Below are 57,191 nucleotides of genomic sequence, written 5' to 3' on the forward strand. Positions count from 1 at the left end.
GCCATGCGCCATGCGCGCCGCCTGCGTTCCCACCACGCCGCCGCCGAGCACGACGACGCGCGCCGGCTGCACGCCGGGCACACCGCCGAGCAGCACCCCGCGGCCGCCGGCCGATCGCTTGAGCGCAGCGCCGGCGGCTTCGACGGCGAGGCGGCCGGCGACTTCGCTCATCGGCGCAAGCAGGGGGAGGTGACCGGCCGCGTCGGTGACGGTCTCATAGGCGACCGCAGTGCAACCGGAAGCGAGCAGACCCTTGGCCTGTTCGGGATCCGGCGCGAGATGGAGGTAGGTAAAGAGGATCTGGCTTTCGCGGAGCTGGGCCCATTCGCTTTTCTGCGGCTCCTTCACCTTCACGATCATGTCGGAGCTGGCGAAGATGTCGCGGGCGTTCTCCGCGATCACGGCCCCTGCCCGCTGGTACACCTCGTCGGACGCGCCGATGCCGCTGCCGGCGCCGGTCTCGACCGTGACCTGGTGCCCGGCCGCGACATATTCGCGGACCGCGCCCGGGGTGAGCCCGACGCGATATTCCTGCACCTTGATCTCCTTGCGCACACCGACGCGCATTTTGGGCTCCTTCCAACGTCCTGATTCACCCCGTCATCGTAGCGATCGGGCCAGTTTGGTTTCGTGCAAATATCCGCTAGCTTCGACCTCCCCGCGCCGGTTTCCGGCGTGCAAACGCCCTTTCACGCTGGAAACGAAACCTTGGCCCTCGACCGGAAAGATCTCGCCATCCTCGCGGAACTCACCACCAATGCGCGGGCCAGCCACACCGAGCTCGCCGCGAAGGTCGGGCTATCAAGCACGGCGCTGGCGCGGCGGCAGAAGGCGCTGGAGGACGACGGCTACATCCAGGCCTACCAGGCCGCGCTCGATCTCGCGCAATTCGGCCTCACCACGACGGTGCTGGTCCGCATTGCGCTGGAGAGCCAGAGCGACGAGGCACTGAAGGCGTTCGAGGCGGAGGTGGTGAAATGCCCGTCCGTCGTGCGCTGCTTCCTGATGTCAGGCACCGACGACTACATCCTGATCGTGCTCGCCCGCGACATCCAGGATTTCGAGCGCATCCACCGTACCGAGTTGTCGCGCCTGCCGCGCGTGGCGCGGGTCCAATCGAGCTTCGCGCTGCGCGAGATCGTCAACCGCGCGGTGCCGACGGTGGTTTTCGGCGAAGCCAAGCGCTGACACTGTGTCGCGGGCGCCATAATTCCCGGCAGGGAACCAAGCGGCCGGTTGTAAGTTGGAGGCCATTGGCAAGCGGAGGCAACGGTGCCTCCTCGTCAGCTCGGCTGACGTCTCGGCTCAGTCGCCGTCGCAGGGAGCAGGACATGAGCGATGTCACGCACGAGATTCCCGAACGCATTCCAGTTCATATCGTCGTCAATGGCGTCGGCCACACGCTCGATCTCGTGCCCTGGACCACGCTTCTGGATGCCCTGCGTGACCATCTTGCGCTGACCGGCACCAAGAAAGGCTGCGATCATGGCCAATGCGGCGCCTGCACCGTGCTGGTTGACGGTCGGCGCGTCAATTCCTGCCTGACGCTCGCCGTCATGAAGGACGGCGCCGAGATCACGACGATCGAAGGCCTTGCCAGGGACGGAACGCTTCATCCTGTGCAGCAGGCGTTCATCGACCACGACGCCTTTCAGTGCGGCTATTGCACGCCGGGACAGATTTGCTCGGCCGCGGGCCTTCTGGCCGAAGGCCGCGCCCGGGATGCCGACGAGATCAGAGAGCTGATGAGCGGAAATCTCTGCCGTTGCGGCGCCTATCCGAACATCGTCGCCGCGATCCAGCAGGCAATGTGCCGGCCATGAACAACTTCCAGTATTCCCGCGCCACCGACATCGCCGATGCGATCCGCCTGCTGACCGCCGATTCCGGCGCCAAGCTGATTGCCGGCGGCACCAATCTGATCGACCTGATGAAGGAAAATGTCGAGCGGCCCTCCCGGCTGATCGACATCTCCCGCCTGCCGCTCCGCGACATCGAGGAGACGGCCGACGGAGGCCTGCGCATCGGCGCCTTGGTGCCGAATTCGGACCTCGCTTACCATCCGCTTGTCGAGCAGCGCTACCCCCTGCTCGCCGGCGCCATCCTCGCCGGCGCTTCCGCGCAATTGCGCAATATGGCCTCCGTTGGCGGCAACCTGATGCAGCGCACGCGCTGCGCCTACTTTTATGACACGGCGACGCCCTGCAACAAGCGAGAGCCCGGCAGCGGCTGCTCGGCAATCGACGGCCTCAACCGCAACCACGCAATCCTCGGTACGAGCGCGTCCTGCATCGCGACCAACCCGTCCGACATGAGCGTCGCACTTGCCGCGCTCGGTGCGCTCGTGCACATCGCAGGTCCCTCCGGCCGGCGCACAATCGCATTGACCGATTTCCATCGGCTCCCGGAGGACAAGCCCCATGTCGACACAAATCTCGGCACCGGCGAGATCATCGCGGCCGTCGAACTTCCCAAGCATGGCTTTGCCCGTAACTACAGCTATCTGAAAATCCGCGACCGGCTGTCCTATGCTTTTGCTTTGGTCTCGGTCGCGGCCGCGCTCGAACTGGATGGCAACGCGATCAGCGAAGCCCGCCTGGCGCTGGGCGGCGTGGCTCACAAGCCCTGGCGCAGCCTCGAGGCCGAAGCGGCGTTGCGCGGCCGGGCTGCGACGCCGGATCACTTCTCACGCGCAGCCGATCTGCTGCTGCACGGGGCAACGGCCCGCGCACATAACCGCTTCAAGATCGAGCTCGCGCGCCGCGCCATCGTGCGTACGCTGATACAGGCCGCGAGCGCCACGCCACAATCACAGGCTCACAAGAAAATCGCGTGAGGGACCGATGAACGCCTATGTCGGAACGCCAACGTCCCGCGTCGATGGCCGCGCCAAGGTCACCGGAGCCGCCCAATATGCCGGCGAATTTCCGGCAGACGGCCTCCTCCATGGCTTCGTCGTCGAGGCCACGATTCCGCGCGGACGTATCGCTCACCTCGACGCCAGCGACGCGCTGCAAGTGAAGGGCGTGGTCGACGTGCTCACGCATGCGCATCGTCCGCCCCTCGCCGACAATGACGATGCCTGGAAGGACGAGGTGGCGCCGGAGAAGGGCTCGCCTTTCCGCCCGCTCTATGACGACAGGATCTGGTTCAACGGCCAGCCGATCGCGCTCGTCGTGGCGGATGACTGGGAAACCGCCAAATTCGCCGCGACCCGCGTGCGCGTTGAATACGACCGGGAGGCATTTGCGACGGATCTCGAATCCGAACATGGCAAAGCCGGCAAAGTGGATCGGCCGCACAAGCCGCGCGGCGACGCCGCCGCGGCGCTGGCTGGGGCCGCTGTGCGGCACCAGGCGGATTATGTCCTGCCGACCGAGCACCACAACCCGATGGAGCTCTATGCGACCACGGTGGTCCGCGACGGCAGCGGCAGGCTTACCGTCTATGACAAAACGCAAGGTGTCCAGAACGTCCACAAATATCTATGCAGTGTGTTCAACAAGAGGCACGATGACCTCCGCGTGGTCTCGCCCTATGTCGGCGGTGCCTTCGGCTCCGGATTGCGGCCGCAATACCAGGTGGTGCTGGCGACGCTTGCCGCGCTCGAACTCAAGCAATCCGTCCGTGTCGTGCTGACACGGCAGCAGATGTACGGGCTCGGCTACCGGCCGATGACCATTGAGCGTGTCGCGCTCGGCGCAAGGCCCGACGGCACGCTCGATGCCGTCACGCACGAGGCCACTGCCGTGACTTCGCGCTACGAGGATTTTTCGCGCAATGACACCGGCTGGGCGGAACAGCTGTACAAGAGCCCGAACAGCCTCTTCTCCCACAAGCTCGTCGATCTCGACCTCTCCACACCCTGCGACATGCGCGCGCCCGGCGCCGCCTCCGGCGTCTGCGCGCTCGAATGTGCCATGGACGAGCTGGCCGTCGCGCTCAAGCTCGACCCGATCGAGCTGCGGTTGAAGTGCTATTCGGACCGCGACCAGAGTGAAGACCTGCCCTACACCAGCAAGCAGCTGCGCGAATGCTACGCCCGCGGCGCGGAAGCGTTCGGCTGGAGCCGGCGCAATCCTGCGCCGCGCTCCATGCGTGATGGCAAGGACCTGGTCGGTTGGGGCATGGCGACGGGGGTATGGGAGGCGCTTCAGATGCCGGTCGCCGTCCGCATCGTGTTGACGTCGAACGGCCATGCCGAGGTATCCTGCGCCGCGTCCGATATCGGCACCGGCACCTACACCATCGTGGCCCAGGTGGCCGCCGACGCCCTCGGGCTGCCGATCGAGAATATCGACGTGAGGCTTGCCGATTCGACCTTGCCGCAGGCCCCCGTCGAGGGCGGTTCCTGGATGGCGGCGTCGGCCGCGCACGCCGTGCTGGGCGCGGCCGAAGACATTCGCCAGGAGCTCGCACGGCTCGCCAAGGCGATGCCCGCCTCGCCCCTCGGCGGCGTCGATGCGCCCGATGTGATCCTAGTCGACGGCACGATCGCCAAGGCCGGCGACAAGGCCCGTGCCGTCTCGATCGCGGACGCGATGCGTCACGGCAAGCTCGAGCGGATCGAGAAGCAGAAGCTCAATCATTTCGCGGAGGACAAGTCGCACGCGCGCAACACCCATTCGGCGGTCTTCGCCGAGGTCAAGGTCGACGAAGAATTGGGCGTCATCCGCGTCACGCGCATCGTGAGCGCGGTCGCAGCCGGACGGATCCTCAATACCAAGACCGGCCGCAGCCAGATCATGGGCGGCGTGGTCTGGGGCATCGGAATGGCGCTGCACGAGGAGACGGTGATGGATCACCGCTTCGGCAGGATCATGAACGCGAACATCGCCGAGTACCACATTCCCGTGAATGCCGACGTTCACGACATCGACGTCATCTTCGTCGACGAACCCGACGACCGGATCAACAAGCTGGGCGTCAAGGGCATTGGCGAAATCGGCATCGTCGGCGTACCTGCGGCGATCGCGAACGCAGTCTATCACGCCACCGGTAAGCGCATCCGGCGCTTCCCGATCACGCTGGACAAGTTGCTGGATTGATCGCCCGTCACACGATCCCCGCTGGATCGGGCGATTGTCATAGAACTGTCATCGAAAGTGCAGAGACCTGCCAGTCTCTGTAGATTCGGGACACGCCATGGATTATTTCAAGCGCTTCAACTTCCTGTTCGCCGCACCTGTGTTCGACGCCGACGATCTGGAAGGCATCCGCTTCAACCAGATTATCGAGGAGATCCAGCGCTCCGGCTTCGAGGTCGTGAGGGCCCGCAGGTTGGAGGACGCCGAGATCGCGGTGCAGACCGACGCCGCGATCGGCTGCATGGTGGTGGACTGGGGCAAGAAGGGCCTCGAGGGGAAGACCTCGGCGCTGATCAACCTGATGCGGCGCCGCGGCCTCGACTTCCCAATCATCCTCCTGATCCGGCGCAAGCGCTTCGAGGATTTGCCGGTCGAGGTGCTCGACTTCATCGACGGCTATGTCTTCCTGTCCGAGGAGACGCCGACCTTCATCGCCAAGAATTTGATCAGCCGGCTCAAGCAATATGCCGAGACGCTGAAGACGCCGTTCTTCGGCGCGCTGGTCGATTATGCCGAGGAAGGCAACCAGCTCTGGACCTGTCCGGGTCACAATGGCGGCGTGTTCTACAACCGCAGCCCGATCGGCCGGGTCTTTGTCGAGCATCTCGGCGAGTCCGTGTTCCGCGACGACCTCGACAATTCCGTGCTCGACCTCGGCGACCTCCTCACCCATGAGGGTCCCGCGCTGAGGGCGCAGAAGGAAGCCGCCCAGATTTTCGGCGCGGAGAAGACCTATTTCGTGCTCAACGGCACCTCGACCTCGAACAAGGTCGCGCTCGGCGCCCTCGTCACCGACGGGGATCTCGTGCTGTTCGACCGCAACAACCACAAGGCCGCCCATCACGGCGCGCTGATGATCAATGGCGGCGTCCCAGTCTACGTACCGACGATCCGCAACGCCTGGGGCCTGATCGGCCCGATGCGCTGGGACATGCTCGACGAAAAGGCCCTGCGCGAGGCGATCCGGAACCATCCGCTGGTGACGGACAAGGACGCCTGGCGCAAGGAGCGGCCGTTCCGCGTCGCGGTGGTCGAGCAGTGCACCTATGACGGCTCGATCCACAGCGCCGAGATGATCCTGAAGCGCATCGGCCATCTCTGCGAATACATCCTGTTCGACGAGGCCTGGGCCGGCTTCATGAAGTTCCATCCGCTCTATGCCGGCCGCTTCGCCATGGGGCTGGCGAACCTTCCCCCCGAAGCACCCGGCATTATCGCGACGCAGTCCACCCACAAGCAGCTCGCGAGCTTCTCGCAGGCCTCCCAGATCCACATCAAGGACCGCCATATCCGCGGCCAGAAGCGGCGCGTCGAACACCGCCGCTTCAACGAGAGCTTCATGCAGCACGCCTCGACCTCGCCGTTCTACCCGCTGTTCGCCTCCCTCGACGTCGGCGCGCAGATGATGAAGGGCCGCTCGGGCGAGGTCCTCTGGGACGACACGATCCGGCTCGGCATCGAGCTGCGCAAGAAGATCCGCGCCATGCGCCGGGAGTTCGAGGAGAAGGAGCAAAATCCGGATCGCCGCTGGTTCTTCGAGCCCTTCGTTCCCGATCGCGTCGCCATTCCCGACGTCAGCCGCCCCGGCGCCGCGCACAACGTCGCCTGGGAGACCCTCTCCACCGACGAGCTCGCCACCAATCCGGCACTGTGGCAGCTCTCGCCAGATACCAACTGGCACGGCTTTCCCGATCTCGCGGAGGGCTTTGCCATGACCGACCCGAACAAGCTGACGCTGCTGACGCCCGGCTTCGATCGCACCACCGGCGCCTATGCCGAGCACGGCATTCCCGCGCCTGTGGTCGCGCAGTATTTGCGCGAAAACCGCATCGTCCCTGAGAAGAACGACCTCAACTCCCTGCTCTTCCTGCTGACCCCCGGCGTCGAGGCGAGCAAGGCCGGCACGCTGATCTCCGGGCTTGTCGCATTCAAAAGGTTGCATGACGACAACGCGTTGCTGGCCGACGTCATCCCTGAATTCTACCAGCGGCGGCAGGCGCGCTATGCCGGCGTGCGGCTGCGCGATCTCTGCGGCGACATGCACCGCTTCTTCCGCGCCGCCGATGTCAGCGCCCTCCAGGCCCGGCAGTTCATGCCCGAGCACATGCCCGAGATCGCGATGTCGCCCCGCGATGCCGCGCGCTATCTGTTCAAGAACGACGTCGACTATTTGCCGATCGAGGCGATCGCGGGCCGCATCGCCACCACGCCCTTCGTGGTCTACCCGCCCGGCATCGCCACCATCGTGCCCGGCGAACGGCTGACGGAGCGGGCCAAGCCCATGGTGGATTATCTCAAGATGTTCGAGACCTGCTTCAACACGTTCCCGGGGTTCGATGTGGAAATCCAGGGTGTCTACAAGGAGATCGATGCACAGGGCCGCATCGGCCTCTATACTTACGTCGTTGCCGAGTAGGTGCCGATGGACGAAACAGCGATTGCGCGTACAGATGACGAGCCGGTTCAGGTCCGCCCCTCACGGGAGAGCGATGTCGAGGCGATGCTGGCGATCTACCGCCATCACGTCCGCAATGGCGTGCCGCGGGATGTCGAGGGAACCGGCGCGCCCGAACCGGACGATCTGCGCGACCGCCGCAAGAACCTGAAGCAGACCCGCCTGCCGCATCTGGTCGCGACCTATCGTGGCGAGGTGGTCGGCTATGCCTATGCCGTGCTGTTCCGCAAGCGCCCGGCCTATCGCTACACGGCCAAGCATTCGATCTACGTCCACCACGAACATCTCGGCCGCGGCGTCGGCCGGCTGCTGCTCCAGGGAATGATCGATGCGTGTGCGGCGGCCGGCTTCCGCCAGATGATCGGCTATATCGACGCCGACAACGCGCCCTCGCTGGCGCTGCACGAAAAGTTCGGCTTCGCGCGCGCCGGCCTGCTCTGCGGTGTCGCCTATCGCCACGGCCGCTGGTCGGACACGGTCATGGTGCAGCGATCGCTCGGCGCGGGCGTCACCGCTCCGCCGACGCTACCGGCACCGGGCCGTTAAATCTTACGAGGGAAAGTCAGCCGGCTTGACCTGGATCCGGTCGGCATGCAGCGACCAGTGATGCAACGCCTGGTCCTTGCAAAACCTCGCCTTCGCCCGCTCCCTGGCTTCGTCCTCGTCGGTGGCGTCGATTTCAAGCGTGCCCTGGCAAACCTCGATCTGCCGGCCGTATTGGCCGAGCACGTCCTTCATGAACCTGACGACATAAGTTGACATGGGACCTCCTGCCTGCGCCAGCGTGCCCCGGCGGCACTTTAATCCCATTTAGCCTGAACCGGGAAAGGAGATTTTGACGCGGATCAAGATCGGTGACGGTTCCCGCCGCCAACGCAGGCGTCGATACAATCCGTCAGCGATCACGTCTTGATATCGAGGAGGGTCTGTTCTGTCTCGGCGTAGGCTTGAATGACCTTCGCATTGGCGATGAAGCTGTACTTGGCGGCCGCCAATTGAACGAACTCGCTGGCGAGATCGACGTTCGGCGCGGCGACCAGGCCGTCCTCGTTTGCGAAGGGAGCGCTGGGGTCGGATTGTGCGGTATAGCTCGGCGAAACCGTCGACACGGTTGCGACAGTACCACCTGGCGTCGAGCCGCTCGATTGGGAGACCTGATCGACACGCAACGGCACATAGGCCGCTGGAAATGTCGGGCCAATGCTCGAGCTGCCCGCACCGGCCGATGTGCTCGATCCGCTTGAGGCGGGTAGCGGGCCGGTCGTGCGGACATTGGCGATGTTGCTCGCGGCCACGTTCACACGCAAACTCGCCGCGGAAAGTCCGGATGTCGCAATCGAAAATATGCTCATGGACTTCAACTACAGGACAAGTGATACGCGTTCATTCACGCCGTCAGTAAAATCCGCCGCTTTCTGTTTTCATCCGCGTAACCAACGATCGGAGCGCGATCAGGCTTCGCACGCCCCTACCCCGGCGTCACGCCGAACGCCTGCTTGAAGCGCTCGGCGTAGCGCGGCCAGACCTCGGGATTGATGATGCGCGGCGGGCGCTTGCCGTCGAGCGTCTCCAGCACCTGCTCGGCGGCGATGCGGCCCATGTTCTGGCGCGCCTCGATCGTGACGCCCGCGGTGTGCGGGCTCGCCAGCACGTTGTCGAGCTGGAGCAGCGGATGCTCCGGCGGCGGCGGCTCCTTGGACCAGACGTCGAGGCCGGCGCCGGCGATGCGCTTGTCGCGCAGCGCCTGGAGCAGCGCGTCCTCGTCGTGGATGAAGCCGCGCGCGGTGGTGATGAAGTACGCATGCGGCTGCATCAGCGCGAATTCGCGCACGCTGATCATGTTGCGGCTTTTCTTGTCGAGCGGACAGGAGATCGAGACGAAATCGGCGCGGCGCAGCAGCTCGTCGAGCTCGACCTTCTCCCCGCCCCGCTCGGCCATCACCTCGGCCGACAAATACGGGTCATAGGCCAGCACCGTCATGCCCAGCAGGCCCTTGCACAGCGCGGCAATGCGGCGGCCGACATTGCCGAGGCCGATGATGCCCACGGTCTTGTGCTCGACCTCGTTGCCGACGAGCTCGTTGCGGTTGACGTCGCGCTCGCGGCGCAGGCGGCGGTCGGACTGGATGATGCGCTTGGACAGCGTCAGCATCATCGCCAGCKCATGCTCGGCGACGGAATRCGCGTTGCCACCGGACTGGTTGACGACCAGCACGCCCGCATCGGTGCAGGCCTCGACGTCGACAGGGTCGAAGCCCGCGCCATTGCTGGAGACCAGCAACAGGTTCGGCGTGCGCTTCAGGAAGGCGGCATCGACATGGAAATGCGGGGCAAGTTCGTCGCGGGCGGCGCCGATCTGGTAAACATGCGCCACGTTCAGGATCGGGGCATAGAAATCTTCGGGGCTCTCGTTCTCGATGCGATCGAGCCGGACGTCGGATCGCGCCTTCAGGATGTCGATATAGATCGGATTGGCCAGGTATTTGACGTAGAAGACGCGCTTGCTATTGACGGACATCAGGACCCTTCCGGCTCTCTCAAGGAGACCCGCAAGGCCAGCGCACCCCGCGCTCCGTCCATGCGTTCCTCCCGTTTTTGCATTATCGCCGCTTATGACATGGCGGTGCCGGCCACGACAGGCCGTCTGGCGCAGATCACGGTGCTGGCCCGGACATGTTGACAATCCCGCTGCCTGCGTCAAGTTCGGCAGACCGCCGCGACGACCAGAACCAAGAAGCATGCGCGGCTCAAGGGAGAACGCAATGGCGCTTGCGGAACAGCAGACCTCGCCCCAAGCGGCACAAGGCGCCAGCGACAGGAGCTGGCACGGCATCGTCCTGCAGACCCTGAAGCGGAACGAGATCAGCCTGATCCCTTACGTGCCCGACCGCGTGCTGACGCCGCTGATCAAGAACCTGCACGCCGACCCCTTCTTCACCACCTTTGCCACCGCCCGCGAGGAAGAGGCTGTCGGCATCGTCTCCGGCGCCTGGATGGGCGGACGTCGCGGCGCGGTGCTGATGCAGACCTCCGGCTTCGCCACGCTCGCCAACGTGCTGGCCTCGCTCGCGGTGCCCTACCAGATCCCGCTGATCATGTTCGTCTCCGAGCGCGGCACGCTTGGCGAGTTCAATTACGGGCAATCGCTGGTCTGCCGGACCATGCGCCCGGTGCTGGATTCGCTCGCGCTGGAGCACCACACCATCACCCGGCTCGACGAACTCGAATTCATCGCCGACCGCTCGATCAAGCAGGCCGTCACCACGCAAGCGCCGGTGGCGTTGATCCTCAACCCGCTGCTCACCGGCGGCAAGACGTTCGACAAGTGAGGTCGGCGATGAACACGCGCAATACCAAGGTCATGAACCGCTTCGACGTTACCTCGCGCCTGATCGGAAAGCTCAAGCACGAGGAAGCCGTGGTCGGCGGCATCGGCAACACCAATTTCGATCTCTGGGCTGCCGGCCATCGCCCGCAGAACTTCTACATGCTCGGCAGCATGGGGCTGGCTTTCCCGATTGCATTGGGCGTCGCGCTGGCCCAGCCCGATCGCCGCGTCTTCGCGCTCGAAGGCGACGGCTCGCTGCTGATGCAGCTCGGCGCGCTCGCGACGATCGCGGCGTTGAAGCCGAAGAACCTCATCATGATCGTGATGGACAATGGCATCTACCAGATCACCGGTGCGCAGCCGACACCGGCCGCTGGCGTCGCCGACATCGTCGCCATAGCCACAGGCTCGGGACTTGCCAACAGCGTCTGGGCCGCGGACGAGGAGGATTTCGAGCGGCTGGTCGACGAGGCCCTGTCCGCCTCCGAGCCGAGCCTGATCGCGGTCCGCATCGACGACAAGCCGGGCGTGGGTACCACCCGCAGGGATCCCGTTCAGATCCGGGAACGCTTCATGCACGGCCTCGGCGTGCGCGAACCACTTTAACGTTTCGTCATTAACTACACGGCGATCTGATCCCTGCCCCGTAACAGGCCGTTGCAAATCCGTGCTATCGGCACCGGATGCCCATTTTTGTTCGCTTTTTTGCCTGGCTGCTCGCGGCCGCCGTCACTTTCGCAACCCTCGGCCCGCCCGGCCTGCGGCCCCATTCCGACCTCGGCCAGGACGGCGAGCACGCCCTTGCCTTCATCCTGGTGGGACTGGCCTTCGGCCTCGCCTACCGGAATCGCCGCTGGGCTGTCGCAGCCTTCGCGGTGGTCCTGATCGGCGTGCTCGAGCTGATGCAGTTCTGGGCACCGGGACGGCATGCACGGCTGGAAGATTTTCTGGTCGATGCCGGCACCGCCTGTATCGGCTTTGCGCTCGCCGCCGTCGCCGATTGGATCATGGCACGCCTCCGCGCCAGTTCGGCCCTGACGAACTAGGGCCCCGCGGAGTGACGCTCCGCAGGGCCCGGCTCTTCAAAGCCTTCACGCTCTGACCGATCAGTCGATGATCTTGACGACGCGGCGCGTGCGCGGTTCGACGATGACGCGGCGATCGTTCACGACCGCGTAGCGATACTCGGTGTAGTTCGGCACGGGGCGCAGCACCACGGTCGGGGGCAGCGGCTCGCCGACGACGACGCGCTCGTGGATCACGACGGAATCGTCGCGCGGGATTCCGCCGAGCACGGCATTCGGAATTTCGAGGCCGGCGCCGACGGCCGCACCGACGGTGCCGCCGACCATCGCGCCGATCGGTCCACCGATGTCGCCACCCGCGCGCGCGCCGTCCCTGGCGCCCTGTTCGGTCGTCGACTGGGCAAAGGCTGCACTCGACGCCAGCAGCGACACGGCAGCCAGCGAAATCGCAAGACGGGTCTTCATGTCCACACTCTCCAGTGATTGTTCTGCGCCTTCAACCGCGGGGTCGGACCATTGTTCCGGTTCCCGCACGACGAAAGACAGGCCAAATCTGGAGAGTGTTACTGCGTAACACTTACGCCGCGGCGATCTCGTGTCCCGCCATCAGTTCCAGTGCCCGCACCATCGCGGAATGATCCCAGGCCTTGCCACCATGCGCGGCGCAGGACGAGAACAATTGCTGCGCCAATGCCGTGCTCGGTAGCGACAGGCCGAGCGCGCGCGCACCTTCCAGCGCGAGGTTGAGGTCCTTCTGGTGCAGCTCGATGCGGAAACCCGGCTCGAAATTGCGCTTCACCATGCGCTCGCCATGCACTTCGAGAATCCGCGACGATGCAAAACCGCCCATCAGCGCCTTGCGTACGAGAGCGGGATTGGCCCCCGCCTTGGACGCGAACAGCAGCGCTTCGCTCACCGCCTCGATCGTCAGTGCGACGATGATCTGGTTGGCCACCTTCGTCGTCTGACCATCGCCATTGGCGCCGACATGCGTGACGTTCATTCCCATCTTGTCGAAGATCGGCTTCATGGTGCCAAAGGCCCGCTCCGGGCCGCCGACCATGATGGTGAGGGTCGCGGCCTTTGCCCCGACCTCGCCGCCCGACACCGGCGCGTCGAGATAGTCCGCGCCGAGCGCCTCGATCTTCTTCGCGAACTCCTTGGTCGCCAGCGGCGAGATCGAACTCATGTCGACGACGATCTTGCCCTTGGAGATGCCGCTCGCGACGCCGTCCTTGCCGAACAGCACCGCCTCCACATGCGGGGTATCAGGCACCATGATGATGACGGCATCCGCCTCCTCCGCGACCTCCTTGGCTGACTTGCAGGCGATGCCGCCCGCCGCGATCAGCTCGGGCGACACGGGCGTAACGTCGTGGAGCAGCACGCGATGGCCTGCGGCCAGAAGATGGCCGGCCATCGGCCGTCCCATGGTGCCAAGTCCGATGAAGCCGATGTCGATCATGTCTACGTTTCCTCAGGTCTCAAATGTCTGCGCGGCGTGCCAGGACAGGCCTTCCAGCGTCGTGGTGCGCGGCTTGTATTCGCAGCCGATCCAGCCGCGATAGCCGATCGCGTCGAGGTGGCGGAACAGGAAGGGATAGTTGATCTCGCCGGTGCCGGGCTCGTGGCGACCGGGATTGTCGGCGAGCTGGATATGGGCGATTTGGGGGAGATATTCCTGCATGGTCCGGGCGAGATCGCCCTCCATGATCTGCATGTGGTAGATGTCGTACTGGATGAACAGATTGTTCGACCGCACCTCGGAGATCAGCTGAACCGCCTGCTCGGTGCCGTTGAGGTGGAAGCCGGGAATGTCGAGCGTGTTGATCGGCTCGACCAGGAGCTTGATGTTCTCGCGCGCCAGCGTCGAGGCGGCAAAGCGAAGGTTGCCAACCAGCGTTTCGTTGAGCTCGCGCGGGTCGGCATCGGCAGGCGCGATGCCGACGAGGCAATTGAGCTGCTCGCAATCGAGCGCCTTGGCGTAGTCGATGGCACGAAACACGCCGTCGCGAAATTCACTGACGCGATCGGGCAGGATCGCGATGCCGCGCTCGCCCGCTGCCCAGTTTCCCGCTGGAAGGTTGTGCAGCACCTGCGTCAGCCCGTGAGCCTCGAGCTGCTCGCGCAGCAGCGCCTTGTCGAAATCGTACGGGAAGAGATACTCGACCCCGGAGAAGCCCGCCGCTTTCGCCGCGGCGAAGCGATCAGGAAACGGCATCTCGTTGAAGAGCATGGTGAGGTTGGCGGCAAATTTCGGCATGATGCTCTCCCCTATTCCGCCGGCTGCAGCACGCCGGGCCGCTTGGTCCCGACCTCGTCCAGCGGCAAGTCCAGCACCTCCTCGAACTCGACGATGTTGTCGATCTCCGTGCCCATCGCGATGTTGGTGACGCGTTCGAGAATGAACTCGACCACGACGGGCACGCGGTGCTTCGCCATCAATTCGCGGGCGGTCGCAAACGCCGCCTGCGTATCCTTGGGATCGGTGACGCGGATCGCCTTGCAGCCCAGGCCTTCAGCGACCGCGACATGGTCGACGCCGTAGCCACCGAGCTCCGGTGCGTTGACGTTCTCGAAGGAGAGCTGGACGTGGTAATCCATGTCGAAGCCGCGCTGGGCCTGGCGGATCAGGCCGAGATAGGAATTGTTCACGACGACGTGGATGTAGGGCAGATTGAACTGCGCGCCGACCGCGAGCTCCTCGATCAGGAACTGGAAGTCATAATCGCCGGACAGCGCGACGATCTCGCGATCCGGGCATGCCGCACGCACCCCGAGCGCGGCGGGCAGCGTCCAGCCGAGCGGGCCGGCTTGCCCGGCATTGATCCAGTTGCGCGGCTTGTAGACGCCCAAGAACTGCGCGCCGGCGATCTGCGACAAGCCGATCACGGTCACATAGGTGGTGTCGCGGCCGAAGGCCTTGTTCATCTCCTCATAGACGCGCTGCGGCTTGATCGGGACGTTGTCGAAATGGCTCTTGCGCAGCATCGTCTTCTTGCGATCGCGGCAGGCCGCGGGCCACGCCTGGCGCTCGCGCAACCTGCCTGACCGGCGCCACTCCCTGGCGACGGTGACGAAGAGCTCGAGCGCGGCCTTGGCGTCCGAGACGATGCCGAGATCCGGATTGAACACGCGCCCGATCTGGGTCGGCTCGATGTCGACATGCACGAAGGTGCGGCCCTTGGTGTAGGTCTCGACCGAGCCGGTGTGACGGTTGGCCCAGCGGTTGCCGATGCCGAGCACGAAGTCGGATTCCAGCATGGTCGCATTGCCATAGCGGTGGCTGGTCTGCAGGCCGACCATGCCGGCCATCAGCACGTGGTCGTCGGGGATCGCGCCCCACGCCATCAGCGTCGGCACGACCGGCACGTTGGTGATCTCGGCGAATTCCACCAGCAGGTCCGAGGCGTCGGCGTTGATGATGCCGCCACCGGCGACGATCAGCGGCCGCTCGGCGGCATTGAGCATCTCCAGCGCCTTCTCGACCTGCTTGCGCGTCGCGGTGGGCTTGTAGACCGACAGCGGCTCATAGGTCTCGTCGTCGAACTCGATCTCGGCGAGTTGCACGTCGAGCGGCATGTCGATCAGCACCGGACCTGGCCGGCCCGAGCGCATGATGTGAAAGGCCTGGCTGAACACACGCGGCACCAGCGCCGGCTCGCGCACGGTCACAGCCCATTTGGTCACGGGCTTTGCGATCGACTCGATGTCGACGGCCTGAAAGTCTTCCTTGTAGAGCCGTGCGCGCGGCGCCTGCCCGGTGATGCAGAGGATCGGAATGGAATCGGCGATCGCCGAATATAGCCCGGTGATCATGTCGGTGCCGGCCGGCCCCGACGTGCCGATGCAGACGCCGATATTGCCGGCCTTCGCCCGCGTATAGCCCTCGGCCATATGCGAGGCGCCCTCGACATGGCGCGCGAGAATGTGGCGGATCGACCCGCGCTTCTTCAGCGCCGAGTACAGCGGATTGATCGCGGCCCCGGGAACGCCGAAGGCAGTCGAGATGCCTTCCTTCTCCAGAATTCGCACGGCAGCATCGACGGCTCGCATCTTCGCCATATCGGACCTCGCTTGAGTTGCGTCAGCGAGCGCGATCATCAGGCGTGCAAGATGCGATCTCAACGAGATCGATTTTATTTTCCACGATGCGGCAGCCGCGGAAAAAACGCGGCGGTCTCAAGCGGTTAGATTGACATCGGCGTGAAAGCCGCTCACTCGAACAGCGGCGCCAGCTCCATCTGCGGCACCAGCACGAGGCCCTTGTCGGTGATGCGAATTTCCGGAATGACCGATAGCGGAATCAAATTGAAGCCCATGTAGGGGATGGTGCAGCCGGCTTCCGCCCATTCCTTCTTCAGTACCTTGACCGCTTCGGCGACCTCGGTAACCCGTTTGTCGGAGAGAAGGCCGGCGATCGGCAGCGGGACCAGCGCCCTCACCTTGCCGTCGGCGACGACGCAAACGCCGCCCTGTTCCGCCTTGATGGCCGATATCGCCGCCTGCATGTCGCTCTCGTTGGTGCCGGCGACGATGATGTTGTGGCTGTCGTGCCCGACGCTGGAGGCGACCGCCCCGCGCTTCAGGCCGAAATCCTTCAGCAGGCCGTAAGCCACATTGCCGGCCGACTTGCCGTGGCGCTCGACCACCGTGACGAAGCACAGGCCGTAGCGCTCAAACAGCGACGGCCAATCCTTGGCCGGCTCGATCGCGACCTTCTCATGGATCAGCGTAATGCCCGGCAACGCGGTCTTGATGGCATTGACGGTACACGCCTTCGCCGGCAATTCCGGCGTCAGCTTGACCTTCTCCGGAAGCTTTACGGTCGCATAGGCCGCCTTCGGATATTGATAGCGTTGCGACAGCGCCTGATCGAGCTGCTCTGTGATCTTGCCGTGCTCGACCACCAGCTCGCCGCCATACCAGGTGCATTGCGGTCTGAGCTGATCGTCCATCAGCACGAGATCGGCGCGGCGGCCGCCGCCGAGCCCGCCGATATCGCCCTCCATGCCGAAGCGTGTGGCACCATGCAGCGAGCCCATCGACCAGGCCTGTTCGGGCGACATGCCGGCCTTTACGGCCTCGCGCACCACCCAGTCGAGACCGAACAGCAGAAGATCGTCGGCATCACGGTCGTCGGTGCACACGGCCGTACGTTTGTGCGACGCCCCGAGTTCGGTGATGGTGCGGATCGCCTGCGGCAGCGAGTGCCAGGGCGTGGTCGGCGGACCGCCGCGCAGGAACACCCAGACGCCGGCGTCGAGCAGATCGTCGGCGATGTCGCGATCGATCGCCTCATGGGTGTCGGTGACGCCGGACGCCGCATAGGCCGCGACGAATTCACGGCCGTAGACATGGCCTGACACTGGCCGTCCCCGCTTCAAGGCCGCGGCCAGGATGGCATGACTGCGCTCGTCGCCCATCGTGACAGGCACGAAATCCATCTTCTCGCCGAGCGCGACCGCTTCGGGCCAGCGGTCGAACAGGCCGGCGATCTTGTCCGGCGTGAGGTCGCCGCCCGCGGTCTCCAGTTCCGCCGACGTGGCCGGCACCGTGCTCGGCACCGTCAAAAAGATCGAGAGCGGCGCCTCGCGCGCGTCCTCCAGCATCGCCTCGACACCGGCGACATCCATGACGTTGCCGATCTCGTGGCTGTCGCAGAAGATCGTGGTGGTGCCGTTGAGGAGCGCGGCCTCGGCATAGGCGCAGGCCGTCACCATGGAGGATTCGATGTGGATGTGCGGATCGACCAGCCCCGGCGCGATGATGCCGCCGGCGGCGTCGTAAAGCGGAACATTGCTCCAGGCCTTTTTCGCCGCGCCCGCCGGCTTCACCGCTGCGACGCGGCCACCGGTGATCCAGATCTCCCGACCGGGATGGATGCGCTCCGAATAGGTCGAAAGCACCCGGGCCCCCGTGACCACGAGATCCGGTGCGACGCGCGCGGAGGCGACATCGGCCAGACGCCGGGTCATCGAATGCAGCGGTGCGACGGCGAAGCGGGTAAGTCTGGTCATCGGGACCCTCGCGTGGCGTTACGGCCCAGCGATGGTTACGCCCTGCGCCATAGCGGGCAAGCGTAAATATAACGGCAGGCCCTGCTTACGCCTTAGGCGCCGAACTGCCCGTCGTCCCCGCCCTTGCGGGCCTGCGCGGGTTCCGCCTTCTCGGCGGTGCGGCGGCAGCGGGCTTGACGCGAATTCGCATCGACCGGCCCTTTGGCTCATCGATCTCAAACGAATTCGTCTTGCGCACGAGATCGCTCAGCTTGCGGAACCCGAACGTTCTCGGATCGAAATCGGACGCCAGATTGGCGAGCTGCCGGCCGACTTCGCCGAGCGCGACCCAGCCGTCCTCGCTCTCCATCTGGGTGATGACCTTCTTGATGATGGGCGTGGCGGCATCGGGCGGCTGAAGCGACGTCGATCTTGAGGCGGCATCCTGGGTGGTCGCCGGGACGGAGAGCAGGTTCTCGGTGTAGACGAACCTTCGGCAGGCCTGCCTGAAACTTTCCGGCGTCTTCTGCTCGCCGAACCCGAAGACGTCGACGCCCTGCTCACGGATGCGGGCGGCCAGACGGGTAAAGTCGCTGTCGGACGAGACCAGGCAGAAGCCGTCGAACCGGCCGCTGTGAAGCAGGTCCATGGCGTCGATGACCAGGGTTATGTCGGAGGCATTCTTTCCAGTCGTATAGGCGAACTGCTGCTGCGGGATGATGGCGTGTTTGGACAGGATGTCGGCCCAGCCCCTCGATCGCGCATTGGAGAAGTCGCCGTAGATGCGGCGGACGCTGGCCTCGCCGATCTTGGCAATCTCCTCGAACAGCCCATCCGCGATCTTCGCGGAGGCATTGTCGGCATCGATCAGGACGGCGAGACGGGGCGAGCGAAGTTCCGACGGCATGGCGTTTCCTCAACGAGCTGGACGCAGCATTAGAGGACGCGCGCGCCGGGACGGCTAGTCCTCGTTCGCCTTGAAGCGCCCCATCCCCTTCAGCACGAACGGGGCCAGCAGCGCAACCAGCGCGATGCCGAGCAGCGTCGCCGAGATCGGGCTCTGGAGCAGCGTCATTGGGTCGCCGAGGCTGATCGCGAGCGCGCGGCGCAGCTGGCTCTCGGCGATCGGTCCGAGGATCAGGCCGACGACGACCGGCGCGATCGGAAAGTCGAACCGGCGCATCAGGAAACCGAGCACGCCGAAGCCGGCCAGCATCGACAATTCGACCACCGACGGCTTTGCGGCGATGGTGCCCATGGTCGCGAACACGAGAATGCCGGCATAGAGCCAGGGCTGCGGGATCGCGAGCAACCGCACCCACAGGCCGACCAGCGGCAGATTGAGCACCAGCAACATGCAATTGGCGATGAAGAGACTGGCGATCAGGCCCCACACGAGGTCAGGCCGCTCGGCAAACAGCAGCGGCCCCGGGTTGAGGCCGTACTGCTGGAAGCCCGCCAGCATCATCGCGGCCGTCGCCGAGGTCGGCAATCCCAGCGTCAGCAGCGGCACCAGCGTGCCGGCGGCGGAGGCGTTGTTGGCGGCCTCCGGTCCCGCAACGCCTTCGATCGCGCCCTTGCCGAATTCTTCCGGATGTTTTGTGAGCCGCTTCTCGGTGGAATAGGACAGAAAGGTCGGAATCTCCGCGCCGCCCGCGGGCAGCGCGCCGATCGGGAAGCCGAACATCGTGCCGCGCAGCCACGGCTTCCACGAGCGCTTCCAGTCTTCCTTGGTCATCCACAGCGAGCCGCGCACCGGCTCGAGCTTTTCCTCGGTGTGGTGGCGCCGCGATGCGACGTAGAGCGCCTCGCCGACCGCGAACAGACCGACCGCAAGCGTCGTCACCTCGACGCCGTCGAGCAATTCAGGGACGCCGAAGGTAAGCCGCGCCTGCCCCGTCAGCTTGTCGATGCCGACGAGGCCCAGCGTCAGGCCGATGAACAGACTGGTCAGGCCGCGGATCGGGGAATCGCCAAAGGTCGCCGACACCGTGACGAAGGCGACGCACATCAGCGCGAAGTAATCCTCGGGACCGAAGCGCACGGCGAAATCGACCAGCCATGGCGCGAGGAACGCAAGCCCGATTGTGGCGATGGTGCCGGCGACGAAGGAACCGATCGCGGATGTCGCAAGCGCCGGCCCGCCGCGGCCGGCCTTGGCCATCTTGTTGCCCTCGAGCGCGGTCGCCATCGAGGCGCTCTCGCCGGGCGTGTTGATCAGGATCGCGGTGGTCGATCCGCCATACATGCCGCCGTAATAGATGCCGGCGAACATGATCAGCGAGCCGCCGGGGTCGAGCTTGTAGGTCACCGGCAGCAGCAGCGCGACCGTCAGGGCCGGGCCGATGCCGGGCAGCACGCCGACGGCCGTACCGAGGAACACGCCGATCAGCGCATAGAGCAGGTTCATCGGCTGGACGGCGACCGCCATGCCGTGGGCCAGCGCGGCAAAGGTGTCCATCACAGCAGTCGCTCCAGCGGGCCGGTCGGAAGGCTCAGCGTCAACAGCCGGTCGAATGCGAGATAGATGAGGGTAGACATCACGAGGGCGATGATGCTGTCGACGAGGATGGCACGGCGCCCGAAAGCTGCCGACGTCGTCACGAACAGCGCCGACGTCGCCAGGATGAAGCCGCCGCCGAAGCCGATGATGGCAATGAGGAGCGCAAGGCCAACCAGGATCAGAACCACAGGCACGGGATCGGCGCTCTCGCGCACCGGCAGATTGCCGCGCAGCGCGTCGATGAAATTGCCAATCGCGAGCAGCGCAAGGCCGCTGGCGACCACGACCGGCATTGCCTCCGGTCCCATCCCGTACATCGCAGTGGATTGCAGCCCGCGCGCATCCCAGACCAGCACCGCAGCGAGGCCTGCGAGCAATACAGCGATGACGATGCCGGCGCGATCGACGCGCCGCGGCTGGGCGGGATCGCCTGAGGTCATGACTTGACCAGGCCGACCGATTTCAGCACGTCGGTGACGCGCACGGTTTCCTTCTTCAGGAAGTCGGCGAAGGCGTCGCCGCCGAGATAGGCATCCTCCCAGCCCTTCTGCTTGAGGATCTCCTTCCAGGCGTCCGACTTCACCATCTTCTCGACCGCATCGCTCAGCGTCTTGCGCTGCTCGGGCGTGATGCCGGGAGGCGCGACCACCGAACGCCAATTGGCGATCACGAGGTCGATGCCTTGCTCTTTAAAGGTCGGGATGTCGCTGCCGGCGATGCGCTTCTCCGAGGTCACGCCGATCGCACGCAGCTTGCCGGACTTGATCTGCCCTTCATATTCGCTCAGCCCCGAAATGCCCGCGGTAACCTTGCCGCCGAGGATTGCCGCCAGCGATTCGCCACCGCCGGAGAACGGGATGTAGTTGATCTTCTTCGCATCGGCGCCGACGGCGCCCGCGAACAGCGCGGCCATGACATGGTCGACGCCGCCGGCCGAGCCGCCGGCGAAGGTCACCTTGGCGATATCGGCTTTCACCGCGGCGGCGAGATCCTGCGCGGTCTTGATCGGCGAATTCGCCGGCACCACGATCACCTGGATTTCCTCGGTGAGGCGCGCGATCGGCGTCACCTGCTCGAGCGTGACAGGCGATTTGTTCATGGCGAGCGCACCCACCATGACGAAGCCGTTGACCATCAGCTGGTTGCCGTCGCCCTTGGCGCCGTTGACGAACTGCGCGATGCCGACGCTGCCGCCGGCGCCGGGAACGTTGACGACCTGCACGCTGCGCGCGACGCCCGAAGCGACCAGCGCCTGCTGCATCGAGCGCGCGGTCTGGTCCCAGCCACCGCCCGGGGCCGCCGGCGCCATCAGCTTGAGCTCGAACTGCTGGGCAAAGGTCGGCGTGGCTGCCGCAAGGGTAAGCGCGACAGCTGCGCCGACAAGGCGCGCGGGAAATTGAAACATGAGGGTATTCTCCGGGCTCGTGCGGACGTCGTTGATCGGTTGCCGCATTGTGTCGTTTGGTCGCATATCAGCCAAAACGGCCGATGCTGTCCAGCGACAGGCCCGGTTCCTTGTTAGCCAGACTTCGGCATCACTCCACCGAGCGCGACGGTCAATTCGCCGGCGACTTCGCGCACGATTTGGCCGATTTCCGGCAATCTGTCGTCGGTCAGGCGGCTGGTCATGCCCGAGACGGAAATCGCCGCGAGCGGCTCGGCGCAGTCGTTGTAGACCACTGCGGCAATACAGCGCAGGCCCATACAGGCTTCTTCATCGTCGAGCGCAAAACCCTGCTTGCGGATCTTCTCGAGCTCCTTGAACAGGTCGCCCGGCCGCACGATCGACTTCTCGGTCAGGCGGGGCATGCCGTGATGGCGGATGACCGCGCCGACGTCCTCGTCCGAATAAGTCGCGAGCACTGCCTTGCCGACGCCTGACGTCACCATGGCGACGCGGCCGCCGACCTGGGTCAGCGAGCGCATGATCTCGCGGCTCTCCATGCGGGTCAGCACGATGATGAACTCGTCGTCGACGACAGCGAGATTGGCGGTCTCGCGGGTGAGATCGCGCAGCTTGCGCAAGTAAGGAATCGCCTGCGTGGAGAAATTACGCCGCCGGGCAAAGCTCGCGCCGACCGTGAAGCTGCGCACGCCGACATGCCATTTGGACTGGGCGCGGTCGAACTGCACGAAGCGGCGGCTCTCCAGCGTCGCCAGCAGGCGGTGCACGGTCGAGGCCGACAGGCCGGTGCGCACGGCGAGGTCGCTGAGGCGATAGCCTTCGTCGTCTTCGGCCAGCGTTTCGAGGATCGACAGCGCGCGGTCGACGGACTGCACGCCGCCATCGCGCGCGTCGTGGTCGGCCTCCGATGGCGATCGAGGCTCGAGCGATTTGCGCCGGATCACGTTCTTGCTCATCGCGACCTGACCGTTCTCCCTCGCCCTATTCTTATTTCCCTCTCCCCGCTTGCGGGGAGAGGGTCAGGGTGAGGGGGAGTCTCCGCAAGGACGGTGACAGTTAGACTCGTGGAGAGTCCCCCTCACCCGAATTGCTTCGCAATTCGACCTCTCCCCGCGCGCGAGGAGAGGTGAATAACCACCCGCTCCGGATCATACCGAAGCGTCGTCGTCGTCTCAGAGCAGCCCTGCCCCGCGCGCCCACTTGTACTTGGCGCCGAGCACCTCGACCGGAAGCTCGGTGGAGTAGGCGTAGGCCGGGATGCCGTTCTGATAGAGATATTCGGCGGCTTCCTCGACCTCGACGTCGCCGGCGAGCGAGGCGACGATCGGCTTCACGAAGCCCTTGGCCTCCATCTCCTTCTTCACCTCGACCATGTTGCGGGCGAACACCATCGGGGGCGTGACGATGGTGTGCCAGTAGCCGAGGATCAGCGAATGGATCCGCTCGTCCGACAGGCCGAGCTTCACCGTGTTGACGTAGGTGATCGGCGGCTCGCCGCCGGTGATATCCACAGGATTTCCGGCCGCACCGAACGGCGGGATGAACTTGCGGAAGGCCGCATCCAGATCCGGCGGCATCGACATCAGCGACAGGCCGTTGTCGACGCAGGAGTCCGACAGCAGCACGCCCGAGCCGCCCGCACCGGTGATGATCAGCACGTTCTCGCCCTTCGGCGTCGGCAGCACCGGCACGCCACGGGCGAATTCGAGCAGCTGCCGCAGCGAGCGGGCCCGGATCACGCCGGACTGCGCCAGGACGTCCTCGTAGATCTTGTCGTTACCGGCGAGCGCGCCGGTATGCGACGAGGCCGCCTTTGCGCCGGCCGAGGTGCGGCCGGCCTTGAGCACGATGACCGGCTTCTTCTTGGAGACGCGCTTGGCGGCTTCCGCGAAGGCGCGGCCGTCCTTGAGGTCTTCGCAGTGCTGCGCGATCAGGTTCGTGTTCGGATCCTGCTCGAAAAAGGCGAGCAGATCGTCCTCGTCGATATCGGACTTGTTGCCGAGGCCGACGATCGCCGAGACGCCCATCTTGGCCGAGCGCGAGAAGCCGATGATGGCCATGCCGATGCCGCCCGACTGCGACGACAGCGCGGCGTGACCCTTGACGTCATAGGCCGTACAGAAGGTCGCGCAGAGATTGGCCGGCGTGTAGTAGAAGCCRTAGATGTTCGGCCCCATCAGGCGGATGTCGTACTTCTTGCCGACCTCGACGATCTCGGCCTGAAGCTCCGGCGCGCCGGCTTCAGCGAAGCCCGACGGAATCAGCACCGCACCCGGGATTTTCTTCTCGCCGCATTCGGTGAGCGCCGCCGCCACGAACTTCGCGGGGATCGCGAACACGGCCGTGTCGATCACGCCCGGAACGTCCTTGACGCTCTTGTAGGCCTTGTAGCCGAGGATCTCGGCGGCCTTGGGGTGGATCGGATAGATGTCGCCCTTGTAGCCGCCGTTGATGAGGTTCTTCATCACGGAGTTGCCGATCTTGCCGTCCTCGGCGGAGGCGCCGACCACGGCGACCGCCTTCGGCTGCATGATGCGGCTCATGGCCGCGACGATCTCTTCGGTCGGGCGCGGCTTCGGCTTGGGCACATAGGCGAAGTCGACGACGATACGCACGTCGGCGGCGATCGCGTCCTTGGCCGTCGCGAACACCGGGTTGAGATCGAGCTCGACGATTTCAGGGAAATCGGTGACGAGCTGCGAAACCTTGACGATGACGTCGGCGAGCGCCGTACGGTTCACCGGCTCGCCGCCGCGAACGCCCTTCAAAATCTCATGCGCCTGGATACCGTCGAGCATCGAGAGCGCGTCTTCCTTGGTCGCGGGCGCGAGGCGGAAGGTAATGTCCTTCAAGACTTCGACCAGCACGCCGCCGAGGCCGAAGGCGACCAGCTTGCCGAACGAGCCGTCGGTGATCGAGCCGACGATGACTTCGGTTCCGCCGGCCAGCATCTGCTGCACCTGGACGCCCTCGATCTTGGCATCGGACTTGTACTTCTTGGCGTTGGAGAGAATGGTCTCGTAGGCCTTCTCGGCATCCTCGGCCGTCTTGAGGCCGACGATGACGCCGCCAGCTTCGGTCTTGTGGAGAATGTCCGGCGAGACGATCTTCATCACCACCGGGAAGCCCATCGAGGAGGCCATTTTGCCGGCCTCACCCGCCGACCTCGCCACGCCCTCCTTCGGCACCGGAATGCCGTAGGCGTCGCAGACCAGCTTGCCTTCCGGCGCGGTCAGGCTGGTGCGGTTGTCCGCCTTGACCTGGTCGAGCACTTTGCGGACGGCATCTTTGGAATTGGACATATGGCTTCTCCCTTGACCTCAGTTCGTTCTTTCAAAGCGCGCGCGTGTAGCGGCTGCCCGTGATGCTTGCCATTCGCCGCGCTCTGTTCCATGTCGCGGAACGGAGTGGCATAAAGCCCACATTACTCCGCCGCTTTGGATCAAAAATGGCTGGCGATGGCATTTGGTATGCCAGAAGCCAACTTGTCAAGCTGCTGCATGACTTAGAACGCCGCAAAAAATAGCCAGCTTGACATTCTGGCATGTGGTATGCCAAAAACTTTCCCGTTAATAATCCTGTAAAAGACGACTCCCACTGGAGGAGATTCGTCGTGTCACTGCGGAAACCAACCAAGGCGTTGCCGAACATGACCGAGGCAGATATCGCAATCGTTCGTATTGCCCCGGAGAGCAGCTTCAAGAACAAGGCGTATGACGCCTTGAAGGAAGCCATCCTCAAGATGGACATCTACTCGACGCCCGAGCCGGTGATGCTCGACGAGCGCGCGCTGTCCGAACGCCTGGGTGTGAGCCGCACCCCGATCCGCGAAGCCATCGCGATGCTCGAGCAGGACGGCTTCGTGAAGACGGTTCCGCGCCGCGGCATCATGGTGGTGCGCAGGACCAAGAGCGAGATCGTCGACATGATCCGCGCCTGGGCGGCGCTGGAGAGCATGGCGGCCCGCCTGATCACCACCACCGCACGCAAGAAAGACATCACGGCGCTGCGCGACTACTTCAAGGACTTCGGCAAGGACCGCCTGCCCGAGGATCACGTCGAGGAATATTCGCGCGCCAACATCGCCTTTCATCAGGCGCTGATCTCGCTGTCGGAATCGCCGGTGCTGGTCGATCTCACCAACGACCTGCTGCTGCACGTGCGCGGCTACCGCCAGCTCACCATCGGACGCAAGGATCGCACCGCCACTTCGCTGCCCGAGCATCTCAGCATGATCGAAGCACTGGAAGCGCGCGACACCGAGCTCGCCGAGAAGCGCGCCCGCGACCACACCCTTGGCCTTGCCGCTTACGTCGAAGCGCACGGTCAAGAACTGTTCACCTAGCAACGTTCACCAGAAGGGCGAGCCATTCGCCCACAAAGCCTAAAACGGCATATGAGACCAGGGAGACAAGGCCCATGCTGAATACCGCGACCAAGTCCGAAGCACCGGGCACCGAGCAGGAATTGACGGATGGCTTTCATCTCGTCATCGACGCGCTCAAGCTGAACGGCATCAACACCATCTATAATGTGCCGGGCATCCCGATCACGGATTTGGGCCGCATGGCGCAGGCCGAAGGCATTCGTATGATCTCGTTCCGCCACGAGCAGAACGCCGGTTACGCCGCAGGCATCGCCGGTTACCTCACCAAGAAGCCGGGCATCTGCCTCACGGTGTCCGCGCCCGGCTTCCTCAACGGTCTCACCGCGCTCGCGCACGCCACTACCAACTGCTACCCGATGATCCTGATCTCGGGCTCCTCCGAGCGCGAGATCGTCGACCTCCAGCAGGGCGACTACGAAGAGATGGACCAACTCGCGATCGCCAAGCCGCTGTGCAAGGCGGCCTATCGCGTGCTGCACGCCCAGGACATCGGCATCGGTCTCGCCCGCGCGATCCGCGCCGCGGTCTCGGGCCGTCCGGGCGGCGTCTATCTCGACCTGCCGGCAAAACTGTTCGGCCAGGTGATGAACGCCGATGCCGGCCAGAAGTCACTGGTCAAGGTGATCGACGCCGCGCCCGCGCAAATCCCCTCGCCCGCTTCGATCAAGCGCGCGCTCGACGTGCTCAAGGCGGCGAAGCGTCCGCTCATCATCCTCGGCAAGGGCGCGGCCTACGCGCAGGCCGATGAAGACATCAAGTCGTTCGTCGAGAAGAGCGGCGTGCCGTTCCTGCCGATGAGCATGGCCAAGGGCCTCCTCCCCGACACGCATCCGCAATGCGCTGGAGCCGCGCGCTCCACGGTGCTGAAAGAATCCGACGTCGTGCTGCTGATCGGCGCCCGGCTGAACTGGCTGCTCTCGCACGGCAAGGGCAAGAGCTGGGGCGAAGCGCCCAAGAAGTTCATCCAGGTCGACATCGAGCCCAGGGAAATGGACTCCAATGTCGAGATCGTCGCGCCCGTCGTCGGCGACATCGGTTCGGTCGTATCGGCCTTCAATCAGGCGATCAGCACGGGTTGGACCGCGCCGCCGGCCGAATGGACCAAGGCCATCGTGTCCAAGCGTGACGAGAACGTCGCCAAGATGGCGCCGAAGCTCATGAACAACAAGTCGCCGATGGACTATCACGGCGCGCTCGGCGTGCTGAAGAACGTGATCAAGGATCATCCCGAGGCGATCCTCGTCAACGAGGGCGCCAACACGCTCGACCTCGCCCGCGGCGTCATCGACATGTACAGGCCGCGCAAGCGTCTCGACGTCGGCACCTGGGGCGTGATGGGCATCGGCATGGGCCAGGCGATCGCGGCTGCGCTCGAGACCGGCCATCCCGTGCTGGCGGTGGAAGGCGACTCGGCCTTCGGCTTCTCCGGCATGGAGGTCGAGACCATCTGCCGCTACAACCTTCCGATCTGCATCGTCATCTTCAACAATGACGGCATCTATCGCGGCACAGACGTCAACAGCGTCAACGCCGATCCGGCGACGACCGTGTTCGTCAAGGGCGCGCGCTACGACAAGATGATGGAAGCCTTCGGCGGCGTCGGCGTGAATGCCACCTCGCCCGACGAGCTCAAGCGCGCCGTCAACGAGGCGATGGCCTCGGGCAAGCCGACGCTCATCAACGCGGTGATCGATCCGGCCGCGGGCTCGGAGAGCGGCCGCATCGGCAACCTCAATCCGCAGAGCGTTCTGCAGAAGAAAAAGTAAGTCCTCCCCTTCAACCCTTAATTCCCTGCGGTTTGCGGGGGCAGACAGAGTATACGGAGCAACACGATGACCAAAGCGCTCAAGGGCGTTCGCATTCTCGACTTCACCCACGTCCAGTCCGGACCGACCTGCACGCAGCTGCTGGCATGGTTCGGCGCCGACGTGATCAAGGTGGAACGTCCGGGCGTGGGCGACATTACCCGCGGCCAGCTGCAGGACATCCCGAACGTGGACAGCCTGTATTTCACCATGCTCAACCACAACAAGCGCTCGATCACGCTCGACACCAAGAACCCCAAAGGCAAGGAAGTCCTCACCGAGCTGATCAAGAAGTGCGACGTGCTGGTCGAAAACTTCGGCCCCGGCGTGCTCGACCGCATGGGCTTCCCCTGGGAGAAGATCCAGGCGATCAACCCGAAGATGATCGTCGCCTCGATCAAGGGCTTTGGCCCCGGACCGTACGAAGACTGCAAGGTCTATGAGAACGTCGCGCAGTGCACCGGCGGCGCCGCCTCGACCACCGGCTTCCGCGACGGCCTGCCGCTCGTCACCGGCGCGCAGATCGGCGACAGCGGCACCGGCCTGCACCTGGCGCTCGGCATCGTCACCGCGCTCTATCAGCGCACGCATTCGGGCAAGGGCCAGAAGGTCACCGCCGCGATGCAGGACGGCGTGCTCAACCTCGCGCGCGTCAAGCTGCGCGACCAGCAGCGCCTCGCGCATGGTCCGCTCAAGGAATACAGCCAGTTCGGCGAAGGCATTCCGTTCGGCGACGCCGTGCCGCGCGCCGGCAACGATTCCGGCGGTGGCCAGCCCGGCCGCATCCTGAAGTGCAAGGGCTGGGAGACCGATCCTAACGCCTACATCTACTTCATCACCCAGGCCCCGGTCTGGGAGAAGATCTGCGACGTGATCGGCGAGCCCACCTGGAAGACCGATCCGAACTACTCCAAGCCGGCCGTCCGCCTGCCGCGCCTCAACGAGATCTTCGCCCGCATCGAACAGTGGACGATGACCAAGACCAAGTTCGAGGCGATGGAGATCCTCAACAAGGACGACATCCCCTGCGGCCCGATCCTGTCGATGAAGGAGATCGCCGAAGACCAGTCGCTGCGCGCCACCGGCACCGTGGTCGAGGTCGATCACCCGACCCGCGGCAAGTACATCTCGGTCGGCAACCCGATCAAGCTGTCGGATAGCCCGAGCGAGGTGGAGCGCTCCCCGCTGCTCGGCGAGCACACCGACGAGATCCTGCGCAGCGTGCTCGGCTTCAGCGATCACCAGGTCGCCGACATCCACAAGTCCGGCGCGCTCGAGCCGCCACAGAAGCAGGCCGCTGAGTAAGCCGCACCACGTTGAACGAGACGAAAGGGCCGCCCGAAGGGGCGGCCCTTTTTGCTTCAGGAGGCCGTGCGGTCGCGGCTCTGACTAAAAAATTGAAAAACAACCCCATGCACAGTAGCTAACCTGTTGGCCATAAACGATTTCGCATTTCACGAAATGCCTTTTGACACGTCGGGCAAAACAGGGGCATTATGCCATGATCCGACAAAGCCAATATCCTGCCCGGCGACGAGCGGCCGAGGGGTTGTCCGTCGGACAAACGACCTAACGGCCAGGGCATGATCGGGAAAGAGGCTCAGCGGCTTGCAAGAAGGTCAGAGCGCCTCCAGTCCGAGCCGGCGGAACAACTTTCGATCGGCTTCGTCCTGCGGATTGCCCGCCGTCAGCAGCGTGTCGCCGACAAAGATCGAGTTTGCACCGGCAAAGAAGCACAGCGCCTGCATCTCGTCGGTCATCGCCGACCGCCCCGCCGAGAGTCGCACGAAAGAGGCCGGCATCATGATACGCGCCAGCGCGACAATGCGCACGAACTCGATCGGACCTATCGGCGTCGCCTTCGACATCGGCGTTCCCGGAATCGGGATCAGCATGTTGATCGGCACGCTCTCCGGCGCTTCCGGGAGGTTGGCGAGCGTAACCAGCATGTCGACGCGGTCCTGTTCGCTCTCACCCATGCCGAGAATTCCGCCGCAGCACACTTTCATGCCGGCCTCGCGGACATGCTCCAGCGTATCGAGACGATCGGCGAATGTGCGGGTGGAGGTAACGCTCGGATAGAAGCGCTCCGAGGTATCGATATTATGATTGTAGTAATCAAGCCCGGCAGCACTCAGCCGGTCGGCCTGATCCCGGTCGAGCATGCCGAGCGTCATGCAGGTCTCGAGCCCGAGCTCCTTCACGGCTCCGACGACCTCGACAATGGCATCCATGTCGCGCGGCTTCGGATTGCGCCAGGCCGCCCCCATGCAATAACGCGTCGCGCCGCTGTCTTTTGCCTTGCGTGCCTCGGCAACGATCTTCCCGACCTCCATCAACTTGGAGGCTGCAAGAGCTGTCGCATGATGCGACGACTGGCTGCAGTAACCGCAGTCTTCCGGACAACCACCCGTCTTGATGTTCAGTAGCCGGCTCAACTGCACGCGATTTGGGTCAAAATGCTCCCGATGTACGGATTGTGAACGGAAGAGCAGATCGTTGAAGGGAAGCTGGTAAGCCGCCCATGCATCTTCACCAGTCCATCTTTGAGACCTTTGCGGTCTTTCCTTCGCGGGGATTGTCTCCCCGTCGTTCACACCGAGCATTACAGATCTCCTGACATTGCGGCGGGACAATCGCACTATCGCAAACCTGGCGCCAGTCCGCAGGGGTCCTTGGAACAAAAGCGACGGCGTGCCATTGTTGTCTAAGCCGGCGTGCTATCCCGACGTACGAGCAACGCAGCCGCCAAGGCGAGGGACTGAAACACATCGCAAAAGCATCTGCGCAACGCTGCAGAATTGGCCTTCTTCTCGCCCCGAAAGGTAGCAAGCCCACGCACAGCGTTTGCGGGTGGGAAGCGTCGGCCAGCACCTGTCCTGTCACAGCTTGTTGATCAAAACGAGGTCGAAATGTTGAGAGATCAATCCTCGGATCGGGCCAAGCGTGAAGCCAACAAGGCGTTCAAGCCTGTCAAAACGCAGAAGCCGATCAATGACTATGCGAAGGACCAGCACTCCTTCAACGAGAATCGCGAGCGGCTGAAAGCGGAGCGACTGGCCCGCGAGGCCGAGCCGAAGGACCGCTCTAAATAGGACGCGTTCCCTGCCGGGTCACGATGTTGCATCCGCGCGATGAAGGCTGGCGCTAAGCGCGTCGCGTCGAAATCGACGCCTGACCGAAAGCGCGATGAGATCGGAATGAATCGTCAACGCGCTTTAGGTTATTGTTTGAGCATGATCTTTTCGGAAAACCGCTTCGCACTTTGCGCTAACGCGGCCCTTCGGGTCCGGATCATGCTTTAGAGCATCGAGAGCACGACGATCCCGTCTTCAAGCTCCCCGGAGGCCAGTCGGCTCCGCGCGATGCGCTCGAACTCCGTCCGGTATTTCTGAAGATAGCTGAAGGCCTGCTTCTGCGTCTGGAACGTGGTCGCAAGGCGGCACATCTGCCGGCCTGCGCCAAGCGCGAGAAAGAAGGTGATTGTGCCGCCGCTGTCCGACTTGATCCTAGGCACGATCCGCACTCTGTGGCATGTGACCGGCCCTCTCCAGATTTTCGTCGACGCAGTTGAATTCGACTATCGCGTCAGCTTTCTCTTGCGCTTCGTCAGGGTTGGTGCCGGCAGCGATGCTTGAAGAGTTGCGTCGGCCGCTTCCTTGGCTTCGCGCAGTTCGCGAAGCCGCGCCATGTTCTTGCGAACATCGACGGCCTGTCTCTCGACGTCCGCCATTGCCCGCGTTCCCTCCTCGGCAGCCAAACGCTGACGGTTGGTACGCGCAATGCTTTGGGGTGACGGTTCAGCCGACTTCTTGCCGCTCATGCTTCACCCACTCCCGCAACGGACAAAACCCGCTCAATCCCTGGGATCGAGCGGGCAGCGTGGCCGTTTCAGTACATCCGTGAAACGGCGCAGGATCTTAGGCCAGCGAGAGATTCTCTGCGCTGACCTTGCCTCGCATCTTGTCGGTCTTGGCCTCGAAGTTGACCTTCTGGCCCTCGGCGAGACCTGAGAGACCAGCCCGCTCGACTGCGCTGATGTGAACGAACACATCGTTGCCGCCGTCGTCGGGCTGAATGAATCCAAAGCCCTTTTGGCCGTTGAACCACTTCACGGTACCTGTCGTCATTATTCTTCTCCAAAGCGCATACGCGCACATTCCGCGTGACACTCACGCAGAACCAGATTCAATTCGTCGATGTCTCTGGAAAAGGAGCCCGCGGGCGCATTCAACAAGGCACAGCGGCTGAACGAACAGCACCAACGTATACCTCATCGGCGCCAGTTGCAAGGCTTGGCGGGATTTAATGCCTCATGGGCTTCGGCGGAACAATTCGGACTTTGCGAATTCAGGCCCGAAAGGCGCCTGAGGCAAGGTGAGTTGCGCGTTCGCAGCCGCGATTTGGTGTCGGCTAACTGTGCTGGCCCGAGAGCGTCGATGCGATGCCGCGCTATCAAGCGCACACCGTACGCCACCGGCAAGTTGCTCGCGGAAGACCCGCACCACTCTCCCTCCAGCCAATCGACTGTGTGCACCGAAAGACTGCCAAGCTCCACACGTGCCGGCTCCGCCGCGAAGGGATAGCAGATCACACCTGACAGTACGCGGTCGGATTGGAAGCGTGAACGACTTGCTTCCTCCGTTGGCGTCAAGGCAAAGTGCTGGAAAACAGGGAGGTCAGCATGTCACTGCTCGGCAAGGCCGCCGTCGCGATGTGGTGGAGCGTCCGCCCCGAGCAGCGCGCGGAGTTCGGCGACTGGCATTCCCACGAGCATTTTCCAGAGAGGATGAGCATTCCCGGCTTCCGGCGCGGATCGCGCTGGACCAGCACGACGGACACCGACGGCTTCTTCGTGCTGTACGAGCTGGAGCGGTACGAGGTGCTCACGTCGAAGGGATATCTCGACCGGCTCAACGCGCCGACGCCGTGGTCGACCAAGATGATGCCGCACCATCTCGGCATGGTCCGCAGCCAGTGCCGCGTCGCCGCCAGCTTTGGCGGTGGCGTCGCGACCTCGCTCGCCACCATCCGGCTTTCGCCGGAGGCCGGGCGCGAGGCGGAGTTGCAGACACATCTCTCGGAGACGCTCGGCGCATTGGCGCAGATGCCGGGACTGACCGGCGCCCACCTCCTCCTGACCGACACGCCCCGCACCAGCTCGCCCACCACCGAGCAGCAGATCCGCGGCAAGGACGGCGCCGCCGACTGGATCATGCTGCTGTCAGGTTACGATGCCGAGGCGATCGAGCAAGTGGCCGCCGACCGACTTTCGCCGGCGGCGCTTGGCACTCTGGGCGCGCAGGACAATCCGACGATCGGCCGCTACCGGCTCGCCTTCACGATGACGCCGCAGGATGTGGCAACGATCTGACGGATCGGTCGTCCGGCCGGCCGCGAGGTAGATCTCGCACCAGGCGAGCTTGATTCAATTGAGCGCGCAAACGGCCAACCGTTGCACATGGGGGATGTGTTTCAGGTTCTCGCGTGCAGCACGAAGGCGGACAAGGCTCGCCAGGTGTGAGCTCAGCTCCCCTCGCCTRCATCCTCATCGCTGCCCTCCTCGCCTGCGACATATTCGAGGATGTCTCCGGGCTGACAATCGAGCTCGCGGCAGATCGCGGCCAGGGTCGAGAAGCGCATCGCCCTCGCCTTGCCCGTTTTCAGGACCGACAGGTTCTGGATGGAAATGCCGATTGCGTCGGCGAGGTCCCCGAGGCGGCGCTTCCGCTTCGCAAGCATGACATCGAGGTTCACGACGATCGGCACAAGCATTCACCTCAGATCGTCAGCTCGTTTTCGGACTGCAGCAGGATGGCGTGCTCGATGACGAATTTCAGCGCCATCAGGAACATCCCGCCCGCGATCGTGCCGATGTCGACGTTGTAGGACGGCAGGAAGAACTTGACGTCGCCGATCTCGTGCAAGGCATAAGCCACCGCGTTGCTGGTGATCAGGTCGATGAACGGCCAGATCACCAGAATGATCCCCATCCACCACACGCCCTGAAGCGTCTCGGACGCGAAGATCCGGCCGCGTGCGAATCGGTGCACCATACGGTGCAGGATGCCGATCAACACGGCGAAGAACGAGAGCTGAAGCGCAAATAGCGTCCAGAACAACAGCTGCCCCGGGCGCGACATCTCGAGCGGATTGGCGACAAGGCCTGCGCATTTCACCTGGTCGGGACCAAGGCTCGCCGCGATCGAGGCGGAGGCGGTCGTGCTCCGGAGATAGGCGAGCCACACCACCACCGGCAGTGCCGCCCAGATCGCCCAGAACGCAAGATCGAGACGCCGGAACCAGCTCTGCCGGGCCTCGCGTACCGATATCTCCACCACACCCATCTCCAAGCACTCCGCAATTTCCAGGCAACCATCCTCCCCCAATATGCATGTTCCGCGCGATTGACTCAACCTTAAGCGCGATATATTGATCGTTTATCATGAAATATTTCATGAAAATTGATCCAATATGGAGCCCCCATGCGTTCCACCCTCGTCCGGCACCTGCTCGCAGCGCTGTTGTCCATCTCCCCGCTTGGAAACGCCGAAGCCGCAACGGCCAGCGGTCCCGCCGGCGTCTGGCTGACACAGTCGGGCGACGCGAGGATCAAGGTGAGCCGTTGCGGCAATGCGCTATGCGGCCGGGTCGTCTGGCTGAAGGAGCCGATCGATAAGAAGACGGGCAAGGCGCAGCTCGACGACCATAACGCCGATCCTGCATTGCGCGCCCGGAAGATCGTCGGCATCTCCCTGTTCATCGACATGCAGGCGGCCGGCGCCAATCAATGGTCGGGCAGAATCTACAACGCCGACGACGGAAAGACCTATGCGAGCACCGTCACCTTGCTGCCATCCGGCAGTCTCAACGTCCGGGGCTGCATGGGAACGTTGTGCGCAGGTGAAGACTGGACGCGGTGAGCGGCAACCCGATCCAAAACAACTTCCAACAACTTCAAAGGCAACATCAAAGGCCGCCGGTTTCGGCGGCCCCCGTTTATCTGCGATGCCATGTCGGATCGGCGGCATCCCGGTCGTCCTTGAGACATGAATGGGCCGTAGACGCCAAGGTCGGGCCCATCAATGCAAGAGGATGAAGGAACATGCCCAGCACTGTACGTCTGCACCGCGTTCTCTCGACCAGTCCGGAGAAAGTCTATCGCGCCTTCCTCGAGGCGGATGCGCTGGCGAAATGGCTTCCGCCGAACGGCTTTACCTGCACCGTCCATCACCTCGAGCCCAAGGTCGGGGGCACGTTCAAGATGTCGTTCCGGAATTTCACGACGGGCAACAGCCACGCCTTCGGCGGCGAATATCTCGAGCTCGTCCCCGGCGAACGTCTCCGCTACACCGACAAGTTCGACGACCCCAATCTACCCGGCGAAATCCAGGTGACCGTGACGCTGAAGAAGGTCTCGGTCGGCACCGAGGTCGACATCACCCAGGCCGGCATCCCTGACGTCATCCCGCCCGAGGCCTGCTATCTCGGCTGGCAGGAATCGCTGCGAAGCCTCGCAAGGCTCGTGGAACCGGAGATCAATCAGTAGCGGCGAAATCAGTATCGTAGGGTGGGCAAAGCGCAGCGTGCCCACCGATGCTCTCTCAACCTCGGAAAGATGGTGGGCACGGCGCTCCGCGCCATTGCCCACCCTACGGCACTGATGACAGCTCTCCGTCGTCATTGCGAGCAGCCAAGCAATGGCGGCTGTTGCTGGGCTACGCGCCCGCCTTCGGCGTAATCCCACCGCTTGCGGTCCATCGATCGGGGTCGGGGCTGTGTCCGATCAGCGCAAGGCCGTAGGCGATCGACTCGAACTGGTCGCCCGACATCAGCCGTTCGTTACCGAACCGCTCGGCAAACAGCTTTCTGACGGCCGGAACGAAGGAAGTCCCGCCGGTCAAGAACACCTTCTCCACCTCGCGCGCGGTGATGCCCGCTTCGCTTAGCACCTTGTCGACGGTGGCACCCAGCCGGGCGATGTCGTCGGCAATCCAGGATTCAAAATTCTTCCGTGTGATGGTCGCACCGATGTCGACGCCGCCCCCCTTGAAGCGGAAGTCCACCTCGTCCCGCGCCGACAGCGCGACCTTGGCGTCGGATACCGCGCGGTAGAGCGAAAAGCCGAGGTCGAGATCGACGATGGTGATGAAATCTTCAAGGAGCTTCGGCTTCAGCGCGCTGCGCGCGAGCTCCCGAAGCTCGCGCAGATCGCCATTGCTCTTCATCATCGCGAGCTGATGCCAGCGCGCGAGGTTGGTGTAGTGGCCGGTGGGGACCGGCAGCACCTTGTCGAACGAGCGGAAGCTGGAGCCTTTTCCCAGCCGCGGCGAGACGACGTGGTCGACGATGCGGTAATCGAAGGTGTCGCCGGCAATGCCGATGCCGGCGTGTCCAAGCGGCTCGGCGCGCAAGGCTCCTCCCGCGCGCGAAAAGCGCATCACCGAGAAATCGCTGGTGCCGCCGCCGAAATCCGCAACCAGCACGGTGGCATCACGCTCCAGCCGTCGGGCGAAGGAGAACGCCGCGCCCACGGGCTCGTAGACATAGCGCGCGTGGCCGGCGCCGAGGCGTTCGAACGCGGCCCGATAGCGCTGCATCGCCAGCGCTTCGTCGGGATTGCCGCCGGCGAACCGCACCGGGCGGCCGACCGTGATGTTGGACGTCTCGAAGCCGAACTTTTCGCCGCCATGGCGCGCCAGCGTGCGCAGGAACGCCGCCAGAATGTCCTCGAACTTGAAGCGCTGCCGAAACACTTGCGTGGTGTTGAAGCTGGAGCTCGCCGCAAACGTCTTGAACGACTGCAGGAAGCGGTAGACGTGGCGGCCTTCGAGGAACGTCTCGATCGCCCATGGACCGCCTTCGGCCTGGGCGCCGGCGCCCGGCCGATCCTCCCAGAAGCACAGCGCCGAGACGTAGACGCTGTGGCGCTGGCCGCCGTGATCGAAGCGGATGGCCTCGACCCGGCGATCGTCCGCCGCGATCGCGACGACCGTGTTGCTGGTCCCAAAATCGATGCCGATCGAGACGGCGGCCGAGGCGCTCGACATGAACCACTCTGACAGTTGATTGGAAAAGGGGGCAGACCACTAACGGCTTTGGCTGGGCCTGCCAAGACCTTGAATGTTGCGGTGCGGTTGGATTTGGAACCCGCGCGCCGCTCTGTCCGCGCTCTTTTGCCTCCGTAATGGGGGCCTTTTGGGGCCGATCTCGCAATTCCAGCAGCCCGGCTGGCAATTTTGAGCTCGGTTCGGTCCCTTTAACGGATCATTATGCTGCAATGCGGGAGCATGCATGCTGCTATGCAATGGCATGCATGGACACTGGCATCTGGTATACGTAGATTGCCCTTCGAAATGAGACAGCATCACTGACCGTCTCGAGAAAGGGAATTCAGATGTCCAAGACCGCTTCCGTCGCGCTCGCCCCCTCCGCCTCGCTGTTCACCCGCTTCCTGGCTGCGGTCGACCGCTTCCTGATGGCGAGCGCCGAGATTTCGAATCACAACGGCGACCTGCCCCGCTTCGGCCTGTAAGCAGCGCCTCCCGCGCGGCAAGCGCGACGCGCCGGTTTCAGAACCGTCCACATACTACTTTTGATGAATGGCCCCGCAGGACGGGGCCATTTCTATTTGCGTTGTCCCGAGTCACAGCCGCAACCGATGAAGGTCCTGCGGCATTTGCGCACGGTGACCGGACCAGCGCTTGAACCTTGGCATAATGAATACAAGAATGCCCCTCCAGCGCTCGCAGAAAAATTAGAGGCGCCACGGGAGGCTTTATGACGGACATGGTGCAGGCAACGGTTCCAACCGCCGCGCGGGTTAGCGACACGTATCGCTGGACGCAATTGGCGGTCGGTGTAGCGGCGATGGTGATGATCGCCAATTATCAATACGGCTGGACGTTCTTCGTCCCCGACATCCAGAAAAAGTTCGGCTGGGATCGCGCCTCGATCCAATGGGCCTTTACGCTCTTCGTACTGTTCGAGACATGGCTGGTGCCGGTCGAAGGATGGTTCGTCGACAAATACGGCCCGCGCATCGTCGTGCTCGTCGGCGGCGTGCTCTGCGCCATCGGTTGGGCGATCAACGCGCAAGCCACCACGCTCAACGGCTTCTATCTCGGCATGATCATCGCGGGCATCGGCGCCGGCGGCGTCTACGGCACCTGCGTCGGCAATGCGCTGAAATGGTTTCCCGACAAGCGCGGTCTTGCTGCCGGCATCACGGCGGCCGGTTTCGGCGCGGGCTCCGCGCTCACGGTTGCGCCGATTCAGGCCATGATCAAGGACAGCGGATTCCAGACCACCTTCCTGTATTTCGGGCTCGGCCAGGGCATCATCATCTGCATCCTCGCCTTCTTCCTCTACGCGCCGAAGGCCGGACAGGTGCCTCCCGTTGTGCAGAACGCTGCGTTGCAACAGACCCGCCGCAACTATCAGCCAACCGAAGTGCTGCGCCAGCCGATCTTCTGGCTGATGTACTTCATGTTCGTGATCGTCGGCGCCGGCGGCCTGATGGTGACGGCGAACCTGAAGCCGATCGCAGTCGACTGGAAGGTCGACAGCGTTCCGGTGACGCTGATGGCGGTGACGATGACCGCGGTGACGTTCGCAGCCACGATCGACCGCGTGCTCAACGGTCTGACGCGTCCGTTCTTCGGCTGGATCTCCGACATGATCGGCCGCGAGAACACGATGTTCATCGCCTTCGGCATGGAAGGCTTCGGCATCTGGATGCTCTACCTCTGGGGACACGACCCGCTCTGGTTCGTGTTGCTGTCGGGCTTCGTGTTCTTCGCCTGGGGTGAGATCTACTCGCTGTTCCCCTCGACCTGCACCGACACGTTTGGCGCCAAGTTCGCGACCACCAATGCGGGCCTGCTCTACACCGCAAAGGGCACCGCCGCGCTGCTTGTCCCGATCGCCAACTACATGCAGCAATCGTCGGGCACGTGGGACAGCGTGTTCATCATCGCGGCCGGCGCCAACATCCTGGCTTCGCTGCTGGCGATCATGGTGCTCAAGCCCTGGCGCAAGGTCGTGGTCGCGAAATCGACCGCCGCCGCCTGACGCACTCCACCACTCCTTCAAGCACGACGCCCGGCCTCACGGCCGGGCGTTTTCGTTTTTGCAGAACCCGCCTTGGCTACCGCTGACGTGAAGGGAACCGCGCGCTTTTCTTGCGCTGCGTCACAAGATTGGGCTTGCCTTCTGGAATATGGTATACCAATGTCCCCGCCGCGCTTGCGACGATAAGCCACAATATTTGCGACACTGGGTCATCTTGCAATCCCAGGTCGCATTCAATCAGGCGCGTTGGGAGGTTATTGATGATTTCCAGCACGGACGGCGCCGTCACAGCTGCGCCTCTTCGCACCGGTTTCCGTTGGTTCCAGCTCGCCATGGGCATCGTCTGCATGGCGATGATCGCCAATCTGCAATACGGCTGGACGTTGTTCGTCGATCCGATTGACGCCAAGTATCATTGGGGCCGCGCGGCGATCCAGCTCGCTTTCACCATCTTCGTCGTCACCGAGACCTGGCTGGTGCCGATCGAGGCCTGGTTCGTCGACAAATACGGTCCGCGCATCGTCATCATGTTCGGCGGCGTCATGATCGCTCTGTCCTGGGTGCTCAACTCCTACGCTGACTCGCTCGCCCTGCTTTACGCCGCCGCGGTCGTCGGCGGCATGGGCGCCGGCGCGGTGTACGGCACCTGCGTCGGCAACGCGCTGAAATGGTTCCCCGATCGCCGCGGTCTCGCCGCCGGTGCGACCGCTGCCGGCTTCGGCGCGGGCGCCGCGCTCACCATTGTGCCGATCGCGACCATGATCGTAACGAGCGGCTACCAGCACGCGTTCCTCACCTTCGGCATCGGCCAGGGCCTGATCGTGTTCGTGCTCGCCTTCTTCATCCAGCCGCCGCGGATCTCGATCCCGCCGAAGAAGAAGCAGCTCAATCTGCCGCAGACGAAGATCGACTTCACCCCGCCGCAGGTGCTGCGCACCCCCATTTTCTGGGTGATGTATCTCGTTTTCGTCATGGTCGCCTCCGGCGGCCTGATGACCGCGGCACAGATCGGCCCGATCGCGCACGACTTCAAGATCGCCGACACGCCGGTGACGCTCGCGGGCTTCCAGATGGCCGCACTGACCTTCGCGATCTCGCTCGACCGCATCTTCGACGGTTTCGGACGCCCCTTCTTCGGCTGGGTCTCCGACACGATCGGCCGCGAGCACACCATGTTCATCGCGTTCGGCACCGCGGCGGTGATGCTGCTGACGCTGTCGGCCTATGGAAACATCCCGATCGTCTTCGTGCTCGCGACCGCGGTGTACTTCGGCGTGTTCGGCGAAATCTACTCGCTGTTCCCTGCGACCTGCGGCGACACCTTCGGTTCGAAATACGCAACCACCAACAACGGCATGCTCTACACCGCGAAAGGCACGGCATCCCTGCTCGTCCCGCTCGCGAGCGTGATCTCGGCAACGTACGGCTGGAAGGCCGTGTTCGTGGTCGCAGTGGCGCTGAACGCGACGGCGGCACTGACGGCGCTGTTCGTGATCAAGCCGCTGCGCCGCTCCTTCATCCTCGGCAAGGAAGCCGAGAGCGCCAACGCCGCGATCGACACCGCCAAGACCGGCAACGCCAAGACCGAGACAGCGTAGCGACCACACGCCTTTCAATCGGTCGAAAGGGGCGCAGCGATGCGCCCCTTTTCTTTTTGGCACGATGACAAACGTCAGTATTGCTGCCGCAAGAATTTTCGGATCAGCCAAATCGAATGCTTGACGATTGGCATTATGTATACCACACTTCCCCTGTCATTCACCTAGGGAGGTTGCAATGCTGGTCGGAGACATTCTGCGCAAAAAGACACCGCGCGTTGTCACGGTGCGAATGAACGAAACGGTGGGTATCGCCGCCAAGCTGATGCGCGCCAACAATATCAGCGCGCTGGTGGTCAAGGACGTGGTCCGCTCCGAAGGCAACACCGCGGTCGGCATGTTCACCGAGCGCGACGTGGTGCGCGCCGTCGCCGAGCATGGTGCCAACGCCATCAACGTCAAGGTCTCGCAGCTCGTGTCGGTGCAGCAGCTGGTGTCCTGCAGCTCCTCAGACACGATCGAGCACGTCCGGCATCTGATGAACCGCAATCACATCCGTCACCTGCCGGTCATCGACGATTACAGCCTCGTCTCCGTCATCAGCATGCGCGACATTGCTGCTGCCGTTGACGAAGCGATCAACGGCTCGCCGCAAGCAGCAGCTTAAAGCGTCACACTTCCCCTGCGACTACCGGCCCCGGCTCGGACCTCTCCGAGCCGGACCGGATCTTTCGTCCCAAAATTCCGGACACCCGCGAGGATTTCATGAAGATCTGCATCTACGGCGCCGGCGCGATCGGCGGATATCTCGGGGTTCAGCTCGCACGCGCTGGCGCCGACGTCAGCCTGGTCGCGCGCGGCGCCCACCTTGCCGCGATGCGCGAGCGCGGGCTGACCCTGCTCGCGGGCGAGGAGAAGCACACCGTGCATCCGCGCTGCACCGACGATCCCGCCGAGCTGGGCGTGCAGGACTACATCATCATCACGCTGAAGGCGCATTCGATCACCGGCGTGATCGAGAAGATGCAGCCGCTGCTCGGGCCGCACACCCGCATCGTCACCGCCGTCAACGGCATCCCCTATTGGTATTTCTACAAGCACGGCGGCCAATACGAGAATTCGACGCTGGAGAGCATCGACCCCGGCGGACGGCAGTGGCGTGAGATCGGCGCCGAGCGCGCCATCGGCTGCATCGTCTATCCCGCCACCGAGATCGAAGCGCCCGGCGTGATCCGCCACGTCTACGGCAACAATTTCCCGCTCGGCGAGCCCTCCGGCGAAATCACCTCGGACGTGCAGCGCCTCGCCGATCTCTTCGTCGCCGCCGGGCTGAAGGCGCCGGTGCTCGACCGCATCCGCGACGAGATCTGGCTGAAACTCTGGGGCAATGTCTGCTTCAACCCGATCAGCGCACTGACCCATGCAACGCTCGACGTGATCTGCACCGATCCCTCCACGCGTGCGCTGTCGCGCGCGATCATGGTGGAGACGCAAGGCATCGCCGAGACGTTTGGCGTCAAATTCCGCGTCGACGTCGAGCGCCGCATCGAGGGCGCCCGCAAGGTTGGCGCGCACAAGACCTCGATGCTCCAGGATCTCGAGCGCGGCCGTCCGATGGAGATCGACCCGCTCGTCACCGTGGTGCAGGAGATGGGCCGCCTCACCGGCATCGCCACGCCCGCGCTCGACTCGGTGCTGGCGATGGTGACCCAGCGTGCTCGCATCGCCGGCCTCTATGACGGCGTCTCCGCGCCCGCCGATCCCCGTGCACTGGCGGTGGCGTGATGGCGGGCGAGATGAAACAGTGGCTGCGCTTCCGCCATGCCGGTGCGACCGGCTTCGGCACCCTGACGCAATCAGGCATCAGCGTGCATGAGGGCGAGATGTTCGGCCGCCATGCAGCCACCGGGAAGACGCTGGCGCTGTCGGAGGTCGAGCTGCTCGCGCCCTGCGCGCCCAGCAAGATCGTCGCGCTCTGGAATAATTTCCACGCGCTCGCCGCCAAGCTGAACCAGCCCGAGCCGCCGGAGCCGCTCTATCTGCTGAAGGCCACCACCAGCATCACGACGCCGGGCGCCGTGATCCGCCGCCCCTCTTATTACGACGGCAAGACCACCTATGAGGGCGAGCTTGGCATCGTCATCGGCAAGACCTGCGCCCGCGTTTCGCCGGCGGAAGCCGACAGCTTCATCTTCGGCTACACCTGCGTCAACGACATCACCGCCAACGACATCCTGACCAGCGATCCCACTTTCCCGCAATGGGCCCGCGCCAAGGGCATCGATGATTACGGCCCGTTCGGCCCCGTCATCGCAACCGGCCTTGATCCGGCCAAGCTTGTTGTGCGCACCATCCTCAACGGCGCGGAGCGGCAGAACTATCCGATCTCGGACATGATCTTCACCGCGCAGGAGCTGGTCAGCAAAATCTCCCACGACATGACCCTGCTTCCCGGCGACCTCATCGCCGTCGGCACCTCGGTCGGCGTCGGGGTGATGAAGGAGCCGGTGAATTCCGTGACCGTCGCGATCGACGGCATTGGCGAGCTCACCAACGAGTTTCGGCTGTAACTCGCTGCGTCATTCCTAGGCCGCAAATCCATCGTGGGCCCGGAATGAAGGCTCGCCGGCCATTTGCGCCGCAGCCCGGCAAAAATTGATCCTGCGCAAATCGGCGGTCGCGGCTGCCGCTATCCTTCCCGGCAACAGATCGATTTCTGATGCAAGGGAGGATGTCATGTCGAACGCCAGTAATGCACTTCTCTGGGCGGCTCTGTACTTCGCTCTTTCGTTCGCTGCGATCTTCGTGGTCTGGTTCGCCGACAAGATGCGCACGAACTTCCTCGGGAAATGATAACCCGAGGCTCGCCGGCTCGCGCCGACGCCTGCTGCTAGCCTCCCCGAAAGGGGCCCACGCAGTGCCGTAGCCCGGATGGAGCGAAGCCTAATCCGGGACGGGCGTTTCTGCGCGCGCAGACCGCGGATTGCGCTTTGCTCCATCCGGGCTTACAGGCCTTGCCCCGCTCCCCGGGAAAACCTGGCACCCTGCTCTCCGCCAATCGACTGACGCAACCAGCAGTGGATCGCGCGACCGGAAACATCTGGCAACCCCGCCCGCCCCTTGATCTCGGTTCCGCTCTCCAATAGCAACTATGGCGAGAATGTGTCCCGGGTGGGGAAGTCACGATGTGGCTGTTTTTCGTGGTTGCCTGGTTTGTCCTGCTAGCCGCCATCGCGATCCTCGCCCAGCAGGCGTTTGGTTATGACGTCGCGCACTTGCCCGCCCTGTTTGCGGGCCTGCCGATGCCGCAGCGCATCGCAACCGGCGCGATCGTGACGCTCGGGCTGGCGCTGATCGGCGCCCCCGCCTGGCGGCTCTCGCGTCAGGACCGGCGCCTCAATACCTTGCGCGACCGCCTCAAGAAGACCCGCGAGGACGTCGTCGTCGCCCACGCCCTGCAAAACCACCTCGACGCGACCGTCCAGCACCTGATCGAAAGCGATCCCCGCGAGGCCGTCTCCGCCCTCCATGACAAGCTGGGCGAGACTGAGCAGCGCGCCCTGCTCCAGCAGGGCCGCAACGAATCCACCGACATGCACGACCAGCTCGCCGAGATCCGCCGGCGCCAGCAGGGGGTGCGAGAGATGGTGGGAAAGGTCGCCGATCAGCGGCGCGCGGTCGAGCCTGTTTTCACCGAGATCCGCGACCGCCAGAACCAGCTCGAACGTTCCCTGCTCGACCTCGAGACCGACGACCGCAAGAATAACCTCGCCGACCGCCTGAAGGACGTGGCGCGCGACGTATCGGCGCTGCTGTCACGGGTGAACGCGGTCCAGGACACTTTCGTGACCCTCAACCAGTACAAGGAAGATCTGGCGAAATCCCATGCCGAGCTGGTCCCGCTGCGCTCGTCGGACGCCGGCATCAATGCCCTGATCGGCGAGCTCGGCCTCAGCCATGACCGGCTGGCCAAAAGCATCGACGAGCTCGAGACCGGCGGCGAGGCGCCGCTCGACACTCGCGTCGAGACGCTCTCGAAGAACAAGATCGAGATCGCGCAGCGCCTCGCCCGCATCGACGACAGCTTCAATATCCTGAAAGCGATCCGGCTCGATTTCGAGGAACTCGGCCAGCGCCAAGCCCAGCTCGAACGCTCGCTCGCCGACGTCGAAACCGACCCCGACGGCAAGACCCTCGTCGACCGCCAGAACGCGCTGAACGATTTCGTCCTCCAGTCGCGCCAGCGCCTCGGCGTGTTGCAGGAGACGCTGGCGACGCTGAACGCGTTCAAGACGGAGCTGTCGAAGTCGCAGGCCGACCTCGTTCCGCTGAAGGCGCCGGTGTTCGGCATCGAGGCCATGATCGCCGAGGTCGGCGCCACCCGCGATCTTCTTGCGAACACCGTCGGCGAGATCGAGGCGAACGGCGACGTCACCCTCGCCTCACGCGTCGATGCCCTCGCCAGAAGCAAGCGCGAGGTCGAAGACCGCCTCGCCCGCATCTTCGACAATTTCAACGCGCTTGATGCCCTGCGCAAGGACATCGGCGGCATCTTCTCGACGATCCGGAACAGCTTGAACAGGATCGGGTGAGAGACGCGTAGCAGCAGCGTGGGATGGGTAGAGCGCAGCGAAACCCATCATCGCTCCCCGCGCAGATGGCCGATGGGTTTCGCTTCGCTCTACCCATCCTACCGACCAGGCCGCGCACCCCGAAACATCCAGACACATCACATCCCTGTACACCCGATCAATGCCGCCAACATGTCCCGCGGGTGCCGCAACTTGGACGCATTCGGCCGCCTTCTATGAGGCGTGTCTGGGGGCACGGCCGTGCCGTGTTTGGACCAAACCTTCTAGGGGTATGACTGTGAAGAAAATTGTAATTGCTCTGGGTGCGACGCTTGCTCTGGTGACGGCTGCGAACGCTGCGGATCTGCCGCGTCGCCAGCCCGTTCCCGTCTATCCTGCGGAGCAGGCGCCGATCGGCAAGATGCCGATTGGCAAGAGCCCGATTGGAAAGGCCCCGATCGGCAAGGCGCCCGGCCCGGTCGCTGCGCGCTACTGACGCGCAACGGAAATACGCGCAAGAAATCTGCGTAAGCGGCCGGTAGTCGAGGGGCACAACGTGACGAACACATCTGATCGATCGGGATCCTGCATCCTCGCGGGATTCGCTCTCGCGGCGATGCTCGCCTGCACCACCCCCTCGGCCTCGGCCCACGAAGCGAACAAGCGCGTTGCCGACGCCAATGCGCTTGCTACGACCGACGCCGCATCACGACCGGCGCCGCAATCGACGCGGCGCTCCGTCGCGCGCGCGGAGAAGGGTCCCTACTACGTCGACTTCCGCGCGCGGACGGCGGCGAGCTGGGGCCATGCGTTCGTCTGGTACGGCAAGACCAGCGAGCGCGCCGTCGAAGTCGCGGGGCTCACGCCCGCCGGCGACACTTGGGCCTATGTGCTCGGTCACCTCACCTGGGTGCCAGCCGAAACCGGCGCGAGCTACGGCGACCTCGATCCGGACTATCTGACCGCGAACTATCGCGTCTATCTAAGCGAAGCCGACGCCAAGCGCGTCTTCGCCTATATCAAGAAATTGCAGGCGAGCTCGCCGGTCTGGAACGCTGAGACCACCAACTGCACCGGCTTCATCGGCGACATCGCCGAGTTCATGGGCCTGCAGGTCCCCTACCGCTGGCAGCGCCCGGAAAAATTCGTCAACAGCCTCAAGGAAATGAACGGCGGCCGCCAGATGGTGCGGCTGTCGGCGGAGTAGTTCTACCGTCATTGCGAGCGCAGCGAAGCAATCCAGAGTCCCTCCGCGGAGACAGTCTGGATTGCTTCGCTGCGCTCGCAATGACGGTGTTGCAGCAGCGGGGCTAAGAACCGACTCAGCGGTGCCGGCCTGACGGAAACCGGCGTCCAATTATCCGCCCTGCGGAATCACCCTCATCGCTCGCATGACGCCCCGCACGCCCGGCTGATAGACTTTTCCTACCCCCGGCGGCATCCTGCCGCCATCAACCGATAACAGAGCGCCACGCGAGGCGGGGGAAACAGATCATGCTGCAGACACGGTTCACAAAGCTCGTCGGCGTCGAGCACCCGATCGTCCAGGGCGGCATGCAATGGGTCGGACGCGCCGAGCTGGTCGCCGCGGTCGCGAACGCCGGCGCGCTCGGCTTCATCACGGCGCTGACCCAGCCGACCCCGGAAGACCTGACCAAGGAGATCGCGCGCTGCCGCGACCTCACCGACAAGCCCTTTGGCGTCAACCTCACCATCCTGCCCGCGATCAAGCCGCCGCCCTACGCCGAATACCGCGCCGCCATCATCGAGGCCGGCATCACCGTGGTCGAGACCGCCGGCAACAAGCCGCAGGAGCATGTCGACGAGTTCAGGAGGCATGGCGTCAAGATCGTGCACAAATGCACCAGCGTCCGCCACGCGCTCTCGGCCGAGCGCATGGGCGTCGACGCCATCTCGATCGACGGGTTCGAATGCGCCGGCCACCCCGGCGAGGACGACACCCCCGGCCTGATCCTGATCCCGGCCGCCGCCAACAAGATCAAGATCCCGATGATCGCCTCGGGCGGCTTTGCCGATGCCCGCGGCCTCGTCGCCGCCCTGGCGCTCGGCGCCGAGGGCATCAACATGGGCACCCGCTTCATGGCCACCAAGGAAAGCCCGATCCACCAGCTCATCAAGGAGAAGATCGTCGCCAATGACGAGCGCGAGACCGAGCTGATCTTCCGCACCATGCGCAACACCTCGCGCGTTGCCAAAAACGACATCTCGACCAAGGTCGTCGCCATGGAGAAGGAAGGCGCGAAGTTCGAGGACATCCGCGAGCTGGTTGCGGGCGCCCGTGGTAAGATGGTCTATGCGACCGGCAATTCGGATGAAGGCATCTGGTCGGCGGGCCAGGTGCAGGGCCTGATCCAGGACATCCCGAGCTGCGCCGAGCTGATCTCCCGCATCGTGCGCGAGGCCGAAGCCATCATTCGCAGCCGGCTCGAAGGCATGATCGCTCATCCGAGCGCACAAGCCGCTGAATAATCACTGCAAGAAGCGAGAGTAATTCATGAAGGCTTATGTCTACGGCCCTGACGGCGCTCAGATTTCCGACGTCGCTCAACCAAAGCCTAAGGGCACGCAGGTGCTGGTCCGCGTCCGCGCCTGCGGGCTAAACCGCGCCGACACCGGCATGCGCAAGGGCCACGCCCACGGCGCCGCCGGCGGTGCCGGCACCGTGCTCGGCATGGAATGGGCCGGCGAGGTCGCCGAGCTCGGACCGGATGCCAAGGGCGTGAAGGTCGGCGACCGCATCATGGGCTCGGGCGGCGCGGCGTTCGCCGAATACACTCTGGCCGATCACGGCCGGCTGTTCCGCGCGCCCTCGAACATGAACTTCGAGGAAGCCGCCACCCTGCCCGTCGCGCTCGCGACCATGCACAATGCGGTCGTCACCGTTGGCGGCGTTCAGCCCGGGCAAGCCGTGCTGATCCAGGGGGCGAGCTCCGGCGTCGGCCTGATGGCGATGCAGATCGCGCGGCTCAAGGGTGCCAAGCTCGTGATCGGCTCGTCGACCGATCCCTATCGCCGCGGCCGGCTTAGGGAGTATGGCGCCGACCTCGCCGTCGACTCTTCCGACCCCAAATGGGTGGACGAGGTGCTGAAGGCGACGAACGGCGAAGGCGTCGACCTCATCGTCGACCAGGTCTCGGGCAAGGTCGCGAGCCAGAACCTCGCCGCCACCAAGGTCAAGGGCCGCATCGTCAATGTCGGCCGGCTCGGCGGCACCCATGCCGACTTCAACTTCGACCTGCATGCGGCACGCCGGATCGACTATGTCGGCGTCACCTTCCGCACCCGCACCATCGAGGAGGTCCGCGAGATCTTCGACGAGGTCCGCAAGGACATCTGGGGCGCGGTCGAGTCACGCAAGCTGCAGCTGCCGATCGACAAGGTCTATGCCTTCGCCGACATCGACAAGGCGTTCGAGCACATGGAGGCGAACAAGCATCTGGGGAAGATCGTCGTGACGCTGTGATCCCTGGCCGGGCGACGAGCGCGCGGTCTCGTAGGGTGGGCAAAGCGAAGCGTGCCCACCACAGCGGTTGATCAGGAGACACTTGTTGGTGGGCACGGCGCCACGCGCCTTTGCCCACCCTACGAGACTGAGCCGGTGGCATAAGTGAGCATTCAATTCGGAAGCATTCGCAATAGTTTCGCTCCTGCAACTCACTCGCGACTACAGCTGTGGATCGTCGCTTGATGTTCAGCCCTAGGCTGCTAAATCCCCGGCCATGAGCGCACAGCACAACAAGACCTCGGTCGCCGCGATTTCGATCTTCGCCAGCGGCGGCATGGCGGCGGCCAAGTTCGCGGTCGGAATCGCGATCGGCTCACTGGCGCTGATTTCCGAGGCCCTGCATTCCTCGATCGACCTGGTCGCGACCATCATCACCTGGGCGGTGGTGCGGGTGTCCGACAAGCCGGCCGACGAAGAGCACCATTACGGCCACGGCAAGCTGGAGAGCATCTCCGCGCTCGGCGTCACCGCCCTGCTCTACGTGCTGGCCGGGGGCATCCTGGTCGAATCCTACAGCCGCCTGCGCGAGGGAACCCCGCCGCCGACCATCTCGGCCGTACCGTTCGTGGTGCTGGTGATCGACATCGTCGTGAACCTGTGGCGTGCCCGCGCCCTGCATCGTGCCGCGCGGGAGACGCGCAGCCAGGCGCTCGCGGCGGACGCGCTGCATTTCGCCTCCGACGTACTCGGCTCGTTCGCCGTGATCATCGGCCTGATCCTGGCCGCCCTCGGCTTCTGGTGGGGCGACGCGGCGGCCGCCGCCGCCGTCGCCGTGATGATCGCCCTGCTCGGCCTGCGCATGGCCGGCTCGACCGTGCAGACGCTGGTCGATCGCGCCCCCGAGGGCGCGCAGGAGAAGGCCACGGCCGCGATCCTTGGCGTGCCCGGCGTGATCGACGTCGAGCGGCTGCGGCTGCGCATGGTGGGCGCGACCATGTTCATCGACACCATCGCGAAGGTGCCGCGAACCTATCCGATCGACCGCGTCGAGGAGATCAAGCGCAAGGCGCAGGCGGCGGTCGACAAGGCATTCGGCGACGCCGACCTTACCTTCACCGCCGTCCCCGTCGCGCGCGACAACGAGACCGTGCGCGACCGGATCATGGTCATCGCACACAATTCCGGCCTCGCCATCCACCACGTCACGGTGCACGACCTAGGCGCCAAGCTCATCGTCGGCATCGACCTCGAGGTCGACGCCGGGATGCAGCTCGACGCCGCCCATGACATCGCCAACACGCTGGAGCGCAGCATCCAGGAGGAGTTCGGCGCCGACGTCGAGGTGGACGTCCATATCGAACCATTGGAACCGGAACTGCCGTTCGGGGTCGATGCCGTGCCGGAACGGGTGCGGGCCATMGCCTCCGCCCTGACGGAATATGCCGCCGGCGGCGAGATCTACGACATCCACAATGTGCGTGTCCGCAACACCGACGCCGGCGAGATCGTCAATTTCCACTGCCGCGCCACGCCCTCGATGAGCGTGATCAAGGTGCACGAGCATGTCGACGCGATCGAGCGCGCGCTCCGCCGCGCGTTCCCGAGCGTGAAGCGCGTGATCAGCCACGCCGAGCCGCCGCGGGCGTGACGCGAAATGTGCGGGGAGTCACACGTTCTCGTTTCGGACTCACCACGCACGTAAGTTTGCGGACGCAAAATGCGCAAACTGCGCGTTGGATAAGAATAAATTCGCGTTAACGATTCGTTGACTCTCGACAGCCTGCGAAAACTGGATTCAAATCAGGCTTGATTCGGAAGCGATGTGGGGCTGCTTCCGAACTCAAGTTGCAAGCAGGTTTTCCAGGGGGCAGAAGGCATGTCGCGTGCAGACGCCGCGAACGTGCGCGTCCAATCCGATTCGATCAAGGGATTGGCGCAATCGATCGCGAAACCTGCCTATCATCGGCTCCTGATCGCGGAGCCGGCGCTGCGCCGCGCCGTGCCGACGCTGATCATCGCGTTCCTGGTCACGATCTGTCTCGGCGCGTTCGTGCAGGTCGTCGATCAGACGCGTCAGAAGCGGCAGGTGCTCCGCCACGACATCTCGGCGCTGGCCGACCTGCTCGCCGAGCGGATCGATCGCCTGACCTCCGCGCGGCAGGAGCGGCTCAAGAACATCGAGAACCTGCCGACACTGCTGCCCGATCTCATCCCGTCCTGGGGCACGGCCTCCGGCCGCCACGTCGTCGTCACCTCGGCCGGCGTCGACCGCCGCATCCTCGCCCGCATTCCGATCGACCGTGACCCCTCAGGCAACGACCGCCTGCTCGATGCGATTACCACGGCGCAACTGCTCGCGGCGCCGCCGCGCGACAGCAACGTCTCCGACATGACGCTGCCGAACGGCAACGCCGCGATGGTGACCTCGCGGCAGATCAAGTCGCTGCCGGGCCTCGTCACCGTGATCCAGGAGCGCAACGAGCCGATCTGGGGCTCGGACGCCGCGCTCTCGGTGACGCTGTCGGCGACCACCGGCTTCGTCGTCCTGATCCTCGGCTTCGCCTTCCACTGGCAGTCGACCCGCGCCCGCGAGGGCGACCTCATCAACGACGCCGTGCGCGGCCGCATCGACACCGCGCTCAACCGCGGCCGCTGCGGCCTGTGGGACTGGGATCTGTCGCGCGGCCGGATCTTCTGGTCGCAGTCGATGTTTTCGATGCTCGGCCTCGACGGTCGTAACGAGCTCCTCACCTTCGGCGAGGTCAACGCGCTGGTGAAGTCCGACGACATCGACCTGTTCGAGATCGCCGACCAGCTCATCTCCGGGAAGATCGACCATATCGACCAGACCTTCCGCATGCAGCACGTCGACGGTCACTGGATCTGGCTCCGCGTCCGCTGCGAGAAGACGCACGGGGCGACCGATTCCAGCGTGCACCTGATCGGGATCGCCGTCGACATCACCGAGCAGAAGAGCCTCGCTGAACGCACCGTCGAAGCCGACCTCCGCCTGCGCGACGCCATCGAGACCATTCCGGAGGCCTTCGTGCTGTGGGACGCGAGCGACCGCCTCGTGCTCTGCAACTCGCACTTCCAGCGCCTGCACAAGCTGCCCGACAGCGCCGTCATCCCCGGCACCTCCTACGAGACCGTGCTCGAGGTCGGCCGCATGCCGGAGGTGCGCACCCGCCACAACGAGACGGCCAGCCAGGGTCCGGGCGCGCGCACCTTCGAGGCGCAGCTCGACGACGGCAGCTGGCTGCATATCAGCGAGCGCCGCACCAAGGACGGCGGCTACGTCTCGGTCGGCACCGACATCACCCGCATCAAGGAGCACGAGCAGAAGCTGGTCGACAACGATCTGCGCCTTCGCGCCACCGTCATCGACCTGAAGCGCTCCCAGGCCGCCCTCGAGCGCCAGACCAACGAGCTCGCCGACCTCGCCGAGAAGTATCAGCGCGAGAAGACCCGCGCCGAGGAAGCCAACCAGACCAAGTCGAAGTTCCTCGCCAATATGAGCCACGAGCTGCGCACGCCGCTGAACGCCATCATCGGCTTCTCCGAGATCATGGGCTCGGGCATGTTCGGCGAGCTCGGCTCGGAAAAGTACCAGGAATACTGCCAGGACATCCTGACCAGCGGCCATTACCTGCTCGAAGTCATCAACGACATCCTCGACATGTCCAAGATCGAAGCCGGCCGCATGAAGCTCGACATGGAAGAGCTCGACCTCGGACAGACGCTCGCGGAGTCCCTCCGTGTCGTCTCCGGCCGCGCGCAGGACAAGCATCTGACGCTCGACGCCGGGATCGAGAAATCGATCTCGGTCGTTGCCGACCGCCGCGCGACCAAGCAGATCATCGTCAACCTGCTCTCCAATGCGGTGAAGTTCACACCCGACGGCGGACGCATCGTGGTGCGCAGCCGGCAGCTCGACGACAAGATCGTGCTGTTGATCGCCGACACCGGCATCGGGATCGCGCCGCATTCGCTGGCACGGCTCGGCCGCCCGTTCGAGCAGGTCGAAAGCCAGCTCACCAAGACCTATCACGGCTCCGGACTTGGACTTGCGATCGCGCGCTCGCTGGCGCAGCTCCACGGCGGCTCGATGCGGCTGCGCTCGAAGATCGAGGTGGGCACCGTCGTCCGCGTGACCCTGCCGCGCGATGCGATCAAGGCGGCGTCCGGGATGTCGGCTGCGGCCTAGAGCATGGCGGGAAGCTCGCCTGCGGCCATCCTTCGAGACGCCCGCCTCCGGCGGGCCCTCAGGATGAGGGCGGAGTACGCGGCAGCAGTTTCAGCGAACACCAATACAACGGAGCCTCATCCTGAGGAGACCGCGAAGCGGTCGTCTCGAAGGACGAGGCGCTTGCTCGGGCCCTGCCGAACCGGTATCCACTTCGCTCGAAAACGCTGTAGACCCTACAATTGCAGCGACGGCGCGACTTCGCGCGCGACGTTGACCAGGGCCGCGATCAGCGGCGTCATCGGATCGCGCTGCGGGATCACCATGCCGATGCTGTAATTGACATCAGGGTCGGTGATCGGGATCGAGCGCACCGTATCGGACAGGCCGAGCGTCTCGGCAAGCTTGGCCGGCATCACGCTCGCCCAGCGTCCCGTCTTCACATGCGTGAACAGCACGAGCAGCGAGTTCGAGGTCAGCGTCGGCGTCGCCTCCGCGCCGACCGAGCGGAGCGCGCGGTCGATGATGCGGCGGTTCTGCATGTCGGGCGTCAGCAGGCACAGCGGCACCTGCCCGACCTCCTTCCACGTCACCGTCTCGCGATCGCCAAACATTCCATCCGGCGCGGTCAGCAGGCGATAGCTCTCGTTGTAGAGCGGAATGGTGCGCACCTTGCCGATCGGCTCGTTCTCGATATAGGTCAGCCCTGCATCGACCTCGAGATTTTCGAGCAGCCCCAGCACCTCGGATGAGGTCGTGGACTGGATGCGGAAGCGCACCTCGGGATGCTTGGCGCGGAACGGCGTCGTCAGCTGGGCGACCATGCCGAGCACGGTCGGGATCGCCGCGATGCGGATTTCGCCGGAGAGCTGATGCTTCAGCCCGTTGATCTCGTCACGCATGGCGCGGGCATCGCCCACGATCCGCCGCGCCCAATCCAGCGCCCGCTCGCCCTCGGGGGTAAAACCCTGGAAGCGGGAGCCGCGCTGGACCAGCATCACGCCGAGGATCTCCTCGAGCTGCTTGAGCCCGGTCGACATCGTCGGTTGCGTCACGCCGCAGACTTCTGCCGCGCGTCCAAAATGCCGCTCCTTCGCCAGCGCCAGCAGCAGTTCAAGCTTGTCGATCAACCGGTCGTCCCCTCGGATGCCATCGTGGCATGCAAGCTAGCACGGCAGGTCATTACCAACACGGAAAAACCGGCAAGCGGAACGCGATTAATCGCATTTCCGTATCGTCCGATTGCACCTTCAAATCGATCGGAATTCGCAATCGCAGCATGAGACAGCTTTATTGATCTTCGAACGATTCCAAATAGTTTGCGATCAAGGGACGCTCAATCTGAGAACAAAGAATGACAGCGGTTTACGAGCCTTGGGACGAGACGCGCGGCGCCGAGATCATCGCCGAACATGCGAAGCAAGAGGGCGCGACGCTGGTCATCCTGCACGCCCTTCAGGAGGCGTTCGGCTACGTGCCGGAGGCGGCAATTCCCATGGTGGCGCAGGCGCTGAATCTGTCGCGTGCCGAGGTGCATGGCGTGTTCACCTTCTACCATGATTTCCGCCACAAGCCGGCCGGGCGTCATGTCCTGAAGCTTTGTCGCGCGGAAGCGTGTCAGGCTGCGGGGGGCGATGCTCTCGCTGCGCGCGCCGAGGCGAAGCTTGGCGTGCCCCTCGGCAACACGACCGCCGATGATCGCGTCACGCTCGAGCCGATCTACTGCCTCGGGCTGTGCGCGACCGCACCGTCCGCGATGCTCGACGGCCGCCTCATTGGCCGGCTCGATGAGAAGCGCCTCGATGCACTCGTTGCGGAGGCCCAGCGATGAGCATGCGTCTATTCGTCTCACGCGATGCGGGTGCGATTGCGGTTGGCGCCGACGAGGTTGCGCTGGCGCTGGAGCAGGATGCGGCCAAGCGCGGCGTTGCAGTCGAGATCGTCAGGACCGGCTCGCGCGGCATGTACTGGCTGGAGCCGCTGGTCGAGGTCGCGACGCCGCAGGGCCGGATCGCCTTCGGCCCGGTCACCGAGGCCGATGTGCCCTCCCTGCTCGACGCCCTCGCCAGCAACACGCCGCATCTGCTGCGGCTGGGCGCAACCGACGAGATCCCCTGGCTGAAGCGCCAGACCCGCCTCACCTTCGCCCGCTGCGGCGTGATCGATCCGCGCTCGCTTGACGACTACCGCGCCCATGGCGGCTACAAGGGCCTCGAGCGCGCGCTGTCGCTCGGCTCGGATGCAATCCTCGCCGAGGTCACCGCATCCGGCCTGCGTGGCCGCGGCGGTGCGGGCTTCCCGACCGGCATCAAGTGGAAGACCGTCGCGCAAGCGAAGGCCGACCGCAAATTCATCGTCTGCAACGCCGACGAAGGCGACAGCGGCACCTTCGCCGACCGCATGATCATGGAAGGCGACCCCTTCCTGGTGATCGAGGGCATGACGACCGCCGGCATCACCGTCGGCGCGACCAAGGGCTACATCTACATCCGCAGCGAATACCCGCACGCAGTCGAAGCGATGAACGCGGCCATCAAGGCAGCAAAGCGCGGCGGCTACCTCGGCGACAAGATCGGCGGCTCCACCTACAGCTTTGATCTCGAAGTGCGGGTCGGCGCCGGCGCTTACGTTTGCGGCGAAGAGACCTCGCTGCTGGAAAGCCTCGAAGGTCGCCGCGGGCTCGTGCGCGCAAAGCCGCCGCTGCCCGCGCATCACGGCTTGTTCGGCAAGCCGACCGTCATCAATAACGTGCTGTCGTTCGCCGCGATCCCCTTCATCCTCGCCGAGGGCGCCAAGGCCTATGCTGATTTCGGCATGGGCCGTTCGCGCGGCACGATGCCGATCCAGCTCGCCGGCAACATCCGCCATGGCGGGCTGTTCGAGACCGCGTTCGGCGTGACGCTCGGCGAGCTCGTCGACGATATCGGCGGCGGCACCGCCACCGGCCGTCCGGTTCGCGCGGTGCAGGTCGGCGGCCCGCTCGGCGCCTACTTCCCCCGTGCGCTGTTCGACACGCCGTTCGATTACGAAGCCTTTGCCGCACGCGACGGCCTGATCGGCCATGGCGGCATCGTCGTGTTCGACGACAGCGTCGACATGCGCAGGCAGGCGCGTTTCGCCATGGAGTTCTGCGCCATCGAATCCTGCGGCAAGTGCACGCCCTGCCGGATCGGCTCGACCCGCGGCGTCGAGACCATCGAAAAGATCATCCGCGGCGAGCGCGTGAGCGAAAATCTCGCGCTCGTCGAAGACCTCTGCAACACCATGAAATTCGGCTCGCTCTGCGCACTCGGGGGCTTCACGCCCTACCCCGTGCTCAGCGCATTGAAGCATTTCCGGGAAKATTTCATCCCGGCCCCGACCACGCTTCAGGCCGCGGAATAGGAGAACGACGATGTCTCTGATCGAAGAAATCGACTACGGCACGCCACGCTCCAAATCGACGACGATGGTGACGCTGACCATCGACGGCAACCAGGTCACGGTGCCCGAGGGCACCTCGATCATGCGGGCCGCGATGGATGCAGGCCACCAGATCCCAAAACTCTGCGCGACCGACATGGTCGACGCGTTCGGCTCCTGCCGGCTCTGCGTCGTCGAGATCGAGGGCCGCGCCGGCACGCCGGCCTCCTGCACCACGCCTGTCATGAACGGCCTGGTCGTGCACACCCAGAGCGAGCGGCTGAAGAAGCTGCGCAAGGGCGTGATGGAGCTCTACATCTCCGACCATCCGCTTGACTGCCTCACCTGCGGCGCCAATGGCGATTGCGAACTGCAGGACATGGCCGGCGCCGTGGGCCTGCGCGACGTCCGCTACGGCTATGAGGGCGAGAACCACGTCTTCGCCAAGTCCAATGGCGAGGTGAATGCAGCCTGGATGCCGAAGGACGAGTCCAACCCCTATTTCACCTACGATCCGTCGAAGTGCATCGTCTGCTCGCGCTGCGTCCGCGCCTGCGAGGAAGTGCAAGGCACCTTCGCACTGACCATCTCTGGCCGCGGCTTCGACAGCCGCGTTTCGCCCGGCATGAGCGAGAGCTTCCTCGGCTCCGAATGCGTCTCCTGCGGCGCCTGCGTGCAGGCTTGCCCGACCGCGACGCTGACGGAAAAGTCGGTGATCGAGATCGGCCAGCCCGAGCACTCCGTCGTCACCACCTGCGCCTATTGCGGCGTCGGCTGCGCCTTCAAGGCCGAGATGCGCGGCGAGGAAGTCGTGCGCATGGTGCCGTACAAGGACGGCAAGGCCAATCGCGGCCATTCCTGCGTCAAGGGCCGCTTCGCCTGGGGCTACACCAACCACAAGGAGCGCATCCTCAACCCGATGATCCGCGAGCGGATCGAGGATCCCTGGCGCGAAGTGTCC

The 57,191-nt window shown here is 64.4% G+C and carries 55 protein-coding genes and 1 pseudogene (1 of these 56 running past the window's edge); 32 read left to right on the forward strand and 24 right to left on the reverse strand.

From position 1 onward, the window contains the following. A pseudogene (locus AC1DW2_RS07540) lies at positions 1-567 on the reverse strand (alanine dehydrogenase); the annotation flags it as partial. A 141-nt stretch (positions 568-708) separates the two neighbouring features. Between AC1DW2_RS07540 and AC1DW2_RS07545 the strand changes: the two are divergent. The 6 genes from AC1DW2_RS07545 (at position 709) to AC1DW2_RS07570 (ending at position 8,088) form a co-directional block, all read left to right on the forward strand. Continuing rightward, positions 709-1,188, forward strand: a complete 480-nt coding sequence (locus AC1DW2_RS07545) for an Lrp/AsnC family transcriptional regulator (protein WP_014496633.1) — start codon at positions 709-711, stop codon at positions 1,186-1,188. 143 nt (positions 1,189-1,331) lie between these two features. Then, on the forward strand, positions 1,332-1,823 hold the full coding sequence (locus AC1DW2_RS07550; protein WP_477005619.1) for a (2Fe-2S)-binding protein: 492 nt from the start codon (positions 1,332-1,334) through the stop codon (positions 1,821-1,823). Continuing rightward, entirely contained in the window at positions 1,820-2,836 is a 1,017-nt protein-coding gene (locus AC1DW2_RS07555) for an FAD binding domain-containing protein (protein WP_477005620.1), read from the forward strand. The genes AC1DW2_RS07550 and AC1DW2_RS07555 overlap by 4 nt, the downstream gene beginning before the upstream one ends. A 7-nt stretch (positions 2,837-2,843) precedes the next feature. Next, positions 2,844-5,048, forward strand: coding sequence for a xanthine dehydrogenase family protein molybdopterin-binding subunit (locus AC1DW2_RS07560; RefSeq protein ID WP_477005621.1), 2,205 nt, complete (start codon positions 2,844-2,846; stop codon positions 5,046-5,048). Positions 5,049-5,145: 97 nt separating this feature from the next. Further along, positions 5,146-7,503 carry an Orn/Lys/Arg family decarboxylase gene (locus AC1DW2_RS07565; protein ID WP_071915534.1) on the forward strand — a complete coding sequence of 786 codons (2,358 nt, stop codon included), beginning with the start codon at positions 5,146-5,148 and terminating at the stop codon, positions 7,501-7,503. A gap of 6 nt (positions 7,504-7,509) precedes the next feature. Beyond that, on the forward strand, positions 7,510-8,088 hold the full coding sequence (locus AC1DW2_RS07570; protein WP_477005622.1) for an N-acetyltransferase family protein: 579 nt from the start codon (positions 7,510-7,512) through the stop codon (positions 8,086-8,088). A 3-nt stretch (positions 8,089-8,091) separates the two neighbouring features. Here the strand turns inward: AC1DW2_RS07570 and AC1DW2_RS07575 are convergent, their stop codons facing one another. The 3 genes from AC1DW2_RS07575 to AC1DW2_RS07585 form a co-directional block, all read right to left on the reverse strand. Then, entirely contained in the window at positions 8,092-8,304 is a 213-nt protein-coding gene (locus AC1DW2_RS07575) for a hypothetical protein (protein ID WP_028150282.1), read from the reverse strand. A gap of 140 nt (positions 8,305-8,444) precedes the next feature. Further along, a complete protein-coding gene (locus tag AC1DW2_RS07580; RefSeq protein WP_477005749.1) occupies positions 8,445-8,894 on the reverse strand; it encodes a flagellar basal body rod protein FlgC in 450 nt (149 codons plus the stop codon). A gap of 116 nt (positions 8,895-9,010) precedes the next feature. Further along, positions 9,011-10,060, reverse strand: a complete 1,050-nt coding sequence (locus AC1DW2_RS07585; RefSeq protein ID WP_477005623.1) for a hydroxyacid dehydrogenase — start codon at positions 10,058-10,060, stop codon at positions 9,011-9,013. Between the two features lie 244 nt (positions 10,061-10,304). Here AC1DW2_RS07585 and AC1DW2_RS07590 point away from each other — a divergent pair, with 244 nt between their 5' ends. The 3 genes from AC1DW2_RS07590 to AC1DW2_RS07600 all read left to right on the forward strand — a co-directional run bounded on the left by AC1DW2_RS07590 (position 10,305) and on the right by AC1DW2_RS07600 (position 11,916). Next, the gene (locus AC1DW2_RS07590; RefSeq protein WP_354117008.1) at positions 10,305-10,871 is read left to right on the forward strand and encodes a decarboxylase; all 567 of its coding nucleotides are present in this window, start codon (positions 10,305-10,307) and stop codon (positions 10,869-10,871) included. 8 nt (positions 10,872-10,879) lie between these two features. After that, positions 10,880-11,476 (forward strand): thiamine pyrophosphate-dependent enzyme, encoded by a 597-nt coding sequence (locus tag AC1DW2_RS07595; protein ID WP_477005624.1) that lies wholly within the window; start codon positions 10,880-10,882, stop codon positions 11,474-11,476. A 77-nt stretch (positions 11,477-11,553) separates the two neighbouring features. Continuing rightward, the gene (locus AC1DW2_RS07600) at positions 11,554-11,916 is read left to right on the forward strand and encodes a VanZ family protein (RefSeq protein ID WP_477005625.1); all 363 of its coding nucleotides are present in this window, start codon (positions 11,554-11,556) and stop codon (positions 11,914-11,916) included. 60 nt (positions 11,917-11,976) lie between these two features. On the opposite strand, the gene AC1DW2_RS07605 is transcribed toward AC1DW2_RS07600, so the two are convergent. From AC1DW2_RS07605 to AC1DW2_RS07655, 11 genes are all read right to left on the reverse strand, one after another. Beyond that, positions 11,977-12,360, reverse strand: a complete 384-nt coding sequence (locus tag AC1DW2_RS07605; protein ID WP_014496647.1) for a DUF1236 domain-containing protein — start codon at positions 12,358-12,360, stop codon at positions 11,977-11,979. Between the two features lie 112 nt (positions 12,361-12,472). Then, positions 12,473-13,360, reverse strand: coding sequence for a 2-hydroxy-3-oxopropionate reductase (locus AC1DW2_RS07610; RefSeq protein WP_477005626.1), 888 nt, complete (start codon positions 13,358-13,360; stop codon positions 12,473-12,475). A 12-nt stretch (positions 13,361-13,372) separates the two neighbouring features. Continuing rightward, entirely contained in the window at positions 13,373-14,158 is a 786-nt protein-coding gene (gene hyi, locus AC1DW2_RS07615) for a hydroxypyruvate isomerase (protein ID WP_354237820.1), read from the reverse strand. Between the two features lie 11 nt (positions 14,159-14,169). Next, positions 14,170-15,960, reverse strand: a complete 1,791-nt coding sequence (gene gcl / locus AC1DW2_RS07620) for a glyoxylate carboligase (RefSeq protein ID WP_247308579.1) — start codon at positions 15,958-15,960, stop codon at positions 14,170-14,172. 152 nt (positions 15,961-16,112) lie between these two features. Beyond that, positions 16,113-17,915, reverse strand: coding sequence for an adenine deaminase C-terminal domain-containing protein (locus AC1DW2_RS07625; RefSeq protein WP_477005627.1), 1,803 nt, complete (start codon positions 17,913-17,915; stop codon positions 16,113-16,115). Between the two features lie 85 nt (positions 17,916-18,000). Next, entirely contained in the window at positions 18,001-18,801 is an 801-nt protein-coding gene (locus tag AC1DW2_RS07630) for an NYN domain-containing protein (RefSeq protein WP_477005628.1), read from the reverse strand. Between the two features lie 54 nt (positions 18,802-18,855). Continuing rightward, positions 18,856-20,355, reverse strand: coding sequence for a tripartite tricarboxylate transporter permease (locus AC1DW2_RS07635; RefSeq protein WP_354116999.1), 1,500 nt, complete (start codon positions 20,353-20,355; stop codon positions 18,856-18,858). Continuing rightward, positions 20,355-20,837, reverse strand: a complete 483-nt coding sequence (locus AC1DW2_RS07640; RefSeq protein WP_477005629.1) for a tripartite tricarboxylate transporter TctB family protein — start codon at positions 20,835-20,837, stop codon at positions 20,355-20,357. Before AC1DW2_RS07640 ends, AC1DW2_RS07635 begins: the two co-directional genes overlap by 1 nt. Next, complete coding sequence (locus AC1DW2_RS07645) at positions 20,834-21,802, reverse strand: Bug family tripartite tricarboxylate transporter substrate binding protein (protein WP_477005630.1); 969 nt, start codon at positions 21,800-21,802, stop codon at positions 20,834-20,836. The genes AC1DW2_RS07640 and AC1DW2_RS07645 overlap by 4 nt, the downstream gene beginning before the upstream one ends. 113 nt (positions 21,803-21,915) lie before the next feature. Next, positions 21,916-22,758, reverse strand: coding sequence for an IclR family transcriptional regulator (locus tag AC1DW2_RS07650; RefSeq protein ID WP_063984517.1), 843 nt, complete (start codon positions 22,756-22,758; stop codon positions 21,916-21,918). 216 nt (positions 22,759-22,974) lie between these two features. Beyond that, a complete protein-coding gene (locus AC1DW2_RS07655; protein ID WP_071915547.1) occupies positions 22,975-25,104 on the reverse strand; it encodes an acetate--CoA ligase family protein in 2,130 nt (709 codons plus the stop codon). A gap of 347 nt (positions 25,105-25,451) precedes the next feature. On the opposite strand from AC1DW2_RS07655, the gene AC1DW2_RS07660 reads away from it, so the two are divergent. From AC1DW2_RS07660 to frc, 3 genes are all read left to right on the forward strand, one after another. Continuing rightward, positions 25,452-26,147 (forward strand): GntR family transcriptional regulator, encoded by a 696-nt coding sequence (locus AC1DW2_RS07660; protein ID WP_166105920.1) that lies wholly within the window; start codon positions 25,452-25,454, stop codon positions 26,145-26,147. Between the two features lie 74 nt (positions 26,148-26,221). Continuing rightward, positions 26,222-27,955, forward strand: coding sequence for an oxalyl-CoA decarboxylase (gene oxc, locus AC1DW2_RS07665; RefSeq protein WP_477005631.1), 1,734 nt, complete (start codon positions 26,222-26,224; stop codon positions 27,953-27,955). Between the two features lie 66 nt (positions 27,956-28,021). Next, positions 28,022-29,299 (forward strand): formyl-CoA transferase, encoded by a 1,278-nt coding sequence (gene frc, locus AC1DW2_RS07670; RefSeq protein WP_085400627.1) that lies wholly within the window; start codon positions 28,022-28,024, stop codon positions 29,297-29,299. 314 nt (positions 29,300-29,613) lie between these two features. Here frc and bioB read toward each other — a convergent pair whose 3' ends face one another. Beyond that, entirely contained in the window at positions 29,614-30,600 is a 987-nt protein-coding gene (bioB, locus tag AC1DW2_RS07675; RefSeq protein ID WP_208085816.1) for a biotin synthase BioB, read from the reverse strand. Between the two features lie 306 nt (positions 30,601-30,906). On the opposite strand from bioB, the gene AC1DW2_RS07680 reads away from it, so the two are divergent. Next, a complete protein-coding gene (locus AC1DW2_RS07680; RefSeq protein ID WP_208085815.1) occupies positions 30,907-31,089 on the forward strand; it encodes a hypothetical protein in 183 nt (60 codons plus the stop codon). A 206-nt stretch (positions 31,090-31,295) separates the two neighbouring features. Here AC1DW2_RS07680 and AC1DW2_RS07685 read toward each other — a convergent pair whose 3' ends face one another. From AC1DW2_RS07685 to AC1DW2_RS07695, 3 genes are all read right to left on the reverse strand, one after another. After that, entirely contained in the window at positions 31,296-31,520 is a 225-nt protein-coding gene (locus AC1DW2_RS07685; RefSeq protein ID WP_028151477.1) for a hypothetical protein, read from the reverse strand. A gap of 54 nt (positions 31,521-31,574) precedes the next feature. After that, positions 31,575-31,817, reverse strand: coding sequence for a hypothetical protein (locus AC1DW2_RS07690; protein ID WP_063984523.1), 243 nt, complete (start codon positions 31,815-31,817; stop codon positions 31,575-31,577). Positions 31,818-31,914: 97 nt separating this feature from the next. Next, positions 31,915-32,124: a cold-shock protein gene (locus tag AC1DW2_RS07695; protein WP_028151479.1), complete on the reverse strand. Its 210-nt coding sequence runs from the start codon at positions 32,122-32,124 to the stop codon at positions 31,915-31,917. Between the two features lie 554 nt (positions 32,125-32,678). Between AC1DW2_RS07695 and AC1DW2_RS07700 the strand changes: the two genes are divergently transcribed. Further along, on the forward strand, positions 32,679-33,368 hold the full coding sequence (locus tag AC1DW2_RS07700; protein ID WP_477005632.1) for a hypothetical protein: 690 nt from the start codon (positions 32,679-32,681) through the stop codon (positions 33,366-33,368). Between the two features lie 152 nt (positions 33,369-33,520). Here the strand turns inward: AC1DW2_RS07700 and AC1DW2_RS07705 are convergent, their stop codons facing one another. Both AC1DW2_RS07705 and AC1DW2_RS07710 read right to left on the reverse strand, forming a co-directional pair. Beyond that, positions 33,521-33,763 (reverse strand): helix-turn-helix domain-containing protein, encoded by a 243-nt coding sequence (locus AC1DW2_RS07705; RefSeq protein WP_477005750.1) that lies wholly within the window; start codon positions 33,761-33,763, stop codon positions 33,521-33,523. Positions 33,764-33,774: 11 nt separating this feature from the next. Further along, entirely contained in the window at positions 33,775-34,335 is a 561-nt protein-coding gene (locus AC1DW2_RS07710; RefSeq protein ID WP_354116992.1) for a DUF2975 domain-containing protein, read from the reverse strand. 144 nt (positions 34,336-34,479) lie between these two features. Here AC1DW2_RS07710 and AC1DW2_RS07715 point away from each other — a divergent pair, with 144 nt between their 5' ends. Together AC1DW2_RS07715 and AC1DW2_RS07720 are read left to right on the forward strand one after the other, a co-directional pair. Beyond that, positions 34,480-34,917: a DUF2147 domain-containing protein gene (locus AC1DW2_RS07715; protein ID WP_071915551.1), complete on the forward strand. Its 438-nt coding sequence runs from the start codon at positions 34,480-34,482 to the stop codon at positions 34,915-34,917. A 182-nt stretch (positions 34,918-35,099) separates the two neighbouring features. Beyond that, positions 35,100-35,543: an SRPBCC family protein gene (locus tag AC1DW2_RS07720; RefSeq protein ID WP_071915552.1), complete on the forward strand. Its 444-nt coding sequence runs from the start codon at positions 35,100-35,102 to the stop codon at positions 35,541-35,543. Positions 35,544-35,712: 169 nt separating this feature from the next. Here AC1DW2_RS07720 and AC1DW2_RS07725 read toward each other — a convergent pair whose 3' ends face one another. Beyond that, positions 35,713-37,044 (reverse strand): Hsp70 family protein, encoded by a 1,332-nt coding sequence (locus AC1DW2_RS07725; RefSeq protein WP_354174851.1) that lies wholly within the window; start codon positions 37,042-37,044, stop codon positions 35,713-35,715. Positions 37,045-37,391: 347 nt separating this feature from the next. On the opposite strand from AC1DW2_RS07725, the gene AC1DW2_RS07730 reads away from it, so the two are divergent. Together AC1DW2_RS07730 and oxlT (AC1DW2_RS07735) are read left to right on the forward strand one after the other, a co-directional pair. Further along, entirely contained in the window at positions 37,392-37,529 is a 138-nt protein-coding gene (locus tag AC1DW2_RS07730; RefSeq protein ID WP_166098301.1) for a hypothetical protein, read from the forward strand. 245 nt (positions 37,530-37,774) lie between these two features. Beyond that, a complete protein-coding gene (oxlT, locus tag AC1DW2_RS07735; RefSeq protein ID WP_071915554.1) occupies positions 37,775-39,067 on the forward strand; it encodes an oxalate/formate MFS antiporter in 1,293 nt (430 codons plus the stop codon). 76 nt (positions 39,068-39,143) lie between these two features. Here oxlT (AC1DW2_RS07735) and AC1DW2_RS07740 read toward each other — a convergent pair whose 3' ends face one another. Continuing rightward, positions 39,144-39,341, reverse strand: a complete 198-nt coding sequence (locus tag AC1DW2_RS07740) for a hypothetical protein (protein WP_477005633.1) — start codon at positions 39,339-39,341, stop codon at positions 39,144-39,146. Here AC1DW2_RS07740 and oxlT (AC1DW2_RS07745) point away from each other — a divergent pair. From oxlT (AC1DW2_RS07745) to AC1DW2_RS07795, 11 genes are all read left to right on the forward strand, one after another. Further along, a complete protein-coding gene (gene oxlT, locus AC1DW2_RS07745) occupies positions 39,328-40,665 on the forward strand; it encodes an oxalate/formate MFS antiporter (RefSeq protein ID WP_477005634.1) in 1,338 nt (445 codons plus the stop codon). The two genes, AC1DW2_RS07740 and oxlT (AC1DW2_RS07745), sit on opposite strands and share 14 nt — an antisense overlap. Before the next feature lie 178 nt (positions 40,666-40,843). After that, positions 40,844-41,272, forward strand: a complete 429-nt coding sequence (locus AC1DW2_RS07750; RefSeq protein WP_063984529.1) for a CBS domain-containing protein — start codon at positions 40,844-40,846, stop codon at positions 41,270-41,272. A 98-nt stretch (positions 41,273-41,370) separates the two neighbouring features. Next, a complete protein-coding gene (locus tag AC1DW2_RS07755; protein WP_063984530.1) occupies positions 41,371-42,390 on the forward strand; it encodes a 2-dehydropantoate 2-reductase in 1,020 nt (339 codons plus the stop codon). Between the two features lie 11 nt (positions 42,391-42,401). Further along, complete coding sequence (locus AC1DW2_RS07760) at positions 42,402-43,175, forward strand: fumarylacetoacetate hydrolase family protein (protein WP_477005635.1); 774 nt, start codon at positions 42,402-42,404, stop codon at positions 43,173-43,175. A gap of 615 nt (positions 43,176-43,790) precedes the next feature. Beyond that, positions 43,791-45,197: a hypothetical protein gene (locus AC1DW2_RS07765; RefSeq protein WP_477005636.1), complete on the forward strand. Its 1,407-nt coding sequence runs from the start codon at positions 43,791-43,793 to the stop codon at positions 45,195-45,197. Positions 45,198-45,468: 271 nt separating this feature from the next. After that, complete coding sequence (locus AC1DW2_RS07770; RefSeq protein WP_063984531.1) at positions 45,469-45,672, forward strand: hypothetical protein; 204 nt, start codon at positions 45,469-45,471, stop codon at positions 45,670-45,672. 60 nt (positions 45,673-45,732) lie between these two features. Continuing rightward, positions 45,733-46,383: a hypothetical protein gene (locus AC1DW2_RS07775; RefSeq protein ID WP_071915558.1), complete on the forward strand. Its 651-nt coding sequence runs from the start codon at positions 45,733-45,735 to the stop codon at positions 46,381-46,383. A gap of 287 nt (positions 46,384-46,670) precedes the next feature. Further along, positions 46,671-47,666, forward strand: a complete 996-nt coding sequence (locus tag AC1DW2_RS07780) for an NAD(P)H-dependent flavin oxidoreductase (protein ID WP_063984534.1) — start codon at positions 46,671-46,673, stop codon at positions 47,664-47,666. A 25-nt stretch (positions 47,667-47,691) separates the two neighbouring features. Beyond that, complete coding sequence (locus AC1DW2_RS07785) at positions 47,692-48,660, forward strand: quinone oxidoreductase family protein (protein WP_063984535.1); 969 nt, start codon at positions 47,692-47,694, stop codon at positions 48,658-48,660. Between the two features lie 256 nt (positions 48,661-48,916). Next, positions 48,917-50,290 (forward strand): cation-efflux pump, encoded by a 1,374-nt coding sequence (locus AC1DW2_RS07790; protein ID WP_085400612.1) that lies wholly within the window; start codon positions 48,917-48,919, stop codon positions 50,288-50,290. A 228-nt stretch (positions 50,291-50,518) separates the two neighbouring features. Beyond that, the gene (locus tag AC1DW2_RS07795) at positions 50,519-52,849 is read left to right on the forward strand and encodes a PAS domain-containing sensor histidine kinase (RefSeq protein WP_477005637.1); all 2,331 of its coding nucleotides are present in this window, start codon (positions 50,519-50,521) and stop codon (positions 52,847-52,849) included. A gap of 215 nt (positions 52,850-53,064) precedes the next feature. Here the strand turns inward: AC1DW2_RS07795 and AC1DW2_RS07800 are convergent, their stop codons facing one another. Beyond that, on the reverse strand, positions 53,065-53,958 hold the full coding sequence (locus AC1DW2_RS07800; protein ID WP_014496684.1) for a LysR family transcriptional regulator: 894 nt from the start codon (positions 53,956-53,958) through the stop codon (positions 53,065-53,067). Positions 53,959-54,182: 224 nt separating this feature from the next. Here AC1DW2_RS07800 and AC1DW2_RS07805 point away from each other — a divergent pair, with 224 nt between their 5' ends. The 3 genes in view from AC1DW2_RS07805 to fdhF are tightly spaced (at most 10 nt apart) and all read left to right on the forward strand, a layout consistent with a single transcriptional unit that may run on beyond the window. Next, positions 54,183-54,659, forward strand: a complete 477-nt coding sequence (locus AC1DW2_RS07805; protein ID WP_135215011.1) for a formate dehydrogenase subunit gamma — start codon at positions 54,183-54,185, stop codon at positions 54,657-54,659. Next, positions 54,656-56,212, forward strand: a complete 1,557-nt coding sequence (locus AC1DW2_RS07810) for a formate dehydrogenase beta subunit (RefSeq protein ID WP_477005638.1) — start codon at positions 54,656-54,658, stop codon at positions 56,210-56,212. The genes AC1DW2_RS07805 and AC1DW2_RS07810 overlap by 4 nt, the downstream gene beginning before the upstream one ends. Before the next feature lie 10 nt (positions 56,213-56,222). Beyond that, positions 56,223-57,191: the start of a formate dehydrogenase subunit alpha gene (gene fdhF / locus AC1DW2_RS07815; RefSeq protein ID WP_477005639.1), read on the forward strand. The gene runs 1,905 nt beyond the window's last position; 969 of the gene's 2,874 nt are visible here — the first part of the coding sequence; the start codon lies at positions 56,223-56,225; its stop codon lies off the right edge, out of view.

The organism is Bradyrhizobium sp. P3_C3 (genome assembly GCF_056402655.1).

Coding starts and splice junctions, on each gene's coding strand:
- AC1DW2_RS07550 (WP_477005619.1), top strand. CDS start 1,332: ATGAGCGATGTCACGCACGAGATTCCCGAACGCATTCCAGTTCATATC.
- AC1DW2_RS07555 (WP_477005620.1), top strand. CDS start 1,820: ATGAACAACTTCCAGTATTCCCGCGCCACCGACATCGCCGATGCGATC.
- AC1DW2_RS07560 (WP_477005621.1), top strand. CDS start 2,844: ATGAACGCCTATGTCGGAACGCCAACGTCCCGCGTCGATGGCCGCGCC.
- AC1DW2_RS07565 (WP_071915534.1), top strand. CDS start 5,146: ATGGATTATTTCAAGCGCTTCAACTTCCTGTTCGCCGCACCTGTGTTC.
- AC1DW2_RS07570 (WP_477005622.1), top strand. CDS start 7,510: ATGGACGAAACAGCGATTGCGCGTACAGATGACGAGCCGGTTCAGGTC.
- AC1DW2_RS07575 (WP_028150282.1), bottom strand. CDS start 8,304: ATGTCAACTTATGTCGTCAGGTTCATGAAGGACGTGCTCGGCCAATAC.
- AC1DW2_RS07580 (WP_477005749.1), bottom strand. CDS start 8,894: ATGAGCATATTTTCGATTGCGACATCCGGACTTTCCGCGGCGAGTTTG.
- AC1DW2_RS07590 (WP_354117008.1), top strand. CDS start 10,305: ATGGCGCTTGCGGAACAGCAGACCTCGCCCCAAGCGGCACAAGGCGCC.
- AC1DW2_RS07595 (WP_477005624.1), top strand. CDS start 10,880: ATGAACACGCGCAATACCAAGGTCATGAACCGCTTCGACGTTACCTCG.
- AC1DW2_RS07600 (WP_477005625.1), top strand. CDS start 11,554: ATGCCCATTTTTGTTCGCTTTTTTGCCTGGCTGCTCGCGGCCGCCGTC.
- AC1DW2_RS07605 (WP_014496647.1), bottom strand. CDS start 12,360: ATGAAGACCCGTCTTGCGATTTCGCTGGCTGCCGTGTCGCTGCTGGCG.
- AC1DW2_RS07610 (WP_477005626.1), bottom strand. CDS start 13,360: ATGATCGACATCGGCTTCATCGGACTTGGCACCATGGGACGGCCGATG.
- hyi (WP_354237820.1), bottom strand. CDS start 14,158: ATGCCGAAATTTGCCGCCAACCTCACCATGCTCTTCAACGAGATGCCG.
- gcl (WP_247308579.1), bottom strand. CDS start 15,960: ATGGCGAAGATGCGAGCCGTCGATGCTGCCGTGCGAATTCTGGAGAAG.
- AC1DW2_RS07625 (WP_477005627.1), bottom strand. CDS start 17,915: ATGACCAGACTTACCCGCTTCGCCGTCGCACCGCTGCATTCGATGACC.
- AC1DW2_RS07630 (WP_477005628.1), bottom strand. CDS start 18,801: ATGCCGTCGGAACTTCGCTCGCCCCGTCTCGCCGTCCTGATCGATGCC.
- AC1DW2_RS07635 (WP_354116999.1), bottom strand. CDS start 20,355: ATGGACACCTTTGCCGCGCTGGCCCACGGCATGGCGGTCGCCGTCCAG.
- AC1DW2_RS07640 (WP_477005629.1), bottom strand. CDS start 20,837: ATGACCTCAGGCGATCCCGCCCAGCCGCGGCGCGTCGATCGCGCCGGC.
- AC1DW2_RS07645 (WP_477005630.1), bottom strand. CDS start 21,802: ATGTTTCAATTTCCCGCGCGCCTTGTCGGCGCAGCTGTCGCGCTTACC.
- AC1DW2_RS07650 (WP_063984517.1), bottom strand. CDS start 22,758: ATGAGCAAGAACGTGATCCGGCGCAAATCGCTCGAGCCTCGATCGCCA.
- AC1DW2_RS07660 (WP_166105920.1), top strand. CDS start 25,452: ATGACCGAGGCAGATATCGCAATCGTTCGTATTGCCCCGGAGAGCAGC.
- oxc (WP_477005631.1), top strand. CDS start 26,222: ATGCTGAATACCGCGACCAAGTCCGAAGCACCGGGCACCGAGCAGGAA.
- frc (WP_085400627.1), top strand. CDS start 28,022: ATGACCAAAGCGCTCAAGGGCGTTCGCATTCTCGACTTCACCCACGTC.
- bioB (WP_208085816.1), bottom strand. CDS start 30,600: ATGCTCGGTGTGAACGACGGGGAGACAATCCCCGCGAAGGAAAGACCG.
- AC1DW2_RS07680 (WP_208085815.1), top strand. CDS start 30,907: ATGTTGAGAGATCAATCCTCGGATCGGGCCAAGCGTGAAGCCAACAAG.
- AC1DW2_RS07690 (WP_063984523.1), bottom strand. CDS start 31,817: ATGAGCGGCAAGAAGTCGGCTGAACCGTCACCCCAAAGCATTGCGCGT.
- AC1DW2_RS07695 (WP_028151479.1), bottom strand. CDS start 32,124: ATGACGACAGGTACCGTGAAGTGGTTCAACGGCCAAAAGGGCTTTGGA.
- AC1DW2_RS07700 (WP_477005632.1), top strand. CDS start 32,679: ATGTCACTGCTCGGCAAGGCCGCCGTCGCGATGTGGTGGAGCGTCCGC.
- AC1DW2_RS07715 (WP_071915551.1), top strand. CDS start 34,480: ATGCGTTCCACCCTCGTCCGGCACCTGCTCGCAGCGCTGTTGTCCATC.
- AC1DW2_RS07720 (WP_071915552.1), top strand. CDS start 35,100: ATGCCCAGCACTGTACGTCTGCACCGCGTTCTCTCGACCAGTCCGGAG.
- AC1DW2_RS07725 (WP_354174851.1), bottom strand. CDS start 37,044: ATGTCGAGCGCCTCGGCCGCCGTCTCGATCGGCATCGATTTTGGGACC.
- AC1DW2_RS07730 (WP_166098301.1), top strand. CDS start 37,392: ATGTCCAAGACCGCTTCCGTCGCGCTCGCCCCCTCCGCCTCGCTGTTC.
- oxlT (WP_071915554.1), top strand. CDS start 37,775: ATGACGGACATGGTGCAGGCAACGGTTCCAACCGCCGCGCGGGTTAGC.
- oxlT (WP_477005634.1), top strand. CDS start 39,328: ATGATTTCCAGCACGGACGGCGCCGTCACAGCTGCGCCTCTTCGCACC.
- AC1DW2_RS07750 (WP_063984529.1), top strand. CDS start 40,844: ATGCTGGTCGGAGACATTCTGCGCAAAAAGACACCGCGCGTTGTCACG.
- AC1DW2_RS07755 (WP_063984530.1), top strand. CDS start 41,371: ATGAAGATCTGCATCTACGGCGCCGGCGCGATCGGCGGATATCTCGGG.
- AC1DW2_RS07760 (WP_477005635.1), top strand. CDS start 42,402: ATGAAACAGTGGCTGCGCTTCCGCCATGCCGGTGCGACCGGCTTCGGC.
- AC1DW2_RS07765 (WP_477005636.1), top strand. CDS start 43,791: ATGTGGCTGTTTTTCGTGGTTGCCTGGTTTGTCCTGCTAGCCGCCATC.
- AC1DW2_RS07770 (WP_063984531.1), top strand. CDS start 45,469: ATGACTGTGAAGAAAATTGTAATTGCTCTGGGTGCGACGCTTGCTCTG.
- AC1DW2_RS07780 (WP_063984534.1), top strand. CDS start 46,671: ATGCTGCAGACACGGTTCACAAAGCTCGTCGGCGTCGAGCACCCGATC.
- AC1DW2_RS07785 (WP_063984535.1), top strand. CDS start 47,692: ATGAAGGCTTATGTCTACGGCCCTGACGGCGCTCAGATTTCCGACGTC.
- AC1DW2_RS07795 (WP_477005637.1), top strand. CDS start 50,519: ATGTCGCGTGCAGACGCCGCGAACGTGCGCGTCCAATCCGATTCGATC.
- AC1DW2_RS07805 (WP_135215011.1), top strand. CDS start 54,183: ATGACAGCGGTTTACGAGCCTTGGGACGAGACGCGCGGCGCCGAGATC.